Below are 57,671 nucleotides of genomic sequence, written 5' to 3' on the forward strand. Positions count from 1 at the left end.
TTAAGTTCAACTTATATAGCTGTGGCTGCGGGTCGGATTCCGGAACATATCCAGAAGTCCCAGCACAATGTGAGCAAGACCAAAGCCCAGTATGCCATAGCCCCATGCACTTGGAGTCAGATAGTAGCCAAGCAGGCTGACAATGATACCAAGCCCTGTCACAATCCAGCTGACGGTCATAATGTATACACCTCACTTTGCGGAAAATGAAATGACTGGCTTCCCATGAATTACAGTCATTAGTATTTCCGCGCAATAGAGGGTTTATTCACCGCCAGTAGTCGAAGAATCTGTACCGCTCTGTGTTGAACCCGTACTGCCTGTAGTCGAATCCGTAGTAGTACCACTCACCCCGGCACTCGTTCCGGTCGAAAAAGCTTCTCCTTGCTGTATCAAAACACGAGTCGTTGATTTATTATCAGTTATCGGTTGACCTGCTACGGAAATATCCGTGGCAGAAGAACGTCCTGACTTGATATACAAGCCTTCCGGACCGATGTCAAAGGACACGGCATCTCCACTTTTGGTCATGCCATAGCTCAGCTTTTCACCACGTGAGTTTTGCCCCTTGTACACCTCAAGCCAGCTTTCTCCCGTTGCCTTAATATCCACCTTGACTGTAGCTCCGGTTGCACTGGAAACTTTGAAAATCGTCGTTTTACCTTGCTTGCCATCCTGAGCCACGGTTACACCTTGTTGCGGCGTAGTGGTACTCGGCTGCTGGCTACCGTCAGGAGTGGTCGTATCCGTTCCTGTACCTCCTGGTGGTTGGGTTTGCCCCGTTTGCCCAGCATCAGGAGTGGTTTGTCCGCCGCCACCATTTGGAGCTGCCGTCTGACCGTTATTCGGCGTTGTTGTCTGAGCGCTTCCCTGAGGAGGGGTTGTCGTCGTATTTTGCGGTGGTGTCGTAGTTCCCTCCTTGGTACTGTTAGGAATGGACGTACTCGGTGTCGTAATCGGCGTTGTATTCTCGGCTGTTTTTGGAGCCGTGTGATTGTTACTCACCCAATATGCATAAATAACCCCAACAATGAGAACCAAAAAAAGCCACATTAAAGCTGTAGGCAACCATTTGAGATTTCCAATCGTAGCCGGACGGTTGGAGCGTTTCTGTGTCACAGGCTCCATGACAGCTTCCGGCTCTGGTTCAGGTACATTGCTTTTATGTCCTTCCAGAATCTCGTCGGGGTTTAAACCGACCGTTTCAGCGTAAGTTTTAATAAAAGCTCTGACATAAAAGCTTCCCGGCAGCACTTTGTAATCGCCCGTCTCAATGGCTTCCAGATAACGTTTGCGTATCTTCGTCATTTCCTGAACATCGTCAAGGCTCAATCCTTTTTGCAGCCGGGCCTCCTTTAATTGCTGACCCAGTTCTGACATGTCATCATCTCCTTGTATAATTACGCTTATTTAAAGATCTTCTGTATAACTGGCTGTAAAGGTATCATAAATAATTTCCTCAGCCGGATTATTGCGAAGTTCAATAATGAAATTGAAATCATCGAAGCTGTATCCCGATTCACGTACAAAAACGTCAGGATGCTCAATAACCTTCGTACTCGGCATGCTCATTATTTCCTGAAGCAAGTGATAATGTCTTTCATTTGACCGAATTGTACTCACAATACCGTCAATAATAAATACATTGTTAGGGTTCATTTCCTCTTCGGAGAGCTGACTGCGCACCGTCTGCCGTAATAGCGTTGAAGACACAAAAGTCCAGCGCTTCATAGCACATACGCTGCTGGCAATAATGGTTTCGGTTTTTCCCACACGAGGCATTCCGCGAAGTCCAATCACCTGATTTCCATCCCTCTTTAATACTTCACCCAAAAAATCGACCAGTAACCCAAGCTCGTCGCGTGTAAAGCGGAATGTTTTGCGGTCGTCCGAATCCCGATCAATGTAACGTCCGTGCCTTACTGCCAATATATCGACCAGCCTTGGAGCGCGTAAGGCCGTAACCGTAATATTACTGGCCTTTTTTAAAGTATCTCCGAGAATGCGTATCTTCTCGTCATCGTCTGTTTCCAGCAGCATCCCCCGTCTTTCGCCTTCAACACCGTTAATCGTCAGTATATTAACCCCCAGAATACCAAGCATGGAAGCAATGTCTCCCAGCAATCCGGGACGATTTTTATGTATCTTGTACTCCATGTACCACTGTTTCAATTCTTCCGTCACATTAGCACCTCATTCACATTCAAAACCGTCAACATTTCCAAATCAAAGCCTTATTGTATCATAAAATAACACCAATCGACAAAATCAAATATTGAGACCACAAAGGCTTCTTGTATTCAACACAATTGCATAAGCCTCGATCACGTTTATGATATATAAATTACAAAGGAATTACAAGAACAGCTCTGTAACCATTACAGAAAAGCCCCCAAAAGGGAGCTTTTCATGTTGGTTAATGCTTATGCGTTGCTTTTGGCTAATTTGACCATCAGCCGGGCGATAGTGTGACGCTCGTCCTCATCGGCAACTCCCCACAGTTCTTTCAGTGCGCGGTTGGAGTGGTTGGACGGATCGACCTTCTCATCCAGAAAATCACCGATTTCATAAGCAAGCTCTGAAATGGTATCCTGGCTGATTCCAAGCTTCTCCGCCTGTTCCACACGCTGACCAAGGAACTTCTTCCAGGTATCGAAATTCTGAACTACTGTTGACATACTTAAATCCTCCTTAGATGATTCAGATTTAAAATCAACAGTTATAATATGTTCTTCTCAGGTGCTCTCTATACTGGTGGTTTCCTCCAAACGCTGTACTTCTCGTCAAGTCACCCATCCACCGTTAGGACTAATGACCTGCCCGTTTATATAACCGGATTCAGGAAGCGCCAGAAAATAAACCAGTGATGAAATTTCATCAGGCCGAGCCAATCGACCGGCAGGAATTTCTTCTTCAAGACTGGAAATTTCCCCTTCGTCCAGATGATCCAGCATAGACGTATCTACTGCACCCGGAGCTACCGCATTTACCGTTACTCCAGAAGGTGCAACTTCTTGAGCCAGTGCTTTAGTGAATGCGTTAATCCCGCCTTTGGTGGTGGAATACAGCACCTCGCACGAAGCGCCGCATATTCCCCATACAGAAGACACATTCACGATACGGCCATAGCGTTGAGAAATCATATGCGGCATAAAAACCTGCGTACACAGAAAGGTCCCCTTCACATTGACGGCCATCACTTCATCCCATTCCTCTTCCGACACATCCGTCAGCAATCCGTAATGAGATAATCCAGCGTTATTCACAAGAATATCTGGCTTCATTCCGTGATTCTCCAGCTTCTCCCGCATGCGTTCAATCTGCTCCTTGCTCCGCAGGTCCGCTGACACGGTCATCACCTTGCCTGAATAAGCCATACAACAGCGGGCAACTTCATTCGCTTTTTCATGGGACTTCATGTAGTGAATGACCACATTCATCCCAACAGCCGCAAAACGCTCCGCAATAGCCGCTCCAATCCCGCCGCTTGCTCCCGTGATCAGCACAGTCGTATCGCCAATGGCTTTTAATTCCCCATCCTTGGTGGTTATCGGTTCCCTCTCCCTGGGCATTACGGACTCACCACCAGCGACATGGCCATCTGATCCCACTGAATATGATCCTTCAAACGACGGTTAACATCCTCAAGTGTAATACTTTCATAGACCGGAAGCAATTGGAAAAAATCACTATCCCGGAAGCGATGTCTCGTAAACTCATGCGCTATGTTTTCGGGCGAATTGAGCATACGCAGATAACCGCCGATTTTCTTTTTACGTGCCCGTTCAAAATGTTCTGCCGTGAAGCCCTGTTTTTGAATGGACCCCACCTCTTCACGTATCCGCACCAACAGCCCATCCGGGTCCTTGGTATCTCCACCGATAGCAGAAAACGCATACTGCGGTGTACTGTTGTACTCATGGCCGAAGCTATCTGAAATGAGGTCCTCATCGTAGAGCTTTTGATACAGCTGTGTACTGGAGCCAAACAAAAGATCAAGCATCAACTTGGTTTCCAGATCATGACGAAGCAGTTCCTCACCCATGAGACCTACCTTGGCTTCCTTGAATCCGAACAACAGCTTAGGGAGAGAAACCGCCAGTTTTACCTCACGACGCTTCTCTGCCACAATAGCAGGCTCTTCGTCAAAAATACGCTCAATCTCTCCTTGCGGCTTGTAATCCTTTTTCGCCTGATTGTTACGCACCAGTTCTATTACATCCGCCGGGTCCACTCCACCTACCACAAAAAGAATCATATTGCTCGGGTGGTAAAAAGCCTCATAACAGCTATACAGCGTTTCTTTCGTAATCGTACTGATGGATTGGACGGTACCCGCAATATCAATATGCACCGGATGGACCTTGTATAGCGCTTCGATCAGGCCAAAGTAACTCCGCCAGTCTGGATTATCCTCATACATATTGATTTCCTGACCGATAATGCCTTTTTCCTTCTCCACATTTTCATCCGTAAAGTAAGGGTGCTGTACAAAATTGACCAATGTGTTCAAATTCTCCTGAATATGCTCGGTTGCGGAAAATAAATATACCGTTTGATCAAAGCTCGTAAATGCATTGGCCGATGCCCCATTGGAGGAAAAAGTAGCGAAAATATCACCTTGAGGCTCTTCAAACATTTTATGCTCCAAAAAATGGGCGATGCCATCGGGAACCTTAACCGGCTGCTGACCTTCCACACGAAAATGATTATCGACTGAGCCATATTTGGTCGAAAATGTAGCGTATGTCTTCTGAAAGCCCGGTTTGGGCAACACATAAACATGTAATCCGTTATCCATCACTTCATAGTACAGCGTTTCCTGCAAATGCTCATAAGGTATGTGCTCCACCCGCTATTCCCCCTTCTGGTCTCTCAAGAAATAAATGGTGTCCAGTCGGAACGTCCGGGCGGCATCCTGAACATCCTTCACCTTGACAGCCTCCACCTGGCTCAGCAGCTCATCTACCGTCCGCTCTTTGCCGGAAAGCTGTCTGTTAAAATCGTAAGCGATCATTTCAAAAGCGGAATCCTGCATTTCCTTCAATAAATTGCGGATCATCGCCTGTGTCTGGGTCATTTCCAGCTCGGTAATCGCACCATTTTGCGTATCTTCCAGTTGCTTGCGGATAATGGTTACCGCTTTTTCATAATTGGGTATTTCGATACCGGATTGAATCGTCCCTATGCCCTTGTGCCCGTCATACCGTGATGAGGCGTAATACGCCAAGCTTTCCTTCTCCCGCACGTTGACGAACAGCTTGGAGTGAGGATAACCGCCCAAAATCCCGTTGTACATCAGGGCAGAGGCATAACGATCGTCACCATACGTAATCGGGGTGCGCAATCCCATGTTCAGCTTCCCCTGATTTACATCCAGACGCTCCACCACCGTTTGTACATCACGTTCTACCGCTTTTGGTTGTTCAGGAGCATATCCCTTTTCTTCCGAACGGTTCAGTTGGAAATAGCGATCTACGAACTTCTCCACTTCCTCCAGCGTCGTATCTCCAACTACATACAAATCCATGCTGGCGTTATTCAGCCATTCTCCATAAGCCTGATACAAGCCTTGCGCATCTATACGATCCAGATCAGACCGCTGACCGAGGGGGTGCAGACGATAAGGCTCATTTTTGCACATTTCCTCCATGCAGCGCTCTCCAGCATAACGAATTTTATCATTGACTATAGATTCCAGCTTCTTGCGTACGTTTTCCCGTTCCTGCTGGACGTATCCAGTCTGAAATGCTCCATTCTCCAATGCAGGCTTCGTCAACACCTCTCCGAGAAAAGCAAATGAACGATCCAGCAAGCTGTCCGAGCTGTTTACAAAGCTGTCATTAATCGTATCCATTCGAAATTGCACGATTTGATAATCTCCGCGTTTATATACATCAAATCCAAAGCCCGCGCCATACAATTGCTCTAATTGTTCTCTGAATTGTGTAGTCTGCGGATATGATTCTGTACCCCGTCGTAGTACGAATGGTGTCAGTCCCACTCGGGTTACCGTTTCCTCTTGTAGTGGAGTACCTACATACAATGATATGGCAAACGTCTTGAAGCGTTTGGTTGGCAGTACATGAATCCTTAATTGTCTGCGCGTCCCACGCTCGAAACCTGTTTTGTTCAAGTCCAAAACTCCTTTGTGACGTCAATTTCGTCTAGCCTTTTTAGCATGAGCCGCTGTGAATCATTATCTTGTAAAGAGGTAAAGTGTCCCAATCTTTATTCTAACGATGCAAAAGCCAAGAAGCAACCGGAGACAAGCTCCCGGCTGCTTCGGCGGTTTACATGCAGAAAATATGCTGACCAATCGTCTTTACCTGCGGGCGGCTCCAAATCCATTTGGAGGTAGCTGTTTTTGGATTAAAATAATAGAGGCAGCCTCCGCTTGGGTCCCAACCGTTCAGTGCCTGGCGAACTGCCTTTGTTGCAGTTTCATTTGGCGTGAGCCAGATTTGACCATCAGCTACAGCTGTAAAGGCCCCCGGCTGAAAAATCACTCCGGACGGTGTGTTTGGAAAGCTGGGGGATTTGACCCGGTTCAAAATAACTGCCGCCACGGCTACCTGTCCTTCAAACGGCTCGCCACGGGATTCACCATAGACTGCGTTAGCCATAATTTTGAGATCGTTGTCAGACAGTCCCATCGCGTTAGCTGATCCCATGGTTTCATCTTTTTGATCCGGTTTATTATTATTATCCGCTGTCTGCCCCTGAGCGGAACCCTGATTTTTACGATGTAAAGGAGTTTCCGTCGGTTTCCAATTAGGAGTTGCATTCACTAGCTTTAGCTTTGTTTTTGCTCCGACCACTCCATCAGGGGTGATGCCAAACTCTTTTTGAAAGCCCTTAACAGCCTTCAATGTACTGCTGCCAAAATGACTGTCCACTTCCGCCCCGAAAAAGCCCAACAGCTTCAAACGGGATTGCAGTTCATATACATCCTGACCGTAGGAGCCGTAATTAACCGCCTCTGTGCTAAATGTCTCTTGGGAAGGCTGTGTTGCTTGTACTTCCTGCTGTGTGCTCAGCGGCTCTGCATGCTGCGCAGAGACGTTCGCAATAAGCCCTGTGTACGTGACAGCCGAGGCTGCGAGAATACCCGTGCAAATCCAGACCATTGTCTTTTTCATATGCTACGCTCTACCTTTCTTTTGTGGGATTAACAGGATGGCTACGTTTATTATGACAAGCTCTGCTTAAAGCTATTCACCCTTTTAATCTTCTTTCATTCGGCTACTCCTGTTCCTGAAAAAAAGCAAAAAAAATCGCTATCTGTACGCATAGTGTTGTCAAATTTAAACAAACACCACACTTACAAACAGCGATTTGGGATGCGATTTCTGGTAAGCCTATGGTCAGGAACTGACTTTGTTTTGCTGATATTGCTCCATTGAAATAAGCACCTCACGGGGCTTGCTTCCCTCGTAAGGGCCGATGACGCCACGAGCCTCCATAGAGTCAATCAACCGGGCCGCACGTGTATAGCCGATCCTCATTCGGCGCTGAAGCAGAGATACAGATGCTTGCTTGGCCTCCAAAATGATGTTGACAGCCTGATCGTACAGCTCATCCAGCATTTCATCGGCATCAGCAGATGCTTCCTCTACCTCCGGTACAAGCGTTTCATCATATTGTGCTTCACCCTGCTCACGCACATAATTAACGATGTTCTCTACTTCCTGATCGCTCATGAACGCTCCCTGAACGCGAACCGGCTTGGAAGCACCCATTGGCATGAACAGCATATCCCCACGTCCGAGCAGCTTCTCGGCTCCGCCCATGTCCAGTATTGTACGGGAATCCACCTGCGAGGACACACCAAAGGCAATACGCGAAGGAATATTGGCTTTGATAACCCCGGTAATGACGTCAACCGACGGTCTCTGCGTTGCAATGATAAGATGAATCCCTGCGGCACGCGCCATTTGGGCCAATCGTGCAATCGCATCCTCCACATCCCCCGCAGCTACCATCATCAGATCCGCCAACTCGTCCACAATAACGACGATGTAAGGCAGGAACGCAGCAGGATTGTCTTTCATCAAATTATTATAGCCTTCTATGTTACGGGTTCCTGATTTGGAAAATAATTCGTAACGCTTTTCCATTTCTACTACAATTTTTTTCAAAGCGAGTGAAGCGCGCTTCGGATCGGTAACGACCGGTGCCAACAAGTGCGGAATACCGTTGTACACGTTCAACTCCACCATTTTGGGATCGACCATGAGAAATTTAACCTCATCTGGCTTCGCCTTGTACAAAATACTCGTAATAATACCGTTAATACACACCGATTTACCTGAACCGGTTGCTCCGGCTACAAGCAAATGGGGCATTTTAGCCAAATTACCAACAATCGTCTGGCCTGCAATATCACGTCCAAACGCAATGGACAAATTGGATACAGACTCCTGGAAAATGGTCGTCTCCATAACCTCACGCATCGTTACAATAGAAACCTCGTTGTTCGGAACCTCAATACCGATAGCCGATTTGCCTGGAATTGGAGCCTCCATACGAATATCCTTCGCAGCGAGCGCAAGCGCAATGTCATCCGTCAGGCTTACAATACGGCTGACCTTCACACCAATGTCCGGCTGAATTTCATAACGCGTCACCGCAGGTCCACGAACAACCTCCAGTACCTTTGCCCGTACGCCAAAGCTTTCCAATGTGGCCTCTAGCTTGCGTGCCGTTTGCATGTAATCCTTTTGCCCAAGGCCTTTGCCCACGTTTTGTGGCTTGGCAAGCAAACGGAACGACGGGAGCTTGTATGGCTTGGGTGGCGGTGGAGCAGGAATGGCCGCAGTTGTGCCTGTAGTCTCTTCGCCTAACGCCCCCGTTGAATTCGCTTGGGCCTGTCCATCTGCACTGTCTGGTGTATTATGGCCTGCTGTTGCCATACCGTCCGTATCTGTGTTCGCAGCGGTATCCATAAAGTTATCATCCAGCGACTCATCATAAGCTGAATCCGTCTGCTCTGACCCGGCCAAGGATGCCTCTGATTCATCCTCAGGTCTTCTTTCCTCATGCTTCACCTGCTCGAAGAAATCCCGAATGATCGGTGATCCTTTTACCGGAACAGAGACCTCCTCCTCTATGTGTTCAGCAGTATCGGACAATTCTTCTGCTTGCTTGGGGTTTCTCCACAAGGGCTGTCCTTCCTCAGCTTCATAAGCATGCTCTTGATCATCCTTGTCCTTTCCAGCCATTTTTTTCAGGCCAAACAGCTGATAGAAAATCGGCTGCTTACGCGCCGGAGGCTGCATTTCATCAAAATCATCATCCATATCTTCCTCATATGCAGGAATCGACTCGGACTTGATTTTTTTATTCCCGGTACCTCTGCCAGATGCCGAAAGTGGAGTGGCTTTACCAATCCATTTTTTCCGAACGCTACCCCCTGCTGCCAGCATCTTCGTCCGAACAATTCGAACCAGATCCACATAAGACAGCTGGGTCAGCAGCATAAAACAAATCACAAACATTACAATCATGATCAGCTTGGCACCCGTAAGACCAAACAGCCACAACAGCACAGTAAGCTGCAATGCGCCGATATATCCCCCACTAATATCCTTGTTCAGCATTGAGGTATGGCCTTCCTTGTCAGGCGATAGCAACTGCTCACGCATATCTATATGTATCTGGCTCATCACCCCGCCTGGTTGAAGTGCATTAATCGGCCCCAAACGCTGCTCCATAGATGAAATAGAGCTCATAAGCGTAAAGGCAAATACCAGCAACAACAGCCCCGTTTTACGTGAGTTCCACTGGTTTGGCCATTTGCGGTGAATCATCACCATCAGACCGTAATAAATGCCGATCAGGGGTATGACAAAATAAAATTTCCCCAGTACCAGCCCAAACATCTTGGATAGCGACCGACCGACTGCCGCTTCACCCGACAGCGCAATGACCGCCAAAGTTATCAGCACAATGCCGTAAATTTCGAATTTTAGAACTCCGCCAAACGCGGCTTTCTTTTTCCTTTTCCTTCTTCTGGACATTCAAGGTCACCCCCCAGAAGAATATTATACCACGTCACCCGGTATCCGCACATATGTTCTTTTTCAACATCAAACGACCTATTTTCACCCTATTCGACACCTTCTACGACCATTCGATGACTTGTCCGGGTGCATAACGCGGATTCAGGTAAGTTTCCAGCGGACAATCTAGCAATCGCACGATAATCCCCCTGCGACTTTCGAGCGGCTGCACCTGCATAAGTAAACCGTCAACCCGAATCTCCGCAAATGTCTCCGCCTCCTTCCACATGCCCTCCCACACCATTTCCATTGGCATTACGGTATATAAGGTCATTGAGGCAACTCCCCACTATGCTCATTAGGAAGCGTTCCAGTCGAGGTATCTGTAGCATTTTGGGAAAAAGGTACGAACGGAGCCTGCTGCTGAGTCCCTGTAATCCCGTTTTGCTGACGTCGAGATTCAATGATGGTGTTCAGTTGTTTCAATGCTTCTCCGATGCCACCAACCGCGTCCATCAACCCGTATTTCACTGCATCGGCTCCCCCAACCGCAGTACCAATATCCCGATTCAGTTCACCGGTTTTAAACATAAGCTCCTTGAACCGCTCCTCGGTAATACGCGAATGGGAAACCACAAAACGTACAACACGCTCCTGCATTTTTTCCATATATTCAAACGTTTGTGGAACTCCGATAACCAAGCCATTCATACGAATTGGGTGAATGGTCATCGTCGCGCTCTCGGCAATATAAGAGTAGGTGGAAGAGACAGCGATAGGTACACCGATACTATGCCCGCCTCCAATGACAATGGTTACGGTCGGTTTACTCATTGAAGCAATCATTTCAGCAATAGCCAGCCCTGCCTCGACATCCCCACCTACTGTATTCAGCAGAATCATTAAGCCTTCAATACGGGGATTTTGCTCCGCTGCTACCAGTTGGGGAATAATGTGCTCGTATTTGGTCGTTTTGTTTTGCGGTGGCAGAATCAGATGCCCTTCAATCTGACCAATGATTGTCATACAAAAAATATTGGATTCGCTTCCGGGCATGGAGGTTTGTCCCAGTTGCTGCAAGGCTTCCATAGCGGGGGAAATGGGTCTTTGCCCAACTTCAGGCATAGGTTGATCCGGTGTTTCTGTTTCCTGTTTGCTGGATGATAGGTTGCTGTATTGTTCCATGTGGGCGATCTTCCTTTCGCTTTAAGCGTTTTTGTGACCCGTATCACCCTATAGTATGGGATGGAAATGGAATATTTTATACCCACCCCCATGGATTTCCTGCTTTCCTCACCCGGAAAAGCCAAAAAAGCCTCCCCTCCCGCGGAAACCGTCCAATATTTCCTGCGGGAAGAGAGGCGACTGTGTGCCTGTGACTTAAGTTTTTAATTCAGGTTTTTGAGCAAATTTCAATTGACTCACACTTCCATAATGATTGGCAAAATCATTGGTCTGCGACGAGTTTGCTCATACAAGAAGCGACCCAGCGCATCCTTGACATTTGTTTTAAGGGAAGCCCATTCGTTTACATTTTCGCTCATGAGCTTATGCAGTGTGCTTGAGACAATACGATTCGCTTCATCCAGCAAACCTTCCGATTCGCGGACATATACGAAACCACGGGAAATGATATCCGGTCCAGACTTGATCGTGCCGTCCTGCTTGCTCAGGGTGACAACAACAACCAAAATACCGTCCTGTGACAGCAATTTGCGGTCGCGTAATACGATATTCCCTACATCTCCTACACCCAGTCCGTCGATTAACACATTGCCCGCTGTAACCTTACCAGCTCTGCGTGCTCCACCGTTCTGAATCTCAATAACTTCACCGATATCTGTTATGAAAATGTTGTTCGGCTCTACACCTACCGATTCGGCAAGGAGGGCATGACGACGTTGCATTCTGAACTCACCATGAATTGGCAAGAAAAATTTAGGTTTCATCAGATTCAGCATTAGTTTGAGTTCTTCTTGGCTTCCGTGTCCGGAAACGTGAATTCCCGGATTAGCTGCGCTGTAATAAACATTGGCACCCAAACGGAAAAGTTCATCAATCGTGCGACCGACATATTTTTCATTACCCGGTACCGGTGTAGCAGCGATGATAACCGAATCTCCCGGAAGAATATCCACCTTACGATGTGTGGAACGCGCCATTCTTGTTAGAGCAGACATCGGCTCGCCTTGGCTACCTGTGCAGAGAATAACTACGCGATCCGCTGACATTTTGCCAACTTCCTCAGGCTCGATCAGCATTCCATCCGGAATTTCCAAATAGCCTAAATCGGAAGCAATCCCTACGACATTAACCATACTGCGACCAATAACCGTCACTTTGCGTCCTGTCGATTCAGCAGCATTAATAACCTGCTGAATACGGTGTACGTTGGAAGCAAAAGTAGCTACAACTACACGCTGTTTCGACTTACGGAAAATGTCTTCCAGCACGACGCCGACGCTTTTTTCCGATGGAGTAAAGCCTGGTTTTTCCGCATTGGTACTGTCTGACAAAAGAGCCAGTACGCCACGTGTGCCGATTTCAGCCATACGCTGCAAATCTGCATATTGTCCGTTAACTGGAGTATGATCAAACTTGAAGTCACCTGTATGAACAACAGCGCCCTCAGGAGTATCAATGCATACACCCACCGAATCCGGAATACTGTGGTTTGTTCTGAAGAATGTTGCTTTCAGCGTGGAACCCAGTTTAATTTCGGAATCAGCATTGATCAAAATACGTTTGGTTTCGCCAAGCAGATTCGCTTCCTTCAGCTTGTTTTCCACCAGCCCCAGCGTCAATTTGGTACCGTATACCGGTACATTCAAATGTTTCAGCACGTAAGGCAAACCGCCGATATGGTCCTCATGACCATGAGTCAGCACAATGCCTCTTACCTTGTCGCGGTTCTCCGTAAGGTAGGAAATATCAGGAATAACGATATCAATGCCAAGCATGTCCTCTTCCGGGAATTTCAAACCCGAATCCACCACGACAATGTCATTGCCGTATTGAATGACATACATATTCTTCCCGATTTCACCGACGCCGCCCAAAGCGAAAATCATCAATTTATCGTTGTTTGTTTTTTTAGACAAATGAATCTAAACCTCCTATGGTAGTTGGACGTCGTACCTTGATTTATTTATTTAATTTTCAAAAGAATACCGCACCCAGTCACTTGACCCCATTATACATGATTAAAATAAGAAAAAACAAGTCATCCTGTTCGTTGCGCATAGGTTTCCCACTGCCGTCTAAAACCATTACTCCCTGTTCAATTATCTTGATACATGGTTAAAAGGCACAGCAAAAAGGGCGCCCTATAAGAACGCCCTCATGCCTGAGTACCTTTCAAGACTATAAAATCCTCCGGCTTTTTTACTCCCGACTGCCTATAACAAGGGTACTACTTGTATTCATTTAACATTTTAAAATTCATTCTTCCCGATTAGTGGGCAAATAATTTCTTAATAAATTCCGCTTCCTCTTCGGTCGGAGGAATAAGCGGCAACCGAACAGAACCGACCGAAACATTCCGTAACTCCAATGCATATTTTACAGCCACCGGATTAGGCAGTGGATGAGGACAGCCGAACAAACCCTTGAAAACCGGAAACAACTGCTGATGCAATTTTGCTGCCTGCTGTGCGTGTCCCCCTACAAGTGAATCAATCATCTGCTTCATTTCTGCGCCTACTACATGACTCGCCACGCTGATAATACCATAAGCCCCTACAGCCATAGCAGGCAACCCGTAAGCGTCATCTCCCGAATAAATGAAGAATCCCTCTGGAGCTGCGGCTGCAATCTGTGTGACCTGCGCCAGCGACGCGCATTCTTTGGTTCCTACAATGTTAGGGATTTGCGCAAGACGCAGCGTCGTTTCTACGGTCAGGCTGGCTGCGGTACGGCTTGGTACATTATACAGTATGACTGGAAGGGATGTGGAATTTGCAATACTTTCAAAATGCTGATACATCCCTTCCTGATTCGGTTTATTGTAATAAGGCACTACCAGCAAAATACCGTCTACCCCCGCCTGCTCCGCAGCACGGGTCAGATGAATGGAGTGACGTGTATTGTTGCTACCGGTACCGGCAATGATTTTACATCGTCCGGCTGCTTTTTCTACAGTAAATGCAAACAACTTGATTTTTTCATCATCGCTCAGGGTAGGAGACTCGCCCGTCGTTCCTGATACGACAAGAGACTCCGAATGTTGTTCTTCTATTAAATAATCAATCAACGAGGACAATGCAGTCCAGTCAATCTCTCCTTGCTGATCAAAAGGTGTCACCATTGCGGTAATCAGTCTGCCGAAATTCACCATGCTGCCTCCTTTTTTTGCAAGTCCGAGCACGGACATTGCGCCTATTGATGGAGTTCAAATTTATTATGCAATGCGCGTACAGCCTGCACCATATCTTCTTTTTTAACGAGTACCCAAATCGTCGTGTTGGAATCTGCCGATTGAAGAATCTGTACGTCTGATTCTGCCAATGCCTCTACAATCGTCGCCATAATGCCAGGTACCCCATTGATACCGCCACCTATGACGGATACTTTAGCGCACCCTGCCAAAATTTTAGGCTCCAAGCCCAGACCGTTCAGTACTTCAACCGCTTTGCTTCCATCAGCATCGAACACGGTATAAACCGCCCCGGATGGAGTTACATTAATAAAATCGACGCTGATTCCATGCTCAGCCATGGATTTGAATACTTGTAATTGCAAATGCTCCGAGCCTAGCTTTAATTCTACGGTAATTTGTGTGACGTTGCCGACATACGCAATACCGGTCACGAAACGGTCAACGATGTCTGCCTGTACGTCCTTAAAGCCCTCCGGATGGGTGACCAGCGTTCCTTCCCCTTCGGAAAAGGTAGAGCGAACCCGAACCGGAATATTCGCCTGCATGGCAATTTCAACAGCACGGGGGTGGATAACCTTAGCCCCCTGATGAGCCATATTACAAATCTCCGTATAGCTGACATGGGCAAGCGGTTTTGCATTTTCCACGATGCGCGGATCGGCGGTCAAGATGCCGTTCACATCCGTATAAATGTCTACCATGTCCGCTTGTAGAGCGGCACCCAGAGCGGTAGCGGAAGTATCGCTGCCACCACGACCCAAGGTAGTCATATCACCGCTTACAGTCTGACCCTGGAAGCCTGTCACAATGACGACACGGCCCTGGTTCAGCTCTTCCACGATACGGTCTGGCTTTATATCCAAAATACGAGCATTGCCGTATTGATCATCCGTAATAAAGCCCGCCTGTGCCCCAGTCAGCACCGTAGCAGGAATACCTTCATTTTCCATCAGGCTGCATAATGTAGCGGCAGAAATGATTTCACCACAGCACAGCAGTAAATCCCGTTCACGCTTAGGAAGACTGTCGCCGTTAGACGCCGCCCATTCGAGCAGCGTGTCCGTGGCATAAGGCTCTCCTTTCCGCCCCATGGCCGACACAACGACAACCAGTTGAAAATTTTGTTCCAGCTCTCGCTTCACATGTCCTAGCACCAGTTGACGCGCTTCGGGTGTGGACAGCGAGGTTCCCCCAAATTTCTGTACTAAAATACTCATCGCTCTTCCCCCATCTTACTCCCTACTTCAGGAACGTTATTCCGCATTTGCAGCAATAATCTCCGCGATTTGCACCGCGTTCCATGCTGCTCCCTTGAGCAGGTTGTCGGATACGACCCACAGATTCAATCCACGGCTGTTGCCCAAATCACGACGTACACGTCCTACGAATACATCAGGTTTCCCTGCGGCTTCGGATGCCAGCGGATAGAGCTGCGCAGCAGGATCGTCTACCAGGGTTACTCCCGGTGCCGAAGCAAGCAGATTGCGGATTTCTTCCAAATCATAATCTTTTTTAAGCTCTACATAGACGGATTCCGAGTGTCCGTATACGACAGGAATACGTACACACGTTGCTGTTACGTCCACGGATTCATCATCCAATATTTTTTTCGTTTCAAGTACCATTTTCATTTCTTCCAGTGTATAGCCGTTGTCCTGGAATTTGTCGATTTGTGGGATAGCATTGAAAGCAATTTGATGCTTCACCGGCAATGAACCGACTGGCAGCAGATCAGGCTGAACTTCTTCACCGTTAAGGATCGCTGCACTTTGACGATTCAGTTCATCAATGGCACGGCTTCCAGCCCCGGACACCGCTTGATATGTGGATACGATGATACGAGAAATGCCATACTGATCATATAATGGTTTCAAAGCAGCTACCATCTGGATGGTGGAGCAGTTCGGGTTGGCAATGATTCCTTGATGCTTGGCAATTTTGTCGCTGTTCACCTCAGGAACGACAAGAGGAGCTGTAGGATCCATCCGGAAGGCGTTTGTGTTGTCAATGCATACTGCGCCATGACGAACAGCATGTGGTGCCAGTTCCTTACTTACGTCTCCGCCTGCACTGAACAAGGCAATGTCGATTCCTTCAAAGCTGTCGGGGGTTGCAATCTCTACTGGAATTTGCTGACCTTTAAAGCTAATTAAAGTGCCGGCAGAACGAGGCGAAGAAAGAAATTTAATTTTATCCACAGGAAAATCACGTTTTTCCAGCAGATTTACGATTTGTTCTCCTACGGCGCCTGTCGCTCCAACGACAGCTACATTAAACTTTCTATTGCTCATCTGGTGTATCTCCCCTTCTCGACTAAAAAACCATTTTTTTATTCTGAAAGCATCCACCGCCAACAAGAAATTAGACCCGATGCATCATCGAATCATCTTCTAGGCGAGGGATGCTCAGCAGTTAACTATAGTACTTCATGGAGTCTTGCGTTCCACAATCATCGGTTGAAGCTGTTTGCCATGCATAGCAGCGTAAGCGGCTTCTGGAATCAACTCCATGTCAGCCACAAGTGAATTGGGCTTTTTAACTGGATTGTCCTGTCCGAACGGCACAAAAAATATATTTTTGGCTACCAGCAACTTGGCGATATTCGCAGCATTCAAGCCAAGCCCATCATTGGTTGATATGGCCAAAAGAAGTGGACGACCGTTGCGCAATTGCGCCTTGGCGGCCATCAGAACCGGACTGTCTGTCATGGCATTCGCCAGCTTACTCATCGAATTCCCCGTCAAGGGTGCAATCACCAGTACATCGAGTATTTGGGAGGGACCCAGTGGCTCAGCCTCCACAATTGTAGAAATGATATCATTCCCTGTTATATCTTTCAACTGTTTTTGCCAACTTTGCGAAGTACCGAAGCGGGTATCCGTTGTTAATACCGTACTGGATATAATGGGAACGACCTTCGCGCCCTCGTCAACAAAACGCTGTATAACAGGCATGACCTCTTCAAATGTGCAGTGTGAACCTGTAATTGCATAACCTATCGTTTTCCCTTGCCAACTCATTACGCATCACCCCGATCAGGATTATCTTCCATTAACAACTGCACCAAAGTATTCGCTATAATGGCACCAGCAGTTTTGGGAGCGACAATACCAGGAAGTCCGGGGGCGAGCATGGCCGTGATTCCACGCTTTTCTGCAAAACGGAAATCACATCCGCCCGGGGCGGAAGCAAGGTCAATAATCACGGTAGCCTGTTGCAATTTAGACAGGATTTGCGCTGTGATAATCATAGAGGGTATCGTATTAAAAATCAAGTCAACTCCCTGAGTCTCATCCGCCAAATCCCTTGTCATGAAAGGCTTCCATCCCATTTCCACCGCTCTCGCCGCATCCTCTGCTCTACGTACCCCGACCTTCACTCTGGCTCCCAATCCTTGTAGCGCCCTTGCCATGGTAAATCCAGTCCGTCCCATGCCCAGAACCATACAATTTGCACCATTAATTGTAAAATCCGTATGCTGAATCGCCATCATCAGTGCGCCTTCCGCCGTAGGTATCGAGTTATATATGGCCACATCGTCTCTTTCCAGCAACTCCACCAGCTTTAAATCATGTCTGGAACAAATTTCTTTTAAGTACGTCCGCGCCATCCCCGTATATACGACGCAGTGCGGCGGAAGAGCAGCGGCGTGCTCATTCAGAAACTGCAGCTTTTGCGCTCCGAAAAGTGCATTCACATTGCCTCCCTCATCGCATCCTACAACGGGCAGCACAAGCGCATCTGCCGATTCCAGCAGCTTGACAGACAATGGCTCCCGTGATGCTCCTCTGAGCGGCTCTTCAAGCTGGTCAAAGCCGACTAGGCTGACGGTAGCATCCATGTCTATACATTTTCGGATTACCTCAAGCTGTCTCGCATCGCCACCCAATACAACGATGCGTATTCCTGTTAGCATCCGGATCACTCCTTTCCGAGACACGATATGCTTTTAGTCTATGCAACCACCTATAGATAGGTGAAGAAACACAAAAAAACCGCCCCTTTTTCGGGACGGCTTTTTGTGTGTATTTATATTCATATGCTATTCATGCTCTAGCTTAAAAACGCAATTCAGTTACATTCTCCAAAATGCCGATTAAAGCCGTGACTTTTCAGTCGCTTGAAGGAAACTGTAGACTCAGCGTCCTGTATGACCGAAGCCTCCAGCACCACGCACTGTTTCAGACAAACGGTCTACCTGCTTCAACTCTACCTCAGGCACAGTCTGAAATACCATTTGTGCAATTCGCTCATTACGTGTAATGGTAAATGGTTCCTCGCCCAAATTAATAAGCAATACCTTAATCTCCCCACGATAATCCGCATCAATTGTGCCCGGTGTGTTGAGACAGGTAATACCATGCTTGAGAGCCAGTCCGCTACGCGGACGGATTTGTGCCTCCAGCCCTGCCGGCATCGCTATAGCCAATCCAGTTGGAACAAGACAACGCTTGCCGGGCTCCAATAATAAATCTTCCTGTACCGCAGCATACAGGTCAAACCCGGATGCAAGCTCTGACATTTTACGGGGCAGCTCAATATCCTCATTGCCCCCAAGTCTGTTAATTTCTACGTAAGTTAACAAAATAGTCCCTCCTCATATCCTTAACCGCTGAATCGCTCGTTCCGACCATCGATAGGGCAATCGGCTCCGAGAACATCCGGTCCAGTACCTTGTTCACATCATCAGCTGTCACTTGCTCAATATGCTCAATCATTTGATCCAGCGTGTAATGCCTACCTAGCATCAATTCATTTTTCCCAAGACGATTCATCCGACTTCCTGTGCCCTCAAGGCTTAATATCAAGCTTCCTTTTAACTGCTCCTTGCCTTTACGAAGCTCGTTATCATCCAGTCCCTTGACAGCCACATCCTGCAACAGCTCAAGTGTCAGATCCAGCACGTCCTTCGTCTGCTTGGGAGCCGTACCGGCATAAATGGTGAACATACCACTGTCCGCATGGGAGCTATGGTAGGAATAGACCGAATAAGCCAGCCCGCGCTTTTCCCGAATTTCCTGAAACAGACGTGAGCTCATACCGCCACCGATCGCGTTGTTCAGCAATACCATAGCATACTGGAGATCGTCACCCGTTGCAAATCCAGGCAGTGACAAGCAAATATGATTCTGCTCCGTTGCCTTTTCATGATACAGCAGCTCACCGTTAAACACAGGCGCCGTCAGGGGCGAAGCAGTTCCATGGTTATCAAAGTGCCCAAAGTGACGCTCCAATAGCTCTACCAGACTATCATCAATATTACCAGCCACACTGATAACCGTATTGTCGATGGTATAGTGTTCTTTCATATAATCGCTGAGATGGGAGCTGTTCATAGCTAATAAATGCTTTTCGGTACCAAGAATGGGGTAAGCCAACGGATGGCCGCCATAAGCGGCCCGAGATAAGAGATCATGTACCATATCGTCCGGTGTGTCCTCGTACATGGAGATTTCCTCCAGGATCACGTTCTTCTCTTTTGCCAGCTCTTCATGATCTAATTTAGAATTAAAAAACATATCGGACAGTACATCAACCGCAATCGGCAGATGCTCATCCAGCACTTTTGCATAATAGCACGTGTATTCCTTCGAAGTGAATGCATTAACATTCCCTCCGATGGCGTCAAATTGCTCGGCAATTTCCTTCGCGTCGAAACGCTCTGTTCCTTTGAAAAGCATGTGTTCAATAAAATGAGAAATACCGCTATTGTCCGGGGTTTCATTTCGGGAGCCGGTTTTAACCCAGATGCCGAAAGAAACGGAACGCACGGTTGGAATTTTTTCAATGACCACTCTTAGGCCGTTTTTGAGTTGAATTCTTTCCACGATTGGCCCTCCTAAACTGAATTGCAAACTTTGCCATAATGTTCAATCCTAACAGAAAAAAGACGTTCACTCAACCGGAGCAGGTAGCTGCCGATCAGGGGAAAGCGTCTGACTGACGGTTCCGGGCACCAGTCCCTTGCTGCGAATGGCATGAATCATGCCTTTGAGAGCCGCCGATGAAGAATCTGTCGGATGCATCAAAATCAGTGATCCCGATTCGACCTTGCTACTGATTTTAGCAATTAAAGATTCCGGCGAAGGATGTCTCCAGTCCACTGTATCCAGTGTCCACAGCACTGTTTTAAGCCCAAGACCTGCTGCTAAATCAACTGTTTCCTGATTAAAATCGCCCGACGGCGGGGCAAACCAGCTGCTTTTCACACCTAAAATATCCTGAAGAAGCACTTGCGTCTTCTCTATTTCCTGTGTAGCTCTTTCCCTGCTCAGACGGCTCATATTGGGATGGGAGTAAGCATGGTTCGAAAGCTCATGTCCTCTTTTTTGAATCTCTTTGGCGAGTTCAGAATTTTTTTTCAGCCAGCTACCATCGAAAAAAAACGTAACCTTGACCTTTTCCTGGTCCAGCGTGTCCAGTATAGGCACGATATACTCGTTTCCCCAAGCCACATTGATCATGAAAGAAACCATCGGCTTTTCTGGATTTCCCCGGAAAATCGGGAAATTGCCGAGCTGGTTCAAATGTATCTTGGGCGCAAGCTGTCGATACACATATTGTATGGGTCGGTCTGGAGCCGCAATTGCCTTACGATAAGTAGCGTCCAGGTCAACCTCCAAGCCGTTATAGCCAGGAATAGCCTTCCACACACGGTCAATTTTGGCATCAACCGGCTCTCTTCTTTGCCGGGCAGCATATGATCGCAGTCGCTGCATGAGTGCATTATCAGGTAAAGCCGCGATCGCCATCGTTGTTGCAACCTCGGGCTCACTCGTTTCCGTGCTGTGTCCGGCGCGTAGTTGACTCACATACTCACGTACCCCACTAAACTGCCCAATCACCAGCGTAATGACCAGACTGGATACAACCCACGCTGCTCTCTTTGCCTTTCTCATGATCCCTTCATCCTCCCGCCCGTTTGTCCACATTGTATGCGGGGAGGACAAGAACTATGACGTAGCAGGCCCCTGAAAGCCCACTTCGACACTGCTAATGCATATGTATGAAAAAAGAGCCAGAAACGTAGCTCTGCCTCTTTCCAAAAGCTTAAAAGATGCTATTCAAATATCAAATATTCTGTAAAAACGAACAACACTCCTGTTATAGTGATCCGCTGTACGCAGGTATTAGGATTTTGCAGGATCTTCAGCCGTCAGAACCGCTTTGCGGGATAAATTGACACGGCCTTGTTGATCAATTTCGGTTACTTTCACCGTAATCGTATCTCCAATAGCAACTACATCCTCAACTTTGGCTACACGTTCAGTAGACAGTTGGGAAATATGAACCAGACCGTCCTTGCCCGGTAAAATTTCGACGAATGCACCGAATTTTTCAATCCGCTTCACTGTGCCAATGTAAATCTCTCCGATCACGACTTCTTTCACGATACCTTCAATAATGGAACGTGCCTTTTCATTCATCTCTTGGTTTGTGGAAGCGATGAATACACGACCATCTTGTTCGATATCAATTTTTACGCCGGTTTCTTCGATGATTTTGTTAATGATTTTACCACCCGCACCAATAACATCCCGGATTTTATCCGGGTTAATGTGCATCGTCATAATTTTCGGCGCATACTGTGACAATTGCTCACGCGGCGTCTGGATGGCTTCCATCATTTTGCTAAGAATGAACAGACGTCCTTCTCTAGCTTGATTGAGTGCGTCCTGCAAAATGTTACGATCAATACCGTTAATTTTGATATCCATTTGAATAGCAGTTACGCCTTCTGCTGTACCAGCCACTTTAAAGTCCATGTCGCCCAAGTGATCTTCCATACCCTGGATATCGGTCAACACGGAAACATGCTCCCCGTCCTTGATCAATCCCATCGCTACACCTGCAACCGGAGCCTTGATCGGTACACCCGCATCCATCATAGCCAGTGTGCTTGCGCAGATACTAGCCTGGGAAGTCGAGCCATTCGATTCCAGCACCTCGGAAACAAGACGAATCGTATATGGAAATTCTGTTTCTGAAGGAATGACTTTGGAAAGCGCACGCTCACCAAGAGCACCATGTCCAATTTCACGACGACCCGGTGCACGCAAAGGACGAGCCTCGCCTACACTGAATGGAGGGAAATTGTAATGATGCATGAAACGCTTCGTTTCTTCCAGATCAATACCGTCCAAAATTTGCACATCACCCAATGCGCCAAGTGTACAAACGCTAAGCGCTTGCGTTTGACCGCGTGTGAACAAGCCCGAGCCATGCGTACGCGGCAAAATGCTCGTATCGCTTTCGATCGGACGAATTTCGTCAAGCTTACGACCGTCAGGACGCACTTTATCATGCGTAATCAGACGACGGACTTCTTCTTTAACGATATCATAGAGAACTTCGCTCACGTCTTTCAAAAGCTCAGGCGTCTCTATGTATTGTGCTTCAAAATGTGCAACCGTCTCTTCGTTGGCAGCATCAATCGCCTCTTGACGGGCATGTTTTTCTACAATTTTGACGGCTTCCACCAAACGTTCAGCTGCATAAGCACGAACTTCGCTGTTCACTTTTTCATCGACAGCATGCAGTTTAACCTGCATTTTCTCTTTACCTGCCACTTGAACCAGTTGCTCAATGACTGCCACAATGTTCTTGATCTCGTCATGGCCAAACATGATAGCTTCCAGCATGACTTCTTCCGGAATTTCGTTACCTTCCGCTTCTACCATCATGATAGCATCTTTTGTTCCGGCTACAACCAGGTACAGATCGCTTGCATCCTGCTGCGCAATGTCCGGGTTAATCACGAATTGTCCGTCCACACGACCTACAGCAACTCCGCCAATCGGTCCGTTAAAAGGCACGTCCGAAATACTAAGCGCTGCCGAGGTTCCGATCATCGCTGCAATTTCCGGCTCACAATCCTGATCGACACTCATCACGAGGTTTAATACCTGTACATCATTCCGGAAGCCTTCCGGGAACAATGGGCGAATCGGACGGTCTGTCAGGCGGCTGGACAAAATCGCTTTTTGACTTGGGCGTCCTTCCCGTTTAATAAATCCGCCTGGGATTTTCCCCACAGCATATAATCTTTCTTCATAATTCACCGTCAGCGGAAAAAAGTCCAAATCTTTCGGCGCATTGGAAGCGGTCACGGTACAGAGAACAACCGTTTCGCCATAGCTTACTTTAACTGCGGCATTGGCCTGTTTCGCAAGACGTCCTGTTTCCAGCACCAGCTTTCTTCCGCCGAGCTGCATTTCCACACGTTGCTCCATGGTATCCCTCCATTTCATTCCATAGTAAAAGTTCTATACATATCCAGTATTTCCTAGACAGGCCTGATTCATAAGAAGCCCTATGCATTATAAGCACCAGAACCTTACTAGACTCGCACTTCTAAAGGATCTGTACGTCAAAAAAATTCCTTACTTCAAAAAAGAACCCGGCTGCTGTCCGCCGTCGCCTTAGCAGGGACAAGCGGTGAACAACCAGGCTTCTTTTCTCATTACATGTCTGAAAATTAACGACGCAGTCCGAGACGCTCGATCAACGCACTGTAACGTCTAACATCAGTCTTCTTCAGGTAAGCCAAAAGTTTACGACGCTGACCGACCATTTTCAACAACCCGCGGCGGGAGTGATGGTCTTTCTTATGCGAACGAAAGTGGCTTTGCAAGTTAACGATGTTTTCAGTAAGGATAGCGATTTGTACCTCTGCAGATCCTGTATCGGATTCATGAGTTTTGTACTCCTCGATCAATTGCTGTTTACGCTCTTGAGTCAATGCCATCCTGTTCACCTCCTTCATTATAATCGCCATTAGCCTCGTAGTCGCTGGTGAAAGCGGACAACCAAGCCAAGGTTCATCGTTGTTTACACAACATAAGTCAGTATAACACAGCGCCTGTCTTATGTAAATAAATTAGCCTAACAGCTTTTTAGCCGTTTGTGCGTCGTTGCCGATCTGGGTAATCAGCTCGTCCACTGAAGAGAATTTGCGTTCAGGACGGATATAATGATGAAGCTCAACCAGCACAGGCTCGCCATAAATCTGCTGGTCAAAATCAAACAGATGAACCTCAAACGACGGATTCAGCACACCTTCATGAAAAGTAGGCTTAACCCCTACATTCATTACCCCGCTTCTCCAACACTCACCCACCAATGCCCGTACAGCATATACGCCCTTGACTGGAATTACGTAAGTATCATCCAGCTTGAGATTGGCTGTTGGGAAGCCAATGGTGCGTCCACGCTTCTCTCCATCCACTACGGTGCCCCGAATGTGGTAAGAGCGTCCCAGCCAGCGAGAGGCATGCGTTAAATCCCCTGTCTGCAAGGCACGGCGGATGCTGGAGCTGCTCACTTTTTCCCCATCCAGCTCGAATGGCGGTACGGTGTGGACGGACATACGTTCTCCTCCCAGTTCCCGAAGTGTATGCTCATGTCCGACTCCCCGGTAGCCAAACCGGAAATCAAAGCCCACTACTGCCGTTTGAATTTGCAGTGGAAGCAAGATGTCCGTGATGAACGCCTCAGGGCTGACTTTGGAAAAGTCCTCGTCAAATCTCAAAATATAAAGTACGTCCACACCCATATCGGCCAAGATATCCTGCTTGTCCACAAGCGGGGTCAAATAGCCTTCATAGTCGCCTTTTTTCATGACTTCCTTTGGGTGAGGATGAAATGTCATAACAGATACCGGCACTTCCTGTTCCCGAGCCAGCTCGACAGCCTTGCGTATGACACTTGCGTGTCCGAGATGAAGACCGTCGAACTGACCGATCGCCGTGACCTGTGAACGTCCCCATTGGTGCAAAAGCTCATCGCTCAATGGATAAGATAACGATACGGTAATCATATTATTTCACCTGCATTTCACATCATTTGACTAACTTCGTCAAAATTATAGCACAATTCAAGGTAAAAAAACTTTAATTGGCGCGATAGCCCCTGATTCATCCCGTCCATATACGCCCAAAAACGTTCGATCCTCTTTATACAACCGGAATGGCTGGCTGTCCGTCACAGGCGGAGAAATCATGCTCAGCGACAAGCGCTGACCTTGGAGAGCGGCAGCGACCTTCACTTCGGTCACCGTATGATCAGGCATATAGTCAATGGCCTCATCAGTGGCAATAAGCCGCTCACCCAGGCTGCCATCCGCTACGTAGCGTTCAATTTCTTCGAATGTTAAACAACGATCCCCAGGAATCCCCGCAGACATGGTTCGTTCCAGCTTGACCATCGTCGAAGGATATCCCAATTCGCGGCCGATATCGACGCAGAGCGTACGGATATAAGTTCCTTTGGAGCATAATGCACGAAAAGAAATATCCACATATGATCCCGTCTCCGCGAATCCCGTCATTTCCAGCTCGTAAATAGTCACTTCACGGCTTTTACGCTCTACGGTCTTGCCTTCTCGGGCCAGCTCGTATAGACGTTTGCCATCCACTTTGAGGGCCGAGTACATTGGCGGCACTTGGGAAATCGTACCGACAAAACGTTCCAGAACCGCTTTGGCTTCCTCTTCTGTTACCTCTACTGGATGGTCACACTTCTCGGTAATCCTACCCGTAAGGTCCTCTGTATCCGTGGCAAGTCCCAAGCGTAATGTTGCATGGTATTCCTTAGGTAGCTCCTGCATGTATTCAACTACCCGGGTAGCACGTCCCAGACACAATGGCAGCACGCCCGTCACCTGAGGATCAAGTGTTCCGGTATGTCCGATTCGCTTCATTCCCAGCAAACGGCGAGTCTTGGCCACCACATCATGAGAGGTGAATCCAGCGGGTTTATAGACGGGTAGCACGCCTTCCCAAGTTGCTTGTTCCTGCTTCATCGGTTTCATAGCTCGGCCTTCACCCGCCCTACAACGACCTCAATAATATCCTCCAGCTTACCCTCCAGACGACAACCTGCAGCACGTACGTGTCCCCCGCCCCCAAACGATTGAGCAAGCGCAGCTACGTTAACGTTACCTGCCGATCTCAGACTGGCTTTGACCGCTTGATCACTAGTCACTTTAAAGAAAATGCCTACTTCAACGCCACGAATATTTCTCGGATAATTGACGATACCTTCCAAATCCTCATTAACAGCTCCGCATTCCTTCATATCGTCAGGGGTTACAACCACCCAGGCGATTTTACCATCCTCCGAAGTCTCGAGCGTTTGCAATGCTTTGGTCAGGACCTTCATTTGCGGGAATGTCATTTCTTCCAGCAGGATCTCGGATAGATAGGGACCGTCTACACCATAGGCAAGCAGCTGTGACACTGTAGACATGACTTTAGGCGAAGTGTTCGAATACCTGAAGCCTCCTGTGTCCGTCAGCAGTCCGGTATATACAGCCGTCGCCACTTCAACGTCCCAGTTGATCGCAAACTTTTCCAGTAGATCAAAAAGAATTTCTGCCGTTGCCGCAGCATCCGACTTAATCACATTAACTGTTCCATACGCATCATTCGTCGGATGATGATCAATATTCAAAATGATGGCATCTTCCGCAAAAAACTGCTCTGTTAGACCAACACGACGAAAATCTGCACAATCCACACAAATAATCCGGTTGTATTTCCGTTCCGGCGGTTGCTGGCTCATATCCATAATCTCATCGGCATGCCATAAAAAATCCATGCGTTTGGGGATAGCTCCCTCATTCAGCATGGTAAATTTCTTCCCCAGACATGAGAGAAGCCAGCCCACCGTTACGGTGGAGCTGACTGCGTCTCCGTCCGGCTGTACATGCGATACGATCAGGTAATCATCATGCTCCAGAATAAATTCCTTCGCTTGTTGAAGCGCCTGTTCATAGGTATGCATTGCCGTCTCCTTTACATTCAGTTCATGGTTCCTTCGGATAAACTAGCTCTTGCTATTTTTCATCCTTATCGATATCACTTAGCAGCTTTTCAATCCGGCTGCCATAAGCGATAGATTCGTCAATTTTGAAAATCAGCTCAGGAATATGGCGCAGCCGTATCCGTTTGCCAAGTTCGGAACGAAGATAACCGTTCGCTTTGTCCAATGCTTTCAGGGAAGAAGTTTTTTGCTCCTCATCCCCAAGCACGCTCAAGTAAATTTTCGCTTGGGACAAATCGTTTGTCAGATCGACACCTGTTACCGTAATAAAACCGATACGGGGATCTTTTAATTCAGTTTGGATGAGTTGGCTCAGCTCTTTCTTAATCTGCTCGCCAACCCGACCTGTACGTATTTTAGCCATGGATGCTCACCTCTCTGCCGTTAGCGCTCCACTGTTTCCATGACGAACGCTTCAATAATGTCGAGTTCCTTAACATCATTATAGCCATCAAGGGTAATACCGCATTCGTAACCTTGGGCAACTTCTTTTGCGTCGTCCTTAAAGCGTTTCAGTGAGTCGATTTTACCTTCAAAAATAACAATGCCATCACGTATCAGACGCGCTTCTGCTGAACGGGCAATTTTACCGGACGTTACCATACAACCGGCAATCGTACCGACCTTAGTGACCTTAAACACGTTACGAACTTCAGCATGCCCAATCACATTTTCTTTATATTCAGGATCCAGCATGCCTTTCATAGCTTGCTCGATTTCTTCAATGACATTGTAAATGACGCGGTGCAGACGAATATCCACTTTTTCTGCTTCAGCTGTAGATTTGGCCTGATTATCAGGACGAACGTTAAAACCAATCACAATGGCATTGGAAGCCGCAGCCAAAATAATATCGGATTCGGTAATTGCACCTGCACCGCTGTGAAGAATTTTAACGCGTACACCTTCAACTTCAATCTTGTTCAAGGAACCTTTCAGCGCTTCGACGGAACCTTGCACATCACCCTTGATAATGACGTTCAGATCTTTCATCTCGCCATCCTTGATGTGCTGGAACAGGTCATCCAACGTTACGCGGGTGTTGCTGCCCAGATCGGACTGACGTTGCGTAATCGAACGTCTGTCAGCGATTGCACGAGCTTTGCGCTCATCCTCGAACACCATGAACGGATCGCCAGCAAGTGGAACTTCTGTCAAACCAGTGATTTCAACTGGTGTGGAAGGACCAGCTTCCTTGAGACGGCGGCCTTTGTCATTGACCATGGCACGTACACGTCCGAAACAGTTACCTGCTACGAAAGCATCGCCGACTTTCAGCGTACCATTCTGAACGAGGATACGAGCTACGGAACCGCGACCTTTGTCCAGTTCAGCTTCAATGATCGTACCACGTGCCCGTTTATCCGGGTTCGCTTTGTATTCATTTACTTCAGCTACGAGCAGAATCATTTCGAGCAGATCCTCAAGACCCATTCTCTGTTTCGCAGAAACGTTGACAAAGATCGTATCGCCGCCCCACTCTTCAGGAACCAATTCATACTCAGTCAATTCTTGCTTTACTTTATCCGGATTCGCATCCGGCTTGTCGATCTTATTCACAGCCACGATGATCGGCAGACCAGCTGCCTTCGCATGGTTGATGGCTTCAACTGTCTGTGGCATAACACCGTCATCAGCTGCAACAACAATGATCGTCATATCCGTAACTTGAGCACCACGGGCACGCATTGCCGTAAACGCTTCGTGACCTGGTGTATCCAGGAAAGTGATTTTTTTGCTGTTGATTTCAACTTGGTACGCACCGATATGCTGTGTAATACCACCAGCTTCGCCACCCGTTACATTAGTGGAGCGAATAGCATCCAACAATGTTGTTTTACCATGATCGACGTGACCCATAATCGTAACAACGGGAGGACGTGCTTTCAGTAGGTCTGGATCATCGTTTTCTTCCACTGTTTCAAAGCGATCCTCTTCGACCGGAATTTTCACTTCTACTTCTACACCAAAATCTCCGGCAAGCAGAAGGATAGTATCCATATCCAGTTCCTGGTTAATGGTCGCCATCGTTCCAAGCGTGATCAGCTTTTTGATAACTTCCGATGCATCCTTGTGGAGAAGCTTCGCTGTTTCGCCTACTGTCATCTCACCACGCACAATGATTTTCTTAGGCGTGTTGTCGATTTTCTCGCGGCGCTCCTGTTGTTGACCTCTGCCACGATTATTGAATTTCCCACCACGATTGCTACCACCGCGGTTATTGCCACCACGACCACCGTTACCGCCGCGTCCTCCTCCTTGACGGTTATCGTCAAAACGACCTTGACCAGAACGATTACCGCCATTATTGGAGTTGCTGCCTGTACGATTGCCACCACCGCTACGATTCGCATTGCTACTTCCCGTGGATGAAGCCGTTCTTACTGCCGTACCACCTTGATTGCTCCCTTGTGGACGAGAGTTAGTGCTTTGGCTACCTTGAGGACGCGAAGCCGTGTTAGTGCTCGGGCGCTGTTGTCCTCCCTGTTGCTGGCCGCCACTACGATTCTGGCTACCTTGCTGTCCACTTGGTCTACTTGTACTCTGACTGCGGTTTTGACCGCCCTGTTGACTGCCTTGCGCTTTTGGAGCGCTGCTTCGGTTACTGTTTTGGTTGTTGTTTGTCCTATTCATACTTACCTGCTTTTCCTGTTGATTTTTGGTTTGCTCAGTTGATTGATCACTATTCTGACTTGAACCGGCCTGGTTCGAGCTTACTTGCGCCGTGCCTGCTCCGCCTTGCTTGGCCGCAGCATTGGATTTAATATCCTTAAAAAAACTTTCCACTTTACCCACAGCATCGTGTTCCATGACGCTCATATGGTTGTTCACGGGAATATCCAGCCGTTTAAGAATGGTGATAATTTCTTTGCTGCTCATGTTCAACGATTTGGCGTATTCGTATACCCGAACTTTGTCTTTGCTTTCTTGTTTACTCAATATACTCCACCTCCGACATTATCCCCGCATGTTTCTTGATCAATTTCGCGAATCCTTGATCCGTCACAGCCAGCACAACCCGTTCAGGCTTGCCGATGCTGCTTCCCAAGCTTTCCCGGTCAAATCCTATCAATAAGGGGATTTTGTACGTCCCGCATTTGTCGCGGAATTTCTTTTGAGTATTCATTGAAGCATCTTTCGCAAGAATGACCAGCTTGGCTTCTGAAGACCTGATCGCTTTAAAAACGATCTCATCACCTGTTAGCAGCTTGCCAGCTCTCATGGCAAGGCCCAATCCAGACAGCGCCTTATTCATCCTGCACGCTGCCTTGTGCCGCCAGGAATTCTTCCTCGACGGCAGCAAAATCACGACTTAGCTGCTCATAAATATCAGAATGAACCGAGTGCTTCAATGCCCGATCCAGTGCCTTGCTTTTTTGAGCAAGCTTGAAGCAGGCGGCTTTGCCGCACAAGTAAGCACCGCGTCCCGACTTTTTGCCAGTCAAGTCAATCAGCACTTCGTCTTCAGGGGTTTTGACGACACGGATCAACTGCTTCTTAGGCATCATTTCATGACAGGCCACACACTTGCGCAAAGGTATCTTTCTTTGTTTCATGCATTAATCCCCCTACACTCCGTTTAATCTACAGAAACGGAATCCTGATGCATTTCATCGGTGGATGTTCTCGGTCTACCGAGTTCTTCCTCCGCCTGCGTTTCGCTCTTGATATCAATTTTCCAGCCAGTAAGCTTGGCAGCAAGGCGGGCATTTTGCCCTTTGATACCAATGGCCAGAGAAAGCTGATAATCCGGCACGATGACACGCGCCATTTTTTCTTCTTCAAACACCTGCACCTCAAGCACCTTGGACGGGCTCAGTGCATTAGCCACATACTCGTCAACATTATCGGAATAACGCACAATGTCGATTTTTTCACCACGCAACTCATTCACAATCGTCTGCACCCGCGTTCCTCTCGGTCCTACACAAGAACCGACCGGATCTACCTCGACATTGCGGGAATGAACTGCGATTTTAGAACGGAAGCCTGCTTCACGCGCTACAGAACGAATCTCAACGACACCGTCAAAAATTTCCGGCACCTCGAGTTCGAACAAACGCTTAAGCAGACCTGGATGTGAGCGGGACAACATGATTTGCGGCCCTTTGGTCGTATTCTCTACCTTGGTAATATAAGCCTTAATCCGGTCCAAATGGCTGAATTTCTCATTAGGCATCAACTCGCCCAACGGGAGAACCGCCTCCACCTTACCCAGGTCAATATAAATATTACGCGGGTCCTGACGTTGTACGGTCCCTGTTACAATATCCTCTTCCTTGTCCACAAACTTGTTGTAGATCAATCCGCGCTCTGCTTCACGAATACGTTGGGTTACGACCTGCTTCGCTGTTTGTGCGGCAATGCGTCCAAAATCACGAGGAGTAACTTCAATCTCAGCAATATCCTCCAGCTGAAAATGCGGGTTAATCTCACGAGCCGCTGGCAGCGAAATCTCGGTGCGAGGATCCAATACCTCCTCAACGATCAGCTTGCGCGCATATACCTTAATAACACCCGAGTTGCGGTTCATATCGACACGCACGTTTTGTGCGGTGTTGAAATTCCGTTTGTAGCTGGAAATCAAGGCTGCTTCAATGGCCTCAAACAGCACATCCTTGCTGATCCCCTTTTCCCGTTCCAACTCGTTCATTGCTTCAATAAAATCCATACTCATGGATTACTGCTCCCCCTTTCAAATGATGCACCTGCGTCCTGGTCGGCACACGAGGCAAAAAAAACATGAAGTACATGTCAAACAGCAACGGTCAAATCCGAATTAAAATATGATCGCGAGCCTAGCTCCAGCCACCTTGTCATAAGGTATAGCATGCTTCTTTTGTCCGCTCTGAACGGTAAGTTCCCCATCTTCAAAAGAGAGCAAACGACCTTCAAATTCCTTCAGGCCGTTGATCGGCTCGTATGTAGTAACGAATACATTTTTGCCTACCGCTTTGGTTACGTCTTCCGCTTTTTTCAGCGGTCTTTCAGCGCCTGGTGAAGACACTTCCAGAAAATACGCTGTAGAAACAGGGTCATTTTCGTCCAGCTTTTGACCCAGGTATTCACTGATCATACTACAGTCGTCCAGATCAATTCCCCCGTCTTTGTCTACAAAAACGCGAAGAAACCAATTGCTGCCCTCTTTGACATACTCGACATCAACCAGTTCAAAACCATGCTCATCGAGGTAAGGTTGGGCCATTTCTTCTACTACTGACTTGATCTTTGGTGTGCTCAAAGATTATAACCTCCAAAAGTAAACTTTCCTGTGGTGAAAAAGAGACGCCCCATTGCCATGGACAATGCTTCTCCATCACCGGCATTTTCCATTTTCATTTGATGTAATGTTTATTTTGGGCTCACTGCAAATAAACCGGTGTACCGGTTTCTGCCCAAAAATCGTCTTTTTACGTTGTAACTGTATATCAAACAGTAAAGAGTGGGTTTCCCCACTCTTTAAGCAACGGTTTTATCTCCATGATTACCAAAAAAATTATAACATAACCGTAGTTATGTGACAAGTGCTAGAGCTTGACTAACGGGATTTCAATTAAAAAAGAGACAGTTGATTACTCTCTGGCAGTCCACGGAAACAGCCCATCTGGGACAGCATTTCGACAATCGTTTTACTAGCCTTCGACTTTTGCTGAAAATCCTCGACAGACAAAAATTCACCCTGTTCACGGGAGGCTGCGATGTTACGTGCCGCGTTTTCCCCAATCCCCTGAAGCGCTCCGAACGGAGGAATGAGTGAATCTCCGTCTACCTTGAAGCGAGTAGCCTCGGAACGGTACAAATCAATCGTCTTGAAACTGAAGCCGCGAGCCGTCATTTCCAGCGCCATTTCCAGGATCGGAAGCATTCCTTTTTCCTTTGGTGGAGCCTGAAAACCGAGCTGCTCGATTTCGACAATTTTCCGTGCAATGGCATCATACCCCTGACAACACAGTTCAATATCAAAATCGGCGGCGCGTACCGAGAAATAGGTCGCATAATATTCAATCGGATGATACAGTTTGAAATAGGCGGTCCGCACTGCTGAAATAACATAGGCTGCGGCATGCGCCTTTGGAAACATGTACTGGATCTTGAGGCAGGAATCAATGTACCATTGTGGCACCTTGCATTTTTTCATTTCCTCGATCCATTCCGCACTAAGCCCCTTACCTTTACGCACGCTCTCCGTAATTTTAAAGGCCAGACCTGCATCCATCCCCGCCTTATAAATCAGGAATAACATGATATCATCCCGGCAACCGATTACGGTCTTGATGTTGCAGGTATTGTTTTTGATCAAATCCTGCGCGTTCCCCAACCATACGCCCGTCCCATGGGACAGACCCGATATTTGCAGCAAATCGGCAAAAGAACTCGGCTGTGATTCCACTAGCATTTGACGTACAAACTTGGTTCCCATCTCGGGTACACCATAGGTTGCGACTGGAGTACGGATCTGCTGCGGCGTTACACCAAGCGCCTCCGTGGAATTGAACATACTCATAACCTTCGGATCATTCATCGGAATCGTCGTTGGGTCAACCCCAGTCAAATCCTGAAGCATCCTCATCATGGTGGGATCATCGTGGCCCAGAATATCGAGCTTGAGTAAATTTGCATCAAAAGCATGATAATCAAAATGCGTTGTTTTCCATTCTGAGCTTGTATCATCAGCCGGGAATTGTACTGGCGTAATGTCCTCGACCTCAATATAATCTGGAACGACGACAATCCCGCCCGGATGCTGTCCGGTGCTGCGTTTAACGCCCGTACAGCCGGAAGCCAGCCTGTTTAATTCGGCCCCACGCCATTTTTTATGATGCGCCTCTTCATATTTCTTCGTAAAACCGAAGGCCGTTTTTTCTGCAACCGTACCGATGGTTCCAGCACGGAATACGCTTTTCTCACCAAACAGTACTTTCGTATAGTTATGTGCCACTGGCTGATATTCCCCGGAGAAGTTCAAGTCAATATCGGGAACTTTATCCCCCTTAAACCCTAGGAACGTTTCAAACGGAATATCCTGCCCCTCACCCTTCAGCTTGCCACCGCATTTCGGACAGTTTTTGTCAGGCAAGTCAAATCCGCTCGGCACGCTGCCATCCAAAATCCATTCGCTAAATCTGCATTCAGGATTACCGCAAATATAATGTGCAGGCAGTGGATTAACTTCGGAAATACCAAGAAAGGTAGCGACCACAGAAGATCCAACAGAACCCCGCGAACCTACCAGGTATCCATCCTGATTGGACTTTTTAACCAGTCGCTCGGAAATGAGATAGTTGGCAGAGAAACCATATTTAATAATCGGCTCCAGTTCTTTTTCAAGACGGGCTACGACCACCTCGGGTAATTCCTCACCATAAATGGATTTAGCCGTTTCGTAGCAGGTATTGCGGATTTCCTCGTCTGCCCCATCCAGCAAAGGCGTGAACAGCTTGTCAGGGAACAGCTCCAGTTCCTCAAACCGCTCCGCCAGCTCGCTGGTATTCTTCACAACGACTTCATAGGCTTTCTCCTCGCCCAGAAACTCGAATTCTGCCAGCATTTCGTCTGTCGTGCGAAAATGCGCATCCGGTTTTCGGATATCTTTTAACGGGCTAAAACCAGTAATTCCATGTATCGTGATATCACGGTACAGCTTATCACGCGTTTCCAAATAGTGAACATTGCCTGTAGCAATAACGGGCTTATCGAGCCGCCGCCCAATTTCGCATACTTTACGAACTGCCGTTTTCAGAGCATCAGGGCCACTTACCAGTTGTTTTTCCACCAGATGCATGTACATGGTTAAAGGTTGGATCTCCAGCACATCATAAAACTGTGCAATTTCCTCGGCTTCCTCCTCCGACTTGTTCAGCACAGCCTCGAAAAACTCACCCTTTTCACAACCTGAAATAATAAGCAGCCCGTCTCTCATCTCTGACAATTTTGATTTAGGGATACAAGGGACACGCTTAAAATATTCAGTATGTGACATTGAAACCAGCTTGTACAGATTTTTTTTGCCAATCGGATTCAGCGCATAAATACAGCAATGGAAAGGACGAACGGTCGATAAATCCTTACCCACATAGTCATTCAAGCGGTCGAGCATTTTCATACCTTTAATTTGTTCCGCATCATTCAAAAGTCCATTCAGCACTTCAGTTAGCGCAACTGTATCATCAATGGCCCGGTGATGGCTTTCGAGCGCAACCTTGTATTTGGTGGTCAATGTGTTCAGACGATGATTTTTCATCGTTGGAAACAGCAAACGGGCCAATTCCAGTGTATCCAGTACCGGGTTCGTCATCTCAGGCAATCCCATATTCCTAAGAGTAGCCTGGATAAAACCGACATCAAATCGCGCATTATGGGCAACCAGCACAGCATCGCCAGCAAAAGCAACGAACTCCTTCATAACAGGCTCCACATCCGGTGCATCCTTGACCATTTCATCGTTAATGTTGGTCAGTTGCTGGATATTGTAGGGTATACGCTCATGCGGATTTACAAAGGTGGCATAACGGTCTATTTCTTTACCCTCATGCATTTTAACAGCGGCAATTTCAATAATTCTATTTTGTGTAACTGATAGCCCGGTGGTTTCAATATCAAAAACGACATAAGTCGCTGTTTTCAAATTAAGCGGCTGTGCCTGCATTACAACCTCAACCGCATCGTTGACCACATTGGCCTCGATACCGTAAATCATTTTAATTCCGTTTTTCTTGGCAGCCTTAGCGGCATCGGGATAACATTGCACTCCACCATGATCAGTGACCGCAATCGCCTTGTGCCCCCACTTGGCGGCTGTTTTAACATACTGGTCAATAGAGCTTACAGCATCCATCGCGCTCATCTTTGTGTGAAGGTGAAACTCAACCCGTTTTTCGTCTGCATTATCTTTACGGGAAGGAGGAGCCTGCACCTCTACCAGATCAGAAGGAATCATAACCAGCTCAGGAATTTGCATAAACCGATCATATTCGACGCGGCCACGGACCTTAACCCATTTTCCGTTAGCCAGCAAGCTGAGAATTTTTAGATCTTCTTTTGTTTTGGCAAACATTTTCATTTGCAGCGAGTCACTAAAATCAGTCAAATAATAGGTGAACAATGTACTTCCATTTCGCAGCTCTTTACTATCGAGACCAAAAATCGTTCCCTGCAACGTGACTTTCTTCTCTTCATCCTGAATGTCTTGCATCGGAACAGGCGGCTCCTTGATGTCATAGCCAAATTGAAGCCGTACATCTCCTTCCTCTTCATCCAGAGGCGGCATTTCTGATTCCATGCTTTCCATCATCTGCTGAATAACTTCACGTTCTTCCTGCATCTTTTTCTCCTGGAACTGCTGCAAGGCCTCTTGGTTACTTTCACCCACCTGGATTTTAATGCGCATCGAGAGACCAAAATATTTATCGTAGAATTTGATGATTGCTTGGTCAATCTGCTTTTTGCGTGCCAGCTCCAGTGACATGCTATCGCTCATCGTCAGCAATAACAGGCCGTCTTCCCACTCATGTACAGCCCGGTTCATCCAGCCGTTCACGGATGGGATTTCACGGTGCACCCATTCCAGAAAAAGCTTCCAGTATTCACTGATGATATCCGCAGACTGAACCTGCTCATTATACCGAAACCGAAAGGTGATTTTAGCGATGTGGTTCATTTTCTCCTGTACCTGAATACAGAAGGCCCGATATACCTGAGCGGGAACCAGCGTTTCCTTAGCGAGGATAATATTCCAATCCTTATTGGTACGGCTTATTTCCACCTGCTCAATCCAACCGTCCAGGAAATAAGGTTCCACCACTCCCTCCGGCATCACTACCTGCTTCATCAGCAGTTCCAGCCGTTTTCTCTTTTCTTCAGCTCCGCCCATGGCTCTCCCCCCGTTTTCCAAATCTACAATTCTGAAAACATGAAAAGCTTCTGCGTCTAAAACATCTCCGACCGCAAAAGCTTTTCGTAGCCCCCCTCAATCCTCCACCACAGCAACCTCTTACAATTATGCTCGTTAGCGGAGAGAACGAAGTGAGTATAGTGGTATAGCTTTACTTCTTTATTAATACGCCCGTGCGAACACTACAGTATGCTTGGCTGATTTGCCGCAGCACAGGCATGTGGTCTTTTGCTCGGTAGTTTTAAAAGGTATATTACGGCTTGTAGCGCCTGTCACTTCTTTGACCTTGTCTTCACATTCTTCAGATCCGCACCAGCCTGCCAAAGTAAAGCCGCGTTTCTCTTCCATAAGCGCCTTCATTTCATCCAGCGTATCTACGGAATAGAAGTTTTCATCCATAAAGCTCTTGGCACGATCAAACATTTCCTGCTGTACCTGTGCCAGCATCGCATGGACTTCCTCAACAAGGTTATCCTGCTGTACAATCTTTTTCTCGCCACTGATACGGGATACGAGCACGCAAACGCCATTTTCCATATCACGAGGTCCGATTTCCAGACGCACCGGTACACCGCGCATTTCATATTCGTTAAACTTCCAACCTGGACTCACATCACTGCGATCGTCCATTTTCACACGTACGCCCACCTGTTTCAGTTCAGCGAACAGTTCATCTGCACGGGCAATCACTGCTTCACGCTTCTTAGGCGGCCCGATAGGCACCATAATGACCTGTGTAGGCGCAACCTTAGGAGGCAAAGCCAAACCACGGTCATCCCCATGAACCATAATCAGCGCACCAATCAGACGCGTGCTTGTTCCCCATGAAGTGGTATGAGCGTATTCCAGGTTATTGTCCCGGCTCAAGTATTTAATATCAAAAGCAACGGCAAAATTGGTTCCCATGTAGTGGGAAGTTCCCGCCTGCACCGCACGCCCATCCTTCATCATCGCTTCCAGTGAGAAAGTATCCTTCGCACCTGCAAATTTTTCAGAAGGCGTTTTTTGTCCGGTAATAACTGGGATAGCCAGTACTTCCTCGATAACCTCGCGGTATACTTCCAGCATTTTCATCGTTTCTTCGCGTGCTTCTTCCTCATTTTCATGAGCAGTATGACCTTCCTGCCACAAAAACTCACTCGTACGCAAGAAAGGAAGCGTGCGTTTTTCCCAACGAACCACGTTGGCCCATTGGTTGATAAGCACTGGCAGATCACGATAGGATTGAATCCATTTGGAGTACATATGACCGATCATTGTCTCTGAAGTTGGACGGATTGCAAGGCGCTCCTCCAATTTTTCCCCGCCAGCCTCGGTTACCCAAGGAAGCTCAGGGTTAAACCCTTCGACATGCTCTTTTTCCTTTTGGAAAAAACTCTCGGGAATAAACATCGGGAAATAGGCATTGCGATGACCTGTTTCTTTGAAACGCACATCCATGGCTTCCTTGATATGCTCCCAAATTTCAAAACCGTCGGGACGGAACACAATACATCCGCGAACCGGGGAGTAATCCATCAGTTCAGCTTTTTTAATAACATCAATATACCATCGGGAAAAATCTTCGCTCTGTGGCGTAATTTCCTCGACAAACTGTTTATCGTTCGACATAGAAACGCATGTCCTCCCATACAGACCCTTTTATAAAAGTCCGTCTCTAATTAACCATTAATTAATCGTAAAATATCATTATAGGTGACCGCAATCATGAGCAGGAACAACATGGCGAAACCAACGAAATGGACCATACCTTCCCTACTCGGGTCAACTGGACGTCCTCTTACTGCCTCTACACCGAGGAAAACAAGTCTGCTTCCATCCAGCGCCGGAATTGGCAACAGATTAAATATCCCCAAATAAAGACTCATTATAGCTGTCCAATACGTAAGCTGCTCAATGCCCTGCTTGGCAATTTGTCCTGTCACTTCAAAAGTACGTACCGGGCCTCCCAGATCATTAATGGAGAAACGTTGGATAAGCTGACTAAACCCCTGGAAAATGATATCGGTCGTTCGTACCATGGACTGTCCAGCAAATTTAAACGTTTCCCCGACTCCTGCTTGCCGTGTCGGAAGTTCAGGCACGATGCCCACTTTCCCCCCCTTTTGTCCTTCCATTGCACGAGGTGTAATCGTCAGATCAAAAGTTTTGTTATCCCGACGAACAACCCATTTCATCGGCTTGTCTTGGGAATCGGCAATCAGTTTGATCATATTTTCAACGTTTGCACCAATCGCAACCCCGTTCACCGATTCAATGATATCACCCTTATGCAAATCAGCTTCAGCAGCAGGCATACCCGCTGTAATGTCATTAATCTGAACATAAATTGGGTTGTCCACTTGTACGCCGACCATTTGGATATGCAGACCAAACAGAACAAAGGCAAGGATAAAATTCATCAGCGGTCCAGCAAAAATAGCCATCGCACGCTGTCCTACTGTTTTGCTGCCATACTGTCGATCCTTAGGCGCAATCTGGATGGATTGCCCTTTGGTTACCATCATCGCTTGCGGATGCACCGTATATTGCTGTTCTTCGCCATCCACATCCAATTTTACAGTTAGTGCCTGCTCCAGATCAATGTGCTGCACTTCGCCGCGCACCACATTTTTGCGGTTATCCAATTGGTCCAAATAAATGGTTTTGACCATACCGTCCGTTACGCGTACAGCAATTGTTTGTCCTGCTTCAATTTCATTGATTTCCGGATCTTCTCCTGCCATGCGTGCAAAACCACCGAACGGCAGCAAACGTAGTGTAAATCGCGTCTCGTTTCTTTTATAAGAAAACAGTTTCGGGCCGAAACCGATCGCAAACTCCCGTACCAGGATCCCGGCGCGTTTGGCAAAATAATAATGCCCCCATTCATGCACCGTCACTATGACGAAAAACATGAGCACCGTCATCAAAACTATTCGAATCGTTTCCAATCGTTTCCGTTCCCCTTTCAATGAGAGTTTGTCTTCCTAGATTATCATTATTCTCCGATCCCACACAAGAGAATCGCAATTCGCTTCTCGAACCCAAATTCAGCTTATATCCCGGCAGCTACGCTGCGAACCTCACGGTCACAGGCTTCGATCGCAGCCAGATCAGGGTTAGTGACATTGACATGCCGCTCCAATACACGCTCAATAACGGCTTCAATATGCAGAAAAGAAATTTCTCCACGCAGAAAACGGGCAACAGCAATCTCATTAGCCGCATTAAATGCAGTTGGTGCTGTACCACCCATTTTACCACATTCAAAGGCAAGCCTTAAACAAGGAAAACGATTAAAGTCCATTTCCTTAAAATGGAGCTGACCCACCTCAGCCAGTGACAGCGGCTTGGCCGGAGACTTCATCCGTTTAGGATAGGTTAAAGCGTATTGAATAGGAACTCTCATGTCAGGGTTGCCCAGTTGGGCGACAATACTGGTATCCACAAATTCTACATAAGAATGAATGATGCTTTCAGGATGCAATAGTACGTGAATCTGCTCATAATCAAGTCCAAACAACCAGTGCGCCTCAATGACCTCTAGCCCTTTGTTTACCATCGTTGCCGAATCAATCGTAATTTTGGCACCCATCGACCAATTGGGGTGCTTCAATGCATCTTCTACCGTAACCTCCAGAAGCTGCTCCCTTGTCAAATCACGAAAAGAACCACCCGATGCCGTGAGAGTAATATGTGCTACATCTTTCATACGCTCACCATTTAAGCATTGGAAAATAGCCGAATGCTCACTGTCAATCGGCAGCAACGGCACTCCTTTCGCCCGAGCCCGTTCTGTGACCAGATGACCGGCGGTAACCAGTGTTTCCTTATTGGCCAAACCGATCTGTTTTCCAGCCTCAATCGCGGCCAGCGTGGAGTGCAATCCGACACTGCCCATTACAGCTGTCACAACCATATCTGCATCTGTATTCGCAGCCAGCTCGACGAGTCCTTCATTCCCCCAATGCAGTTCCATTCCGGAAGGCAACAAAGGACGGATTTCCTCCGCCAGTTGCTTGGTGCCGACGGATACCTTCTTGGGTTGGTATAGATGCGCCTGCTCAGCAAGCAACTTTATATTTGAGCCACCTGCTAAAGCCTCTACGGCAAACTGATCCGGGTGCATAGATACGACATCCAGCGTCTGTGTTCCAATAGACCCGGTTGAGCCGAGTACCGTAATTCTTTTCATGAAGCACCTTCCTATCTTGAAAATAACCGTTACTCTGTGGCTAACTTTAACCTAACATAAACTGTAACCACCAGGTAAGGATCATGGAAGCAGCATCAGCATATGTACAATTGGAAAAACGACAATCCAGCTGTCGCAGCGGTCTAATATACCACCATGCCCTGGCAGCAGATTACCCGAATCTTTAATGTTGTACACCCGCTTGTACGCAGATTGCACTAAGTCGCCCAGTTGACCTACAACTGCACAAGATAAACCGATAGCGAAAGCTTTGTCCCACGGCAGCAGCCATTCTGACAATCCGGCAAATACCAGTGCTGTAGCTAACGCTAAAACAATCCCGCCAATAGATCCTTCGACTGTTTTGTTTGGACTAATCGCAGGCCATAGCTTTGTCTTCCCCGCCATTTTGCCTACAAAATAAGCCCCTGCATCACTTGCCCAAATGCAAGCCAGCAACAAAAAAGTCCATAAAAGCCCATGTTCCATATGGCGTGATTCCGCCATATACGAAAATCCAAAGCCTATATAAACGGTACCGAGAAATAGTATGGACACCGTTTGAATTGTGATTTTATTTTTCGTTCCCACCGTAATGATCATAAAAATAATCATCAGCAGCCAAAGCAGACTTATAGACGGTAATGGTGAGTGCAGACCCAAGGGCTGATAAGGAAATACAAAAGCTAATATTCCTGCATAGCCAACTAACGCTGTACCGCCGAAAGGAGATACCCTGGTCATTCGCGCGAATTCATAGAATCCGATTAGGGCCATAGCCAAAATGAGCAAATGGTAGGCTAAACCGCCCCACAGGACCATCGCCAAAAAAAATACGCCTGCCACAATACCGGTAATCAATCTCTGTCTCAACGGCTTTCATCCTCCATTTACTTCAATCCGCCGTACCGCCGTGATCTTCGCTGATATTCGACTACTGCTTCGTATAAATGCTCTTTCTTAAACTCAGGCCAATAAATATCAGTAAACCATAGCTCACTGTAAGCAAGTTGCCATAGCATAAAATTGCTGAGTCTTAGCTCACCACTTGTTCGAATCAGCAGGTCAGGGTCCGGCATACCACTTGAGAGCAAAGAATTCTCAATCAGTTCAGGCGTAATATCTCCGGATGTAAGCTTCCCATCCTCAATTTCACGACCCAACGCTTGCATACATTCAGTGATTTCTAGCCGGCTTCCATAATTTAATGCAAAATTAAGAACAAGTCCGGTATTATTTTCGGTTCGCCGAGTCGCTTCAGTCAACGCATCAACGGTATGAGATGGCAAATGCTCCTTATTTCCCATCATACGCACTTGTACATTTTTTTCAATCAGCTCATCAAGCTCAATAGCCAGAAACTCTTGCGGGAGCCGCATCAAAAAATCGACTTCATCCTTAGGACGCGACCAATTTTCAGTTGAAAAAGCAAATAAGGTCAAATATTTAATGCCTAGTTCATCTGCAGCAATCGCTGTGCGCTTCACTGCCTTCATTCCATTTTGATGCCCTACAATTCGCGGCATTCCAATCCGTTTGGCCCATCTGCCGTTCCCATCCATAATAACAGCAACATGCTGCGGAATATTGTCTTTTGATATGGCCGGTGTTTGCTGTTTTTGTTCCCCGTTCCACCAAGACCGAACCCATTTGATCATTCCAGTTCCTCCAGCATTCTCTGAAAATGTGCCTCTGGCTTGAAAAGAGACAAACCCCACCGTAAGGGAGGGGCTATCAGTCTCTTATACTTCCATAATTTCTTTTTCTTTTGCAGCCAAAATTTTATCCACTTCGGCGATGAATTTATCTGTTGTTTTCTGGATTTCTTCCTGATATTTACGGGATTCATCCTCGGATATATCAGTTTTCTCCATTTTTTTAATATCATCGTTCGCATCGCGACGAATGTTACGAATGGCGACCTTCGCTTCTTCGCCGTTCTTTTTCGTCAGCTTCACCAGATCCGTTCTGCGTTCTTCTGTCAATGCAGGAATACTCAGGCGAATGGTGTTTCCGTCATTGGAAGGGGTCAAACCCAGATCAGATTTTTGGATAGCACGCTCAATGTCGGCCAGGGAGGATTTATCCCAAGGCTGAATCATTAGAGTCCGGCTGTCCGGTGTATTTACATTAGCCAACTGATTGACCGGAGTCATTGCACCGTAATACTCAACCTGAACGCGATCCAGTAGACCTGGTGTCGCTCGACCAGCGCGCAAAGATGCAAGGTCACGTTGCAACGACTGAATGGCTTTTTGCATGCGCTCTTCAGCGCTCTTTTTCACAGATTGTGGCATTAATTTACACTCCCTTTGACGATCGTGCCAATTTTCTCACCCAACACGACACGTTTAATGTTACCTTGCTCTGTAATAGCAAAGACAATCAACGGAATATTGTTATCCATGCACAGCGAGGAAGCCGTAGAGTCCATGACACCGAGATTTTTATTGAGCACATCCAAATACGTAAGTTGCTCATACTTCTCGGCTGTGCTGTCTTTAAATGGATCAGCTGAATACACGCCGTCCACTTTATTTTTAGCCATCAGAATCACTTCAGCCTCAATTTCGGCAGCACGCAGGGCAGCCGTAGTATCGGTAGAGAAGAACGGATTCCCTGTACCTGCTGCAAAAATAACAACCCGGCCTTTTTCCAGATGGCGGATAGCTCTACGACGAATGTAAGGCTCAGCAATTTGCTGCATCGCAATAGATGTCTGTACACGCGTAGGAACTTCAATTTGTTCCAAAGCATCCTGCAGTGCCAGTGAGTTCATCACCGTTGCCAGCATACCCATGTAATCGGCTGTTGCCCGGTCAATTCCGTTGGCGCTTCCAGCAATACCCCGCCAAATGTTGCCGCCTCCGCACACGATAGCAACTTCTACTCCCAGTTCGACAACGTCCTTGACCTGCTCGGCGATCGACGCAATTGTATCCGCATCAATACCGTAACCGTTCGGGCCTGACAGCGACTCTCCGCTGACTTTCAGAACAACACGCTTAAACACAGGTTTTTCCAAATGATCACCCTCCAATATCGACTATATTTTATGTACAGGATAGATGTCCTGTTGCAAGAAAAGGAACACTGATGTGTTCCAATTCTTCGCTCTTCTGTATGCAATTACCGTTCGTTGGTAATTATTGTTTCACTTGAGACATAACTTCTTCGTAGAAGTTGTCTTCTTTTTTCTCCAAACCTTCGCCCAGTTCAAAACGAACAAAACGACGCAGGGAAATATTTTCGCCAATGGTGCTGATTTTTTCGTTGATGATTGTGGAGATTGTTTTGTCTGGATCTTTAATGAAAGATTGCTCCAACAGGCAGAACTCTTCATAGAATTTACCAATGCGGCCCTCAACCATTTTCTCAACGATTTTTTCTGGTTTGCCTTCGTTCAAAGCTTGTGCTTTCAGGATTTCTTTTTCTTTTTCGATCTCTTCCTGTGGCACTTCTTCGCGACGAACATAACGAGGGTTTGATGCAGCGATATGCATAGCGATGTCACGCACAAATTCTCTGAACTGGTCTGTTTTAGCTACGAAGTCTGTTTCGCAGTTTACTTCTACCAGTACGCCGATACGGCCGCCAGCATGGATGTAGGATTCAACAACGCCTTCAGTAGCAATACGGCCTGCTTTGTTCGCTGCAGCTGCAAGTCCTTTTTCACGCAGCACTTCAACTGCTTTTGTCAAATCACCGTTTGCTTCTTCAAGCGCTTTTTTACAATCCAGCATTCCTGCGCCTGTTTTTTCACGAAGTTCTTTTACCGCGCTAGCATTAACTGCCATATTATTTCCCTCCAAATTTGATTTTCAGTGGTGTACACAAGCTTTATTCCTTAAAAAAAGGGTAGTGAGAGGTTATACACCTGCCAACCACCCTTTTCATTTAATTCTTATAGGATTTCCGTAAGGAAATATTATGCTGTAGTTTCTTCGCCTTGGTTTGCTTCCATAACTGCATCAGCCATTTTACCTGTCAGCAATTTAACAGCGCGGATAGCGTCGTCATTACCTGGGATAACATAGTCAATTTCGTCTGGATCGCAGTTTGTATCAACGATACCCACGATTGGGATACCCAATTTGCGAGCTTCAGCAACAGCGATGCGTTCTTTGCGTGGATCAATGATGAACAGAGCGCTTGGAAGGCCCTTCATGTTTTTGATACCGCCCAAGAATTTTTCAAGACGATCTTTCTCTTTACGGAGAATGATAACTTCTTTTTTAGGAAGTACAGCGAATGTACCGTCTTCTTCCCAAGCTTCCAATTGTTTCAAACGATCAATACGTTTTTGAATGGTTTGGAAGTTAGTCAGCGTACCTCCCAACCAACGTTGGTTGATATAGAATTGACCAGCGCGAGCTGCCTCTTCTTTAACAGAATCTTGTGCTTGTTTCTTCGTGCCTACGAACAGAATTGTACCATTCTCAGCTGCAATACTTTTTACGAAGTTGTAAGCTTCCTCAACCTTTTTCACTGTCTTTTGCAAGTCAATGATGTAAATACCGTTTCTTTCAGTGAAGATATAACGATCCATTTTCGGGTTCCAGCGACGTGTTTGGTGACCAAAGTGAACCCCAGCTTCCAAAAGCTGTTTCATGGAGATTACTGCCATCTTCACACACCTCCTAAGTTTGGTTTTTTGTGTGTCCTCCGCCGACATCATTTCTTGCAAAGACTTTCTATTTGGAAAGCACCCTTTACAAAATTAATCGACGTGCGTTTTTAACACCGTTATTTAATATACCATAACACCCGAAGCGTTGCAACCAACTTTTCGACAATAGCAAGATAAGCGCGAAAGGTGACTGATTATTCCCGCCTGTAGAGCTTTCTAGAGAAAAATAAAAGCCGCCCACTTTCCCGATCACGGTCAGTTGGACGGCTTCTTTGTAATTTTAGTAATAATAGAACCAAAATCCTCACCCTTGGCAAACTCATAGGTACCGGTACGTATTTTGGTATTGATTTTTTGAGCCTTAGCCTCAGCCTCAAACGCACTGGCATCCGATACGATGCCTGCCTTCTGCAAACCAGATGCCACACTCCTCAGATTGCTTCCCGATACAATGCTATATTGCACTTGCGGAGTGGATGGCTGTTTAGGGGTGTCTGGAGTAGTCGTAGCACTCGAACCTTTAGTTTGCGGCTTATCCGAACTTTGGAGTGCGGACGTGCTTGCTGAAGGCTTAGAAGTAGCCGAAGGCGTTCTGCTGGCAGGTGTCTTTGGTGTCGACGGAATTTGCGCCGCTTCTGCCTTTTTGGGGGCAACCGGTGTTTTATTGCCTTCCTTGATCACCTTGTTACGCCATTCCTTTTCTGTCATCTTCGGATCAGAACTCTCACTAATTTGAAGATTCAGTCCGGCTGCCGCCTCCTCCAATTGCTCACGAGTCATGTTTTTCGGGTCCGCTGAAGACGGCTGCGATTGACCCTGACCGATCATCGCCAATTGCAGCAGTAGTGCGCCTGTAATAAGTCCGGTGCCCATGCCCAGCATAAATGAACGATTTTTGATCACGTCAGGTCCTCCCTTTCCGCCAATTGTAATATGAGCTGTACCTCGCCCCGTTGGATGCCTGATTGCTTAGCAATGTAATCCACCGATTTGCCCTGCTCATACAGCTCGAACAGTTCCTGATAACGCTCACGGATAGATTCCTGCTGAGCTACAGGCTCAGCCTCTTGCAACGGGGTCTGGTCTTCCACAGCTACAATAGAGTTGTCAGACTGCTCTGCTTGTATGGGAATAACAGTCTGCGTATTGCGGAACTGGCCATAAGCTGCCACCGCCTGATGTGGGGTACCTGTATGTAGTAGTACCTCAGATCCAGGCACTGTCTGTGTAGATGCTGAAGCAATCGCAGCCTGGCGTTCAAGCTCCACAATTCGGTTCCGAAGCTCAGCCACTTGCTCTTGCAATGAGGCCTGTTTAACTGCATGTTCCTGCTTTATGCCGGATACAAGCTCTATCAGCTCATCATTGCCGTTTTCAATATCGGCCATATATTGCTCCAAGGTGGCCTCGACCTTTTGAACGACGGCCTCTTCTGTTCCCTTGCCTGGCTGCCGCTTCGGCAGCAGCCAGGCGTAGACAACAGCTGCGGCGCCCAGCAGAACAATATATATCCATGGTTGATCCACTGCCCATCGTCTCCTTTTATAACGCTTCTCCACCTGTCGGATCAGAGCGAAAAATCTATATGATGTCCCTTGTATGGATGCTCTGCAGGATGCTCCTTGGGCAGTATATTCTCACCGGACCGAGATCGGCTCTGACTGGAAGTATCACTGCCCTGCCCTCCATTTTCCCTCTCACCAACGAATGTTTCCGCAGATTCATCCACCGAACTGCTTCTCTGGCGAATCTTTTCCGTCTCCTGCTCGGACTTTTGCCCTAACAACGCTTGCTCATTCATCGGACGTTGCTGGTATTCGCTTTGATACTTACCCGCTTCACTGGTACGAGGTACGGCGATTTGTAATTCAACAGCTTTCAGGCTCATTGGACCACACCCTTTCCGATTGGGCATCCGTATCTGTTTTCCGAGGAATAAGGAAACTCGTTATCCCTGTGCCAGATTACACGGAGGAGGACATACTGATATCACCCTCATGATAATAAAACGCCATTCTTTCCACTGAATCTTTAATAAATTTTGTATATCTGCCGATAACTATTTTAGAGCCGCCGTAAATAACGTTTTTGACTTCTACCCGTGCGCGGCTAGTATCTTCCAAGGTTCGTTCGATCTCAAGCATTCTTGATTTGGTTTCCAGAAGTTCGTTGTCATTTGATTTTTTAGTAGATGTCAGCTTGATTCGCATCGCCATTCTTTCAGGGGCAAGCTGTCCAGCAGCAGCAAGCTGGTCCAATATGGTGAGGGCCTTATTGGTCTTATCCTGGCTGTCTGTCTGTTGCTTCAAACGTGCCCGGAGTTCAGTCAACTCATCGCGCAGCTCTGGCAGTACACCTACTTCGATTATAGTGGCTGTGGACATCGTATTACCGATCGTACGTGCCACTACCTTTTCACCAGCTTGTACACTACCACCTACGATGAGTCCTTTAGCCCCTCCGCAAAGTACATTCTTACTGGCTTTGATCTGGGAATGCATAATGCTTTGGGAAACAAGTATATCGGCCCCCGCAATCACATTACCATCCTGTATGAAAGAACATTTCACATTTTGTGCAGCTTTCACATACCCCTTATGGTATCCGATAATACCACCACTGATGTCAACCGAACCTTCCGCATCCAATTCAGCACCTTCCACACCGCCAATGACACGAATGTCGCCAGCCGCCCGAATACGAAAACCTGTCAGGACATTACCACGAATGACGACGGTTCCAACAAAATCAATGTTGCCGACGCTATAATCCACATCCCCGTTCACTTCATATACGGGAAACACATTGAGCTTACCCTTTTCAGTCGTAGTCACCAGTCCGTCGATAGCTGCGTACATTGCAACGCCTTCTGGATGAACAACTACGTTTTTCCCTACTTTAAAACGTGCCTCTTTGCCTGGAAGATAAGGAATTCCCTCTCCCGTGACGGCAATACCAGGTACACCCGGCAATGGATCAATCCGCTCGGCAATCAATTGTCCACGCTTTACATTTTTTAAACGGGTTAATTCTTTATAGTCCACTCGTCCATCCGAGGTTTCAAGCGGCTTACGTGCATCTTCACCAGTCACAACTTCAGCCAAATTAATTTTTCCATCCGTACCATGAATCGGCGGTGTTCCCTCAGCAATCAGCAATTTGGTGAAGAAATAATCTTCCGATCTTGCCACAAACGTATGAATCTCATCAGTAATCAAACCATGACTTATTTTTTGGTTACTCAGGAACCGCTCCAATTCTTCCACAGAACACGAAAAGCCTTCTTCACGTTTGGCAAACTCCAAATAAGCGCTAAGTTTATCGGGTGAGACGACCACTTTTAAATACTGGTCCAAAGCATATTGCTTCTCCACAGGGGTGCTCCTTCCGTCTAACTATTACTGTAACCTCCCGTATGTTTAATCTTTACGCATTAGCAGATCCCGCTGTTTGTCCAGTGTCGCCCTCAGCCGCAATATGGCTTTGGAATGTAGTTGTGAAATACGCGAAGGGGAAAGCGACATGACCTCAGCAATTTCACTGAGAGACAAATCCTCGTAATACAATAAAGAAACAACGATACGTTCTTTTTCAGTCAATTTGTCAATGCCTTGTGCAAGGGCATCACGAAGTGTAAATTCATTGACCTTGTGATCCGGATTTTTCGCCTTTTCATCCACTAAAAGGGAAAGTCGTGTCTCCGATTCTTCTTCGCGGATCGGGTCCTCCAGTGAAACGATCGACATAACAGCGACCTCCTGGATCATATTTTGAAACTCTTTTTCGGAGACGTCCAAATAATGGCTCATCTCTTCGTCACTTACTGTGCGTAAGTATCTCTGCTCTAGATGCTGGTAAGCATCCTCAATTTTTTTCGCTTTTTCCCTGACCGAACGTGGAACCCAATCTCCTTGGCGAAGACCATCCAAAATCGCTCCTCGAACGCGCCAGGAAGCATACGTCTCAAACTGCAAACCACGTTCATAGTCAAACTTTTCAAGAGCATCAATCAAGCCCATGACACCGTTACTGGCCAGGTCATCCTTAGATACATTTTTAGGCAAACCTACTGCAAGGCGTCCCGACACATATTCCACAATATGCAGGTACTTCTCAATTAGCTGCTTTTTTGCTTCCTTGTCACCGTGTTCTTTCCATTGCTCCCACAGTTCGGAATGGTTTAAATGAGCGGCTTTTCGCTCGTTCATCGGCTTCACCCTCCTTGTTTGTCTGTCAGGTGACGAACGGCCTTGGCCAATTCTTCAGAGTCCTTGTTTGAAACCAGCTTAGGCGGGTTTAAAGGCGCAAAATCGGTGTTTTTCCCGTCCGTCTGCTCTGGTTTCGGCTTCAACAATTCATTCAGGTTTTCATCTTCGTCTGGTGTCGTCAGGTCCAGTTTCCCCCCCACGCCATCCACCTGAGAGCTTGCCCGGCTTTGGGCATTACCCAGATCTGGCCGCGCTACGACACCCAGTGTCCAGCGCAGCACAAATGCAAGCAGGAACCAAAAAACGAAAGCGACCAAGCCACGAATTAAGCTCGTGGTCAGCAGATTGCTGCCAGTGGACAACACAAAAGTCAGAATAAATCCGACTACTCCAGACCAAAGATTAATGCGTAAGCTGCCAAATAACATGATTATAATTCCTTTACACCTTTTTGTACGCTTCGAATATTCAAAACGCCAGTTTCACAGTCCAGCTCAATCGTTCGGCCATAACTACCACCTGTATCCTCCGCAAGCAGAGGAATACCGAGATCTACGAGCATTTCCTTGCATGACTCCACATTGCGCGGACCAATTCGCATGGTGTCCCCGCTGCCGGCAAAGGCAAACATTTGCGCTCCCCCTGCCATTTTGGCAACCAGTCTGCGGCGTTCGGCTCCCAATTTCAGCATCCGCTCAAATAGTTCCGGCAACGCGGTATCCGCATATTTGGCGATGTTAAGCTGCCCTTCACGTGCAATGTCTGAGGATGGTAGCATTACATGTGCCATACCAGCCAGTTTTAAATGAGGATCGTAGAGGGTCAATCCGACGCAGGAACCAAGTCCTGTCGTACGAATCGAGTTTGGATTGCTGGTTACGTTCAAGTCTGCCATGCCCACTTTGATGATGCTTTTATCCTCAATCATCGTTCATCGGGACTCCTAACGACCTGAATATTTTACCAAACGATTCCGGATCCGGAATCAGGAAAAATTGACCCTCAATCTGATTCTGCCCCTCCAGAAACGATGTGTCAATCAACAGGGCTGCATCCCCCATCTGACCAAACTGCAACAAACCGTAGCTGAGAATGGCCCCAGCCATATCCAAAGCTAGTGCGGGAACCGTCGGATACATGGACAACCGGGTGAAATCAGCCAACGAGGACAAGTATGAACCCGCTAAAATATTTCCGATTTCAGACAGAGCCGAATGCTCCATTTCGTTAAAGCTGTCCTCATCATCCGAGGGAATATTCGCCAGCCGGGAAAGCAGACTTTTTGCTGCATGAGGTTGCAATATAAAAAAGAGATTGCCTGGAGCTTCGCCCTCGACTCTGAAAAATATCGCAACGACAAGTTGCTCATTCCCGCCAACCTTTTCGGCAATCTCCTCAAAAGGCAGCATCTGTACTTTAGGTACGCCCATATCAACGGGTTTATTCAGAAGTCGGGAGAGTGCTGTAGCAGCGTTCCCGGAACCAATGTTACCGACTTCCTTCAAAACATCCAACTTGAAATCTTCGAGATTCTCAAGATTTTCCATAAATTAATCCTCTAAGCCTTCCAGTTGGTTCATTTCACTCCGATTCAGCACCTCAGACAAATTCAGCATGATGAGCAAGCGCTCTTCACCGATTTTAGCGACTCCACGCAAATATTTAGCCTTGACTCCGCCAACGACCTCCGGTGGTGTCTCAATGTTGTCGGTATTCAGGTCAATTACGTCGTTCGCCGAATCAACGATAAAGCCGACTTGCATCTCACCCACTGCAACGATGATAATTCGGGTTTGATCAGTATACTCCGCCTCAGACAATCCAAAACGACCACGTAAATCAATAACGGGAATGACCACACCTCTCATATTGAATACGCCTTTGACAAAATCGTATGTTCTTGGAACACGTGTAATCGGCACCATGCGCTCAATGGATTGGACTTTTTCTACTTCGACACCGTATTCCTCTTCACCAAGTTTAAATACGATAACTTTAATTTCTTCTCCCATGTCTAAAAACCCTCCTTATGGATGTCAGCAATTTCACATTTCTTTCATTTTTAATGAAGACATTATTTAATGAAAACATTAGGGTCAATGATCAAAGCAACCTGACCGTCACCCAGAATCGTGGCGCCTGAAATTCCTTGGATGTTCGGAAGGTATTTGCCAAGGTTTTTAAGGACAATTTCACTTTGTCCCAAAAAATCCTGAACAGAAAGTGCTGCCAGACGGTCACCCTTGCGGATAACAACAACCTCTGTCTCTTCTTCTTCATCCTCATTGAAGTCTGGCACTTCAAACAGCTGACTCAAGGAGATAAGCGGAATATGGGATTCGCGGAAAGCGATCATTTTGTTGCCGTGTACAGAACGGATCTGTGTCCGTTTGACGATCGCAGTCTCCACAATAGAAGACAACGGAATCGCATATTTTTCGGAACCGATCTGTATCATCATGGCCGCAATAATGGATAGTGTCAGTGGCAACTGCACAGAAAAATTAGTTCCTTTTCCCAGGACAGAATGAATCGTAACGTTACCACCAAGGGAAGTGATTTTAGATTTAACTACATCGAGTCCAACGCCGCGTCCTGAAACGTCCGAAATGACCTCAGCTGTACTGAATCCCGGAGCGAAAAGTACTTGATGGGCCTCTTCATCGCTCATTGCAGCTGCTTGTTCCTCAGTCATAATCCCTTTGGAAATGGCACTTTTCAGTACCTTCTCACGATTAATGCCGCTTCCATCGTCTTCAATCTCAATGAAAACGTTATTGCCACTGTGGAAAGCACGTAAATGAACTGTTCCTGTCTCCGGTTTGCCTGCCGCAATACGGGTCGCTACTGGCTCAATGCCGTGATCCACAGAGTTGCGCAGTAAATGCACTAGCGGATCACCGATTTCGTCGATAACGGTACGGTCCATTTCAGTGTCCGCGCCAGTAACGACCAAATCCAACTTTTTATCCAGCGATTTGGCTAGATCACGCACCATACGCGGGAAACGATTGAAAACCGTGTCCACGGGTACCATCCGCAATTTAAGCACAACATTTTGCAGGTCACTGCTTACGCGGCTCATATGTTCTACCGTTTCAGTCAGCGCCGGATTAGAAGCCTCACTCGCCAGCTGCTCCAACCGTACACGGTCAATAAGCAATTCACTGAACAAATTCATCAATACGTCCAAACGTTCAATGTCTACACGAATCGTACGGTTGTGCGTAGGTGCTGCAGGCTTGGCTACTTGAGCTTTACCATCAGCTGGCTTCGCACCGGAGGCCGCAGTTGGAGACTGCGGCTGGGATGCAGCGGACTGTTGTTGTACAGCTACCGGGGCTTCCTGCACCGCAGCAGTCTCTGCCAGCCCAGCCTTGACTTCGCTCATTTGCTTAAGCGATTCCTGATCCAGCTGTACAACGGAGACAGATTCGATTTCGGAAATACCAGCAATTTCCTTCTCCAGCTCTCCTACCTCTTTCTGCGTTATGTAATATAACGAGAAATTTTGTTCGAATTTCTCCTGCTCAATATCCTGTACAGACGGATAAGCTTTTACGATTTCACCGGAGTTCTCCAGCGTATTAAATACCATAAAGGCACGTGCAGCCTTCAACTGGCTTTCTGAGCTAATCGTTACCTGTATATAGTGAACCCGATGCCCTTCAGCAATAGATTGCTCCAGTACAGAATACTGGAACTGATCCAGCACAAGACCCGCGCTTTCACTATCCGCCGCTTTTTTCGGCGTAACCGCCTCAGTAACAGCATCTGTGCCAGTTTTTTGGAAATCGCCACGCACGATGGATTGCAGTGAAGCTACAATAGAGGATACATCCGCTTTTCCATCGCCACCCTCTGTAATGTTCTGTACCATGGACTCCAACGCATCCAACCCTTTAAAAAAGGTATCGAATATAAATTCCTGCATCGCAAGCTTGTTGTTACGTACTAGATCAAGAACGTTTTCCATTTGGTGAGTGAGCGATGCCAGGTCTTCAAAACCCATTGTAGCAGCCATTCCTTTGAGGGTATGGGCAGACCGGAAAATCACCTGAACGATGCCCAGATCGGTAGGACTACTTTCCAGTTGAAGCATTTTTTCGTTAAGAGATTGCAGATGATCATTCGACTCATCAATAAACATGTTTAAATATTGGTTCATGTCCATTGTGAGACACCTCCTCCATGAGTTACACTCCGATTATTTCACAACTTGTACAAGCTTGGGGGCGATCTCCTGCATCGGCAGAAGGTGGCGCACACATTTTAACTCTACAGCCGAGCGGGGCATTCCGTACACTACGCAAGTTTCCTCATTTTCAGCAAATGTGGACTGTACCCCTGCATCATAAAGCTTTTTCATCATTTTAGCCCCGTCGCTTCCCATGCCAGTCAGCAACACCAGATGCCGTTCCAGAGTGGTTAACGGGAGTAACGATTCGAACATCGTGTCAACAGAAGGCCGGTGACCGTTACGAGCTTCTTCCGTCTTCAGTGATACGGTGTATTTACCACTGGCTCCCGGCACAATTCTCAATTGATATCCTCCCGGAGCAATATAAGCTGTTCCAGTCTCCAACGTCATCCCCTGCTCAGCTTCAACCACCCGGAGCGGACTCAACGTATTCAGACGCTGTGCCAGCGAACGGGTAAAGTTTGGCGGCATATGCTGCACGATGACAATCGGAGCGGGAAAATTCCCCGGAATGTGTTCCAGCAACGTCTTGAGCGCACGCGGCCCACCCGTAGAACATCCGACTGCCACCAGCTTGCGAAAGTTGGGCGAATACACTCCTCCTTTTTTAAGAGAGAACCCCTTAGGCACTGCTGGAACTATTGGCGCCGTCACTGGGGGCGTAGCAGCCATAGAAGCAACTGGAGCCGAAGGAACCGGCGTAGTAGACACCGTTTTTCGAGGCTCCGGCTTGATTAGCCCTCCCTTATCCGTGGCGTGCAACAATTTGGCTGCAGCCGTATCGGAAATATTTAGTAGCCCTGGCGTACGTTCAGCTGCCTTAGGTGGCTCCTCCTTCTTCTGCGTAACAGGTGCTTGCGCCGTCTTCCGTGGCTGGGCGACCGGCTTACTTAAACGGCTGTCAGACACAGAACTGCCCGTCTGTGGCCGTTTCTGTTCAGGCTTGGCTGCCGGAAGAGACTTTCCAGTATCCCTCTTCGACGGAACCGGTGCAGCATTTGCAGAAGCAATCGGTGAAATAAGAGCCTTACCTTCCGCTCCCTTGTCAGCCACAGCTTTTCCTTCTGGAATCTGCTCCAGCGCCGCTTTTCGTTCGTTAGCTTCCTTGCGCTCCAATCGGCTGCGGACTGCTTGCATAGCGGTGTGCATCTGCTCCAATAGCGCCTTGCCCACCTGCTGGATATCCTGAGCATGAGAGATGGAGGGCTTCCGTATAAAATCGAAAGCTCCTGCTTCCAGAGCCATAATGGTCTCCTTCATACCTTGTTCATTAATACCAGAGAGCATAATGACCGGAAGCGGATGGGCCGCCATAATCAGAGGGAGCGCTTCAAGGCCATTCATTTCAGGCATCTCGACATCCATTGTGACCAGGTCAGGCTGTAGCTCCTTCACTTTCTCTACTGCCTCTTTGCCGTTGGCGGCTGTACCTGCGATGTCGAACGAATCATCCCTTACAATTAAATCTGAAACAATTTTGCGCATAAAGGCCGAATCATCCACAACCAGCACCCGGTAAGCACACATGTTAAACACCTCTGTTTTCTTTCATCAAAATCATTGCGCCGAACGCCGCAACCATTTTTGCATAAACCCTTTGATTCCACTTAAAGCACCTGAATGTGGAGCCTGTGGCATCGCTGCAAAGCGATGCGCCAGATTCAACACATCTCTGGATGCCTTACATCCCGGATAAGCAATTGAAAAAGGCACCTGCCTTTTGACTGCCTGCATGACATGATTGTCATCACTGATATGTCCCAGCAACGGAATGTCGATCTCCAAAAATCGTCGGGCAACTAGCGCTATCTTATCAGCAACTTGACGGGCCTCATTATCGTTATCGGCACGATTGACTATAATTTTGAATACTGTATCCTTTTGCAATCCACTGACGACTTTGATCAGCGCATAAGCATCCGTTAAAGACGTCGGCTCTGGCGTAGTTACGACCATACATTCGTCAGCGGATGTGATAAATTTAAGATTTTCTTTAGATAACCCCGCACCGGTGTCAAACAAAACATAATCCATATCTGAGGCAATTTTCTCCACCTCATCGGCAAAATAGTTCAAATCGTCATCGGATAAAGTAAACAGCTCGCTCAAGCCCGATCCTCCAGCAATATAAGGTAAGCCTCCAACGCCCGTTTGAACAATTTCGGCCATTGATTTTTCACGTTTTAACAGGTGAAGAAGATTGTATCTTGAATTGGCACCCATCAACACATCAATATTGGCCATACCGATATCTGCATCAAATACGAGTACCTTTCGGCCAAGTGATTGCAAGGCCAAAGCAAAATTAAGGGTGAAATTAGATTTGCCCACACCACCCTTACCACTGGTGACTGTCACTATTTTGGCATGACGATTACGTGCAGGCAGTCGATACTTATCTAGGGCTGAAGCCATTTGCCTAAGAGATTGGGCTTGATCACTCATACAGAATCCTCAGTATCTCCTGACGATTCTGTGGTTCCGAACAGGAGGTTTGTCACCATTTCTGTATCTGGATGCAGTAGATCGTCAGGTACATTTTGACCGTTCGTAATATAGGCCAGTTGCATAGGAAACTGGTGCAACAGATTAAACATACCACCACAACTACCTGTCTCATCCATTTTGGTAAATACAACCTTACCAAGGCCAAACTTACTGAAATGTCCGGTTATGTTGAGCATATCCTTGCTTTTGGACGTTAGGCTAAGCACTAGATACGTCTCACTTTCCTTAATAGGTGAAAGCAGACTTTGCAATTCCGAAACGAGTAGCTCATTACGGTAATTTCGTCCTGCAGTATCCATCAGGATCAAGTCACAATGCTCCAGACGCTGAATAGCTCTGTGAACATCTCCGGGAGATTGCACGACTTCAAGCGGAACATTCAAAATCGTAGCGTATGTACGCAACTGTTCGACAGCCGAGATACGGTACGTGTCAGAGGTAATAAATCCGACTTTGCGTTGATGCTTAAACAGCTGTTCTGCCGCCAGCTTGGCAATAGTCGTCGTTTTTCCCACTCCGGTTGGACCTGCCACATACACAATTTTGGTATCTTTTGAGATGCCCTTGTCCAGCCTTTCCCGAATGAAACCGGCCACTTCTGCACGAAGAGCATGTTCCCAATCAAAGGATTCAGGATCAGACGGATGCTCACTTCGGCGCTCATATACCCGTTCAAGCCAATGCTCCAGCAAATCGCGTTCCACTTCCTGCTCCAGCATACGCTCACAAATCTTTTGTAACGGTTCCGGCCAAGTATTTTCCATCACAGAATTGCGGGAAATTCGAGTCATCATAGCTTTCATTTCCCGTAATTCATGAAGCAGGGCTTGATTTTCCTCTGCCCCTAT

General features: G+C 47.2%; 54 protein-coding genes (1 of these 54 running past the window's edge). All 54 read right to left on the reverse strand.

Annotated features, from left to right (window positions below):
- Positions 1-6: 6 nt before the first annotated feature.
- Positions 7-180, reverse strand: coding sequence for a hypothetical protein (locus tag ACIFO6_RS09060; protein WP_430040156.1), 174 nt, complete (start codon positions 178-180; stop codon positions 7-9).
- 84 nt (positions 181-264) lie between these two features.
- Positions 265-1,380, reverse strand: coding sequence for a helix-turn-helix domain-containing protein (locus tag ACIFO6_RS09065; protein ID WP_430040158.1), 1,116 nt, complete (start codon positions 1,378-1,380; stop codon positions 265-267).
- 30 nt (positions 1,381-1,410) lie between these two features.
- Positions 1,411-2,184, reverse strand: coding sequence for a DUF3388 domain-containing protein (locus ACIFO6_RS09070; RefSeq protein ID WP_014281145.1), 774 nt, complete (start codon positions 2,182-2,184; stop codon positions 1,411-1,413).
- A gap of 239 nt (positions 2,185-2,423) precedes the next feature.
- Complete coding sequence (locus ACIFO6_RS09075) at positions 2,424-2,678, reverse strand: DUF3243 domain-containing protein (RefSeq protein ID WP_430040160.1); 255 nt, start codon at positions 2,676-2,678, stop codon at positions 2,424-2,426.
- Between the two features lie 105 nt (positions 2,679-2,783).
- Positions 2,784-3,572 carry an elongation factor P 5-aminopentanone reductase gene (ymfI, locus tag ACIFO6_RS09080; RefSeq protein ID WP_430040162.1) on the reverse strand — a complete coding sequence of 263 codons (789 nt, stop codon included), beginning with the start codon at positions 3,570-3,572 and terminating at the stop codon, positions 2,784-2,786.
- Complete coding sequence (gene yfmH / locus ACIFO6_RS09085; RefSeq protein WP_430040164.1) at positions 3,572-4,852, reverse strand: EF-P 5-aminopentanol modification-associated protein YfmH; 1,281 nt, start codon at positions 4,850-4,852, stop codon at positions 3,572-3,574. The genes ymfI and yfmH overlap by 1 nt, the downstream gene beginning before the upstream one ends.
- Positions 4,853-4,855: 3 nt before the next feature.
- Positions 4,856-6,136, reverse strand: a complete 1,281-nt coding sequence (gene yfmF, locus ACIFO6_RS09090) for an EF-P 5-aminopentanol modification-associated protein YfmF (protein ID WP_430040166.1) — start codon at positions 6,134-6,136, stop codon at positions 4,856-4,858.
- 157 nt (positions 6,137-6,293) lie between these two features.
- On the reverse strand, positions 6,294-7,142 hold the full coding sequence (sleB, locus tag ACIFO6_RS09095) for a spore cortex-lytic enzyme (protein ID WP_430040168.1): 849 nt from the start codon (positions 7,140-7,142) through the stop codon (positions 6,294-6,296).
- 225 nt (positions 7,143-7,367) lie between these two features.
- The gene (locus ACIFO6_RS09100; protein WP_430040170.1) at positions 7,368-10,022 is read right to left on the reverse strand and encodes a DNA translocase FtsK 4TM domain-containing protein; all 2,655 of its coding nucleotides are present in this window, start codon (positions 10,020-10,022) and stop codon (positions 7,368-7,370) included.
- 103 nt (positions 10,023-10,125) lie between these two features.
- Positions 10,126-10,338 (reverse strand): YlzJ-like family protein, encoded by a 213-nt coding sequence (locus tag ACIFO6_RS09105; protein WP_014281138.1) that lies wholly within the window; start codon positions 10,336-10,338, stop codon positions 10,126-10,128.
- Complete coding sequence (locus ACIFO6_RS09110) at positions 10,335-11,189, reverse strand: ClpP family protease (protein WP_430040172.1); 855 nt, start codon at positions 11,187-11,189, stop codon at positions 10,335-10,337. Before ACIFO6_RS09110 ends, ACIFO6_RS09105 begins: the two co-directional genes overlap by 4 nt.
- A 236-nt stretch (positions 11,190-11,425) precedes the next feature.
- Complete coding sequence (locus tag ACIFO6_RS09115) at positions 11,426-13,105, reverse strand: ribonuclease J (protein ID WP_430040174.1); 1,680 nt, start codon at positions 13,103-13,105, stop codon at positions 11,426-11,428.
- A 353-nt stretch (positions 13,106-13,458) separates the two neighbouring features.
- Positions 13,459-14,340: a 4-hydroxy-tetrahydrodipicolinate synthase gene (dapA, locus tag ACIFO6_RS09120; RefSeq protein WP_430040609.1), complete on the reverse strand. Its 882-nt coding sequence runs from the start codon at positions 14,338-14,340 to the stop codon at positions 13,459-13,461.
- Between the two features lie 41 nt (positions 14,341-14,381).
- Complete coding sequence (dapG, locus tag ACIFO6_RS09125; protein ID WP_044644829.1) at positions 14,382-15,599, reverse strand: aspartate kinase; 1,218 nt, start codon at positions 15,597-15,599, stop codon at positions 14,382-14,384.
- 36 nt (positions 15,600-15,635) lie between these two features.
- Complete coding sequence (locus ACIFO6_RS09130; RefSeq protein WP_430040176.1) at positions 15,636-16,673, reverse strand: aspartate-semialdehyde dehydrogenase; 1,038 nt, start codon at positions 16,671-16,673, stop codon at positions 15,636-15,638.
- A 135-nt stretch (positions 16,674-16,808) separates the two neighbouring features.
- Complete coding sequence (locus tag ACIFO6_RS09135) at positions 16,809-17,402, reverse strand: dipicolinate synthase subunit B (RefSeq protein ID WP_430040178.1); 594 nt, start codon at positions 17,400-17,402, stop codon at positions 16,809-16,811.
- Complete coding sequence (gene dpsA, locus ACIFO6_RS09140) at positions 17,402-18,298, reverse strand: dipicolinate synthase subunit DpsA (protein WP_430040180.1); 897 nt, start codon at positions 18,296-18,298, stop codon at positions 17,402-17,404. The genes ACIFO6_RS09135 and dpsA overlap by 1 nt, the downstream gene beginning before the upstream one ends.
- A 222-nt stretch (positions 18,299-18,520) precedes the next feature.
- Positions 18,521-18,967, reverse strand: coding sequence for a dUTP diphosphatase (gene dut, locus ACIFO6_RS09145; RefSeq protein WP_430040182.1), 447 nt, complete (start codon positions 18,965-18,967; stop codon positions 18,521-18,523).
- Positions 18,945-20,210 carry a M16 family metallopeptidase gene (locus ACIFO6_RS09150; protein ID WP_430040184.1) on the reverse strand — a complete coding sequence of 422 codons (1,266 nt, stop codon included), beginning with the start codon at positions 20,208-20,210 and terminating at the stop codon, positions 18,945-18,947. Before ACIFO6_RS09150 ends, dut begins: the two co-directional genes overlap by 23 nt.
- 66 nt (positions 20,211-20,276) lie before the next feature.
- Entirely contained in the window at positions 20,277-21,281 is a 1,005-nt protein-coding gene (locus tag ACIFO6_RS09155) for a polysaccharide deacetylase family protein (RefSeq protein WP_430040186.1), read from the reverse strand.
- A 231-nt stretch (positions 21,282-21,512) separates the two neighbouring features.
- Entirely contained in the window at positions 21,513-23,615 is a 2,103-nt protein-coding gene (gene pnp, locus ACIFO6_RS09160; RefSeq protein ID WP_430040188.1) for a polyribonucleotide nucleotidyltransferase, read from the reverse strand.
- A gap of 245 nt (positions 23,616-23,860) precedes the next feature.
- The gene (rpsO, locus tag ACIFO6_RS09165) at positions 23,861-24,130 is read right to left on the reverse strand and encodes a 30S ribosomal protein S15 (RefSeq protein ID WP_014281126.1); all 270 of its coding nucleotides are present in this window, start codon (positions 24,128-24,130) and stop codon (positions 23,861-23,863) included.
- 132 nt (positions 24,131-24,262) lie between these two features.
- Positions 24,263-25,201, reverse strand: coding sequence for a bifunctional riboflavin kinase/FAD synthetase (locus tag ACIFO6_RS09170; RefSeq protein WP_430040190.1), 939 nt, complete (start codon positions 25,199-25,201; stop codon positions 24,263-24,265).
- A 57-nt stretch (positions 25,202-25,258) separates the two neighbouring features.
- Positions 25,259-26,194 (reverse strand): tRNA pseudouridine(55) synthase TruB, encoded by a 936-nt coding sequence (truB, locus tag ACIFO6_RS09175; RefSeq protein WP_430040192.1) that lies wholly within the window; start codon positions 26,192-26,194, stop codon positions 25,259-25,261.
- A complete protein-coding gene (locus ACIFO6_RS09180) occupies positions 26,191-27,168 on the reverse strand; it encodes a DHH family phosphoesterase (RefSeq protein WP_430040194.1) in 978 nt (325 codons plus the stop codon). Before ACIFO6_RS09180 ends, truB begins: the two co-directional genes overlap by 4 nt.
- A 52-nt stretch (positions 27,169-27,220) precedes the next feature.
- Positions 27,221-27,571 (reverse strand): 30S ribosome-binding factor RbfA, encoded by a 351-nt coding sequence (gene rbfA, locus ACIFO6_RS09185; RefSeq protein WP_014281122.1) that lies wholly within the window; start codon positions 27,569-27,571, stop codon positions 27,221-27,223.
- Between the two features lie 20 nt (positions 27,572-27,591).
- Positions 27,592-30,147, reverse strand: a complete 2,556-nt coding sequence (gene infB / locus ACIFO6_RS09190; protein ID WP_430040196.1) for a translation initiation factor IF-2 — start codon at positions 30,145-30,147, stop codon at positions 27,592-27,594.
- On the reverse strand, positions 30,140-30,463 hold the full coding sequence (locus tag ACIFO6_RS09195) for a L7Ae/L30e/S12e/Gadd45 family ribosomal protein (RefSeq protein ID WP_025720915.1): 324 nt from the start codon (positions 30,461-30,463) through the stop codon (positions 30,140-30,142). The genes infB and ACIFO6_RS09195 overlap by 8 nt, the downstream gene beginning before the upstream one ends.
- On the reverse strand, positions 30,456-30,764 hold the full coding sequence (gene rnpM, locus ACIFO6_RS09200; protein WP_430040198.1) for an RNase P modulator RnpM: 309 nt from the start codon (positions 30,762-30,764) through the stop codon (positions 30,456-30,458). The genes ACIFO6_RS09195 and rnpM overlap by 8 nt, the downstream gene beginning before the upstream one ends.
- A 23-nt stretch (positions 30,765-30,787) precedes the next feature.
- Positions 30,788-31,885: a transcription termination factor NusA gene (gene nusA / locus ACIFO6_RS09205; RefSeq protein ID WP_165147568.1), complete on the reverse strand. Its 1,098-nt coding sequence runs from the start codon at positions 31,883-31,885 to the stop codon at positions 30,788-30,790.
- A gap of 102 nt (positions 31,886-31,987) precedes the next feature.
- Positions 31,988-32,449 (reverse strand): ribosome maturation factor RimP, encoded by a 462-nt coding sequence (gene rimP / locus ACIFO6_RS09210; protein WP_014281118.1) that lies wholly within the window; start codon positions 32,447-32,449, stop codon positions 31,988-31,990.
- Between the two features lie 312 nt (positions 32,450-32,761).
- Entirely contained in the window at positions 32,762-37,078 is a 4,317-nt protein-coding gene (locus ACIFO6_RS09215; protein WP_430040201.1) for a PolC-type DNA polymerase III, read from the reverse strand.
- A gap of 183 nt (positions 37,079-37,261) precedes the next feature.
- Positions 37,262-38,710, reverse strand: a complete 1,449-nt coding sequence (proS, locus tag ACIFO6_RS09220; protein WP_430040203.1) for a proline--tRNA ligase — start codon at positions 38,708-38,710, stop codon at positions 37,262-37,264.
- A gap of 50 nt (positions 38,711-38,760) precedes the next feature.
- Positions 38,761-40,032: an RIP metalloprotease RseP gene (rseP, locus tag ACIFO6_RS09225; protein WP_430040205.1), complete on the reverse strand. Its 1,272-nt coding sequence runs from the start codon at positions 40,030-40,032 to the stop codon at positions 38,761-38,763.
- Between the two features lie 104 nt (positions 40,033-40,136).
- On the reverse strand, positions 40,137-41,276 hold the full coding sequence (locus ACIFO6_RS09230) for a 1-deoxy-D-xylulose-5-phosphate reductoisomerase (protein ID WP_430040207.1): 1,140 nt from the start codon (positions 41,274-41,276) through the stop codon (positions 40,137-40,139).
- Between the two features lie 81 nt (positions 41,277-41,357).
- Positions 41,358-42,149 carry a phosphatidate cytidylyltransferase gene (locus tag ACIFO6_RS09235; protein WP_430040209.1) on the reverse strand — a complete coding sequence of 264 codons (792 nt, stop codon included), beginning with the start codon at positions 42,147-42,149 and terminating at the stop codon, positions 41,358-41,360.
- A 17-nt stretch (positions 42,150-42,166) separates the two neighbouring features.
- Positions 42,167-42,934 carry an isoprenyl transferase gene (locus tag ACIFO6_RS09240; protein WP_430040211.1) on the reverse strand — a complete coding sequence of 256 codons (768 nt, stop codon included), beginning with the start codon at positions 42,932-42,934 and terminating at the stop codon, positions 42,167-42,169.
- Between the two features lie 84 nt (positions 42,935-43,018).
- Positions 43,019-43,573 (reverse strand): ribosome recycling factor, encoded by a 555-nt coding sequence (gene frr / locus ACIFO6_RS09245; protein ID WP_430040213.1) that lies wholly within the window; start codon positions 43,571-43,573, stop codon positions 43,019-43,021.
- Entirely contained in the window at positions 43,573-44,301 is a 729-nt protein-coding gene (gene pyrH / locus ACIFO6_RS09250) for a UMP kinase (protein ID WP_013309918.1), read from the reverse strand. Before pyrH ends, frr begins: the two co-directional genes overlap by 1 nt.
- A 121-nt stretch (positions 44,302-44,422) precedes the next feature.
- Complete coding sequence (tsf, locus tag ACIFO6_RS09255; RefSeq protein ID WP_430040215.1) at positions 44,423-45,073, reverse strand: translation elongation factor Ts; 651 nt, start codon at positions 45,071-45,073, stop codon at positions 44,423-44,425.
- Between the two features lie 131 nt (positions 45,074-45,204).
- On the reverse strand, positions 45,205-45,903 hold the full coding sequence (gene rpsB, locus ACIFO6_RS09260) for a 30S ribosomal protein S2 (RefSeq protein ID WP_013309916.1): 699 nt from the start codon (positions 45,901-45,903) through the stop codon (positions 45,205-45,207).
- Between the two features lie 258 nt (positions 45,904-46,161).
- Complete coding sequence (locus ACIFO6_RS09265) at positions 46,162-46,809, reverse strand: endolytic transglycosylase MltG (protein ID WP_430040216.1); 648 nt, start codon at positions 46,807-46,809, stop codon at positions 46,162-46,164.
- A complete protein-coding gene (locus ACIFO6_RS09270) occupies positions 46,806-47,432 on the reverse strand; it encodes a DUF6115 domain-containing protein (RefSeq protein WP_430040220.1) in 627 nt (208 codons plus the stop codon). The genes ACIFO6_RS09265 and ACIFO6_RS09270 overlap by 4 nt, the downstream gene beginning before the upstream one ends.
- A 41-nt stretch (positions 47,433-47,473) precedes the next feature.
- Positions 47,474-47,794 (reverse strand): hypothetical protein, encoded by a 321-nt coding sequence (locus ACIFO6_RS09275; protein ID WP_430040222.1) that lies wholly within the window; start codon positions 47,792-47,794, stop codon positions 47,474-47,476.
- A 76-nt stretch (positions 47,795-47,870) separates the two neighbouring features.
- Complete coding sequence (locus ACIFO6_RS09280; protein ID WP_430040224.1) at positions 47,871-49,280, reverse strand: DUF342 domain-containing protein; 1,410 nt, start codon at positions 49,278-49,280, stop codon at positions 47,871-47,873.
- 45 nt (positions 49,281-49,325) lie between these two features.
- Positions 49,326-50,114 (reverse strand): FliA/WhiG family RNA polymerase sigma factor, encoded by a 789-nt coding sequence (locus ACIFO6_RS09285; RefSeq protein WP_013309911.1) that lies wholly within the window; start codon positions 50,112-50,114, stop codon positions 49,326-49,328.
- A 5-nt stretch (positions 50,115-50,119) separates the two neighbouring features.
- A complete protein-coding gene (locus ACIFO6_RS09290; protein WP_430040225.1) occupies positions 50,120-50,542 on the reverse strand; it encodes a hypothetical protein in 423 nt (140 codons plus the stop codon).
- Positions 50,543-50,544: 2 nt separating this feature from the next.
- Positions 50,545-51,042 carry a chemotaxis protein CheD gene (locus tag ACIFO6_RS09295; RefSeq protein WP_025684946.1) on the reverse strand — a complete coding sequence of 166 codons (498 nt, stop codon included), beginning with the start codon at positions 51,040-51,042 and terminating at the stop codon, positions 50,545-50,547.
- Positions 51,035-51,661 carry a chemotaxis protein CheC gene (locus tag ACIFO6_RS09300; protein ID WP_025684945.1) on the reverse strand — a complete coding sequence of 209 codons (627 nt, stop codon included), beginning with the start codon at positions 51,659-51,661 and terminating at the stop codon, positions 51,035-51,037. Before ACIFO6_RS09300 ends, ACIFO6_RS09295 begins: the two co-directional genes overlap by 8 nt.
- Positions 51,662-51,664: 3 nt before the next feature.
- The gene (locus tag ACIFO6_RS09305; protein WP_014281101.1) at positions 51,665-52,126 is read right to left on the reverse strand and encodes a chemotaxis protein CheW; all 462 of its coding nucleotides are present in this window, start codon (positions 52,124-52,126) and stop codon (positions 51,665-51,667) included.
- Positions 52,127-52,188: 62 nt separating this feature from the next.
- A complete protein-coding gene (locus ACIFO6_RS09310) occupies positions 52,189-54,288 on the reverse strand; it encodes a chemotaxis protein CheW (protein ID WP_430040228.1) in 2,100 nt (699 codons plus the stop codon).
- A gap of 33 nt (positions 54,289-54,321) precedes the next feature.
- Positions 54,322-55,842 (reverse strand): chemotaxis-specific protein-glutamate methyltransferase CheB, encoded by a 1,521-nt coding sequence (gene cheB, locus ACIFO6_RS09315; protein ID WP_430040230.1) that lies wholly within the window; start codon positions 55,840-55,842, stop codon positions 54,322-54,324.
- 30 nt (positions 55,843-55,872) lie between these two features.
- On the reverse strand, positions 55,873-56,760 hold the full coding sequence (locus ACIFO6_RS09320; protein ID WP_430040232.1) for a MinD/ParA family protein: 888 nt from the start codon (positions 56,758-56,760) through the stop codon (positions 55,873-55,875).
- Positions 56,757-57,671, reverse strand: partial view of a flagellar biosynthesis protein FlhF gene (flhF, locus tag ACIFO6_RS09325; RefSeq protein WP_430040234.1) — the 3' portion only. Its footprint extends 492 nt past the window's final position; the window shows 915 of its 1,407 coding nt (coding positions 493-1,407); its start codon lies beyond the right edge, outside the window; its stop codon occupies positions 56,757-56,759. The genes ACIFO6_RS09320 and flhF overlap by 4 nt, the downstream gene beginning before the upstream one ends.

The sequence above is a fragment of the Paenibacillus sp. NRS-1781 genome, from assembly GCF_050467745.1.
Classification (GTDB): Bacteria; Bacillota; Bacilli; order Paenibacillales; family Paenibacillaceae; genus Paenibacillus; species Paenibacillus terrae_A.

Excerpts from the sequence above, each read along its gene's own strand:
- ACIFO6_RS09060 (WP_430040156.1), bottom strand. The coding sequence starts at position 180 with ATGACCGTCAGCTGGATTGTGACAGGGCTTGGTATCATTGTCAGCCTG.
- ACIFO6_RS09065 (WP_430040158.1), bottom strand. The coding sequence starts at position 1,380 with ATGTCAGAACTGGGTCAGCAATTAAAGGAGGCCCGGCTGCAAAAAGGA.
- ACIFO6_RS09075 (WP_430040160.1), bottom strand. The coding sequence starts at position 2,678 with ATGTCAACAGTAGTTCAGAATTTCGATACCTGGAAGAAGTTCCTTGGT.
- ymfI (WP_430040162.1), bottom strand. The coding sequence starts at position 3,572 with ATGCCCAGGGAGAGGGAACCGATAACCACCAAGGATGGGGAATTAAAA.
- sleB (WP_430040168.1), bottom strand. The coding sequence starts at position 7,142 with ATGAAAAAGACAATGGTCTGGATTTGCACGGGTATTCTCGCAGCCTCG.
- ACIFO6_RS09100 (WP_430040170.1), bottom strand. The coding sequence starts at position 10,022 with ATGTCCAGAAGAAGGAAAAGGAAAAAGAAAGCCGCGTTTGGCGGAGTT.
- ACIFO6_RS09105 (WP_014281138.1), bottom strand. The coding sequence starts at position 10,338 with ATGACCTTATATACCGTAATGCCAATGGAAATGGTGTGGGAGGGCATG.
- ACIFO6_RS09110 (WP_430040172.1), bottom strand. The coding sequence starts at position 11,189 with ATGGAACAATACAGCAACCTATCATCCAGCAAACAGGAAACAGAAACA.
- dapA (WP_430040609.1), bottom strand. The coding sequence starts at position 14,340 with ATGGTGAATTTCGGCAGACTGATTACCGCAATGGTGACACCTTTTGAT.
- dapG (WP_044644829.1), bottom strand. The coding sequence starts at position 15,599 with ATGAGTATTTTAGTACAGAAATTTGGGGGAACCTCGCTGTCCACACCC.
- ACIFO6_RS09130 (WP_430040176.1), bottom strand. The coding sequence starts at position 16,673 with ATGAGCAATAGAAAGTTTAATGTAGCTGTCGTTGGAGCGACAGGCGCC.
- ACIFO6_RS09135 (WP_430040178.1), bottom strand. The coding sequence starts at position 17,402 with ATGAGTTGGCAAGGGAAAACGATAGGTTATGCAATTACAGGTTCACAC.
- dpsA (WP_430040180.1), bottom strand. The coding sequence starts at position 18,298 with ATGCTAACAGGAATACGCATCGTTGTATTGGGTGGCGATGCGAGACAG.
- ACIFO6_RS09155 (WP_430040186.1), bottom strand. The coding sequence starts at position 21,281 with ATGAGAAAGGCAAAGAGAGCAGCGTGGGTTGTATCCAGTCTGGTCATT.
- pnp (WP_430040188.1), bottom strand. The coding sequence starts at position 23,615 with ATGGAGCAACGTGTGGAAATGCAGCTCGGCGGAAGAAAGCTGGTGCTG.
- rpsO (WP_014281126.1), bottom strand. The coding sequence starts at position 24,130 with ATGGCATTGACTCAAGAGCGTAAACAGCAATTGATCGAGGAGTACAAA.
- ACIFO6_RS09170 (WP_430040190.1), bottom strand. The coding sequence starts at position 25,201 with ATGATTACCGTATCGTTATCTTATCCATTGAGCGATGAGCTTTTGCAC.
- truB (WP_430040192.1), bottom strand. The coding sequence starts at position 26,194 with ATGAAACCGATGAAGCAGGAACAAGCAACTTGGGAAGGCGTGCTACCC.
- ACIFO6_RS09180 (WP_430040194.1), bottom strand. The coding sequence starts at position 27,168 with ATGCATACCTATGAACAGGCGCTTCAACAAGCGAAGGAATTTATTCTG.
- rbfA (WP_014281122.1), bottom strand. The coding sequence starts at position 27,571 with ATGGCTAAAATACGTACAGGTCGGGTTGGCGAGCAGATTAAGAAAGAG.
- ACIFO6_RS09195 (WP_025720915.1), bottom strand. The coding sequence starts at position 30,463 with ATGAATAAGGCGCTGTCTGGATTGGGCCTTGCCATGAGAGCTGGCAAG.
- rnpM (WP_430040198.1), bottom strand. The coding sequence starts at position 30,764 with ATGAAACAAAGAAAGATACCTTTGCGCAAGTGTGTGGCCTGTCATGAA.
- nusA (WP_165147568.1), bottom strand. The coding sequence starts at position 31,885 with ATGAGTATGGATTTTATTGAAGCAATGAACGAGTTGGAACGGGAAAAG.
- ACIFO6_RS09215 (WP_430040201.1), bottom strand. The coding sequence starts at position 37,078 with ATGGGCGGAGCTGAAGAAAAGAGAAAACGGCTGGAACTGCTGATGAAG.
- proS (WP_430040203.1), bottom strand. The coding sequence starts at position 38,710 with ATGTCGAACGATAAACAGTTTGTCGAGGAAATTACGCCACAGAGCGAA.
- ACIFO6_RS09230 (WP_430040207.1), bottom strand. The coding sequence starts at position 41,276 with ATGAAAAGAATTACGGTACTCGGCTCAACCGGGTCTATTGGAACACAG.
- ACIFO6_RS09240 (WP_430040211.1), bottom strand. The coding sequence starts at position 42,934 with ATGATCAAATGGGTTCGGTCTTGGTGGAACGGGGAACAAAAACAGCAA.
- frr (WP_430040213.1), bottom strand. The coding sequence starts at position 43,573 with ATGCCACAATCTGTGAAAAAGAGCGCTGAAGAGCGCATGCAAAAAGCC.
- tsf (WP_430040215.1), bottom strand. The coding sequence starts at position 45,073 with ATGGCAGTTAATGCTAGCGCGGTAAAAGAACTTCGTGAAAAAACAGGC.
- rpsB (WP_013309916.1), bottom strand. The coding sequence starts at position 45,903 with ATGGCAGTAATCTCCATGAAACAGCTTTTGGAAGCTGGGGTTCACTTT.
- ACIFO6_RS09275 (WP_430040222.1), bottom strand. The coding sequence starts at position 47,794 with ATGAGCCTGAAAGCTGTTGAATTACAAATCGCCGTACCTCGTACCAGT.
- ACIFO6_RS09285 (WP_013309911.1), bottom strand. The coding sequence starts at position 50,114 with ATGAACGAGCGAAAAGCCGCTCATTTAAACCATTCCGAACTGTGGGAG.
- ACIFO6_RS09290 (WP_430040225.1), bottom strand. The coding sequence starts at position 50,542 with ATGTTATTTGGCAGCTTACGCATTAATCTTTGGTCTGGAGTAGTCGGA.
- ACIFO6_RS09295 (WP_025684946.1), bottom strand. The coding sequence starts at position 51,042 with ATGATTGAGGATAAAAGCATCATCAAAGTGGGCATGGCAGACTTGAAC.
- ACIFO6_RS09300 (WP_025684945.1), bottom strand. The coding sequence starts at position 51,661 with ATGGAAAATCTTGAGAATCTCGAAGATTTCAAGTTGGATGTTTTGAAG.
- ACIFO6_RS09305 (WP_014281101.1), bottom strand. The coding sequence starts at position 52,126 with ATGGGAGAAGAAATTAAAGTTATCGTATTTAAACTTGGTGAAGAGGAA.
- ACIFO6_RS09310 (WP_430040228.1), bottom strand. The coding sequence starts at position 54,288 with ATGGACATGAACCAATATTTAAACATGTTTATTGATGAGTCGAATGAT.
- cheB (WP_430040230.1), bottom strand. The coding sequence starts at position 55,842 with ATGTGTGCTTACCGGGTGCTGGTTGTGGATGATTCGGCCTTTATGCGC.
- ACIFO6_RS09320 (WP_430040232.1), bottom strand. The coding sequence starts at position 56,760 with ATGAGTGATCAAGCCCAATCTCTTAGGCAAATGGCTTCAGCCCTAGAT.